The sequence below is a fragment of the Leptolyngbya sp. AN02str genome (assembly GCF_050565595.1).
Taxonomy (GTDB): domain Bacteria; phylum Cyanobacteriota; class Cyanobacteriia; order Elainellales; family Elainellaceae; genus Kaiparowitsia.
Genome location: NZ_JBNXVR010000050.1, coordinates 1 through 46,810 on the forward strand (window position 1 = coordinate 1; position 46,810 = coordinate 46,810).

Annotated in this window: 43 protein-coding genes and 1 riboswitch; of the genes, 32 read left to right on the forward strand and 11 right to left on the reverse strand. The window is 47.4% G+C overall.

Features of this window, described 5'->3' with window-relative positions; genetic code table 11:
• Positions 1–110: 110 nt before the first annotated feature.
• The 5 genes from ACQ4M4_RS25075 to ACQ4M4_RS25095 all read right to left on the reverse strand — a co-directional run bounded on the left by ACQ4M4_RS25075 (position 111) and on the right by ACQ4M4_RS25095 (position 6,101).
• Positions 111–713, reverse strand: a complete 603-nt coding sequence (locus ACQ4M4_RS25075; protein ID WP_430687215.1) for a M23 family metallopeptidase — start codon at positions 711–713, stop codon at positions 111–113.
• 159 nt (positions 714–872) lie between these two features.
• Complete coding sequence (locus ACQ4M4_RS25080) at positions 873–1,511, reverse strand: cation diffusion facilitator family transporter (protein ID WP_430687216.1); 639 nt, start codon at positions 1,509–1,511, stop codon at positions 873–875.
• 29 nt (positions 1,512–1,540) lie between these two features.
• On the reverse strand, positions 1,541–2,599 hold the full coding sequence (locus ACQ4M4_RS25085) for a tetratricopeptide repeat protein (RefSeq protein ID WP_430687217.1): 1,059 nt from the start codon (positions 2,597–2,599) through the stop codon (positions 1,541–1,543).
• Between the two features lie 79 nt (positions 2,600–2,678).
• Positions 2,679–3,647: a vitamin K epoxide reductase family protein gene (locus ACQ4M4_RS25090; protein ID WP_430687218.1), complete on the reverse strand. Its 969-nt coding sequence runs from the start codon at positions 3,645–3,647 to the stop codon at positions 2,679–2,681.
• 69 nt (positions 3,648–3,716) lie between these two features.
• Positions 3,717–6,101 carry a heavy metal translocating P-type ATPase gene (locus ACQ4M4_RS25095; RefSeq protein WP_430687219.1) on the reverse strand — a complete coding sequence of 795 codons (2,385 nt, stop codon included), beginning with the start codon at positions 6,099–6,101 and terminating at the stop codon, positions 3,717–3,719.
• 143 nt (positions 6,102–6,244) lie between these two features.
• Between ACQ4M4_RS25095 and ACQ4M4_RS25100 the strand changes: the two genes are divergently transcribed.
• Both ACQ4M4_RS25100 and ACQ4M4_RS25105 read left to right on the forward strand, forming a co-directional pair.
• Entirely contained in the window at positions 6,245–6,646 is a 402-nt protein-coding gene (locus ACQ4M4_RS25100; protein ID WP_430687220.1) for an ArsR/SmtB family transcription factor, read from the forward strand.
• Between the two features lie 94 nt (positions 6,647–6,740).
• The gene (locus ACQ4M4_RS25105) at positions 6,741–7,472 is read left to right on the forward strand and encodes a ZIP family metal transporter (RefSeq protein WP_430687221.1); all 732 of its coding nucleotides are present in this window, start codon (positions 6,741–6,743) and stop codon (positions 7,470–7,472) included.
• A 434-nt stretch (positions 7,473–7,906) separates the two neighbouring features.
• Here the strand turns inward: ACQ4M4_RS25105 and ACQ4M4_RS25110 are convergent, their stop codons facing one another.
• From ACQ4M4_RS25110 to ACQ4M4_RS25120, 3 genes are all read right to left on the reverse strand, one after another.
• A complete protein-coding gene (locus ACQ4M4_RS25110) occupies positions 7,907–8,548 on the reverse strand; it encodes a hypothetical protein (RefSeq protein ID WP_430687222.1) in 642 nt (213 codons plus the stop codon).
• A 207-nt stretch (positions 8,549–8,755) separates the two neighbouring features.
• Positions 8,756–9,886: a hypothetical protein gene (locus ACQ4M4_RS25115; protein ID WP_430687223.1), complete on the reverse strand. Its 1,131-nt coding sequence runs from the start codon at positions 9,884–9,886 to the stop codon at positions 8,756–8,758.
• A 37-nt stretch (positions 9,887–9,923) separates the two neighbouring features.
• The gene (locus ACQ4M4_RS25120) at positions 9,924–10,112 is read right to left on the reverse strand and encodes a CbtB domain-containing protein (protein WP_316437200.1); all 189 of its coding nucleotides are present in this window, start codon (positions 10,110–10,112) and stop codon (positions 9,924–9,926) included.
• Positions 10,113–10,135: 23 nt separating this feature from the next.
• A riboswitch (cobalamin riboswitch) is annotated at positions 10,136–10,278 on the reverse strand.
• A 110-nt stretch (positions 10,279–10,388) separates the two neighbouring features.
• Here ACQ4M4_RS25120 and ACQ4M4_RS25125 point away from each other — a divergent pair.
• The 22 genes from ACQ4M4_RS25125 (at position 10,389) to ACQ4M4_RS25230 (ending at position 34,542) form a co-directional block, all read left to right on the forward strand.
• Positions 10,389–10,712 (forward strand): YnfA family protein, encoded by a 324-nt coding sequence (locus ACQ4M4_RS25125; protein ID WP_430687224.1) that lies wholly within the window; start codon positions 10,389–10,391, stop codon positions 10,710–10,712.
• Positions 10,713–10,834: 122 nt separating this feature from the next.
• Complete coding sequence (locus ACQ4M4_RS25130; RefSeq protein WP_430687225.1) at positions 10,835–11,923, forward strand: multicopper oxidase domain-containing protein; 1,089 nt, start codon at positions 10,835–10,837, stop codon at positions 11,921–11,923.
• Positions 11,920–13,074, forward strand: a complete 1,155-nt coding sequence (locus tag ACQ4M4_RS25135; RefSeq protein WP_430687226.1) for a ZIP family metal transporter — start codon at positions 11,920–11,922, stop codon at positions 13,072–13,074. Before ACQ4M4_RS25130 ends, ACQ4M4_RS25135 begins: the two co-directional genes overlap by 4 nt.
• A gap of 7 nt (positions 13,075–13,081) precedes the next feature.
• Positions 13,082–13,507, forward strand: a complete 426-nt coding sequence (locus ACQ4M4_RS25140) for a ubiquinol-cytochrome c reductase iron-sulfur subunit (protein WP_430687227.1) — start codon at positions 13,082–13,084, stop codon at positions 13,505–13,507.
• Between the two features lie 182 nt (positions 13,508–13,689).
• Positions 13,690–14,361, forward strand: coding sequence for a tetratricopeptide repeat protein (locus ACQ4M4_RS25145; protein WP_316437195.1), 672 nt, complete (start codon positions 13,690–13,692; stop codon positions 14,359–14,361).
• A 273-nt stretch (positions 14,362–14,634) separates the two neighbouring features.
• Positions 14,635–16,584, forward strand: coding sequence for a hypothetical protein (locus ACQ4M4_RS25150; RefSeq protein ID WP_430687228.1), 1,950 nt, complete (start codon positions 14,635–14,637; stop codon positions 16,582–16,584).
• 34 nt (positions 16,585–16,618) lie between these two features.
• A complete protein-coding gene (locus ACQ4M4_RS25155; protein ID WP_430687229.1) occupies positions 16,619–17,254 on the forward strand; it encodes a hypothetical protein in 636 nt (211 codons plus the stop codon).
• 25 nt (positions 17,255–17,279) lie between these two features.
• A complete protein-coding gene (locus ACQ4M4_RS25160) occupies positions 17,280–20,525 on the forward strand; it encodes a hypothetical protein (protein ID WP_430687230.1) in 3,246 nt (1,081 codons plus the stop codon).
• A 13-nt stretch (positions 20,526–20,538) separates the two neighbouring features.
• The gene (locus ACQ4M4_RS25165; RefSeq protein WP_430687231.1) at positions 20,539–21,354 is read left to right on the forward strand and encodes a hypothetical protein; all 816 of its coding nucleotides are present in this window, start codon (positions 20,539–20,541) and stop codon (positions 21,352–21,354) included.
• 55 nt (positions 21,355–21,409) lie between these two features.
• On the forward strand, positions 21,410–22,528 hold the full coding sequence (locus ACQ4M4_RS25170) for a hypothetical protein (protein WP_316437190.1): 1,119 nt from the start codon (positions 21,410–21,412) through the stop codon (positions 22,526–22,528).
• 2 nt (positions 22,529–22,530) lie between these two features.
• Positions 22,531–23,256, forward strand: coding sequence for a hypothetical protein (locus ACQ4M4_RS25175; RefSeq protein ID WP_316437189.1), 726 nt, complete (start codon positions 22,531–22,533; stop codon positions 23,254–23,256).
• 16 nt (positions 23,257–23,272) lie between these two features.
• A complete protein-coding gene (locus ACQ4M4_RS25180) occupies positions 23,273–24,949 on the forward strand; it encodes a TrbI/VirB10 family protein (protein WP_316437188.1) in 1,677 nt (558 codons plus the stop codon).
• Positions 24,946–25,683 (forward strand): hypothetical protein, encoded by a 738-nt coding sequence (locus ACQ4M4_RS25185; protein ID WP_430687232.1) that lies wholly within the window; start codon positions 24,946–24,948, stop codon positions 25,681–25,683. The genes ACQ4M4_RS25180 and ACQ4M4_RS25185 overlap by 4 nt, the downstream gene beginning before the upstream one ends.
• A gap of 187 nt (positions 25,684–25,870) precedes the next feature.
• Complete coding sequence (gene acpS / locus ACQ4M4_RS25190; protein ID WP_430687233.1) at positions 25,871–26,269, forward strand: holo-ACP synthase; 399 nt, start codon at positions 25,871–25,873, stop codon at positions 26,267–26,269.
• Between the two features lie 129 nt (positions 26,270–26,398).
• Positions 26,399–26,686, forward strand: coding sequence for a hypothetical protein (locus tag ACQ4M4_RS25195; protein ID WP_430687234.1), 288 nt, complete (start codon positions 26,399–26,401; stop codon positions 26,684–26,686).
• Positions 26,683–27,030 carry a helix-turn-helix domain-containing protein gene (locus tag ACQ4M4_RS25200; protein ID WP_430687235.1) on the forward strand — a complete coding sequence of 116 codons (348 nt, stop codon included), beginning with the start codon at positions 26,683–26,685 and terminating at the stop codon, positions 27,028–27,030. The genes ACQ4M4_RS25195 and ACQ4M4_RS25200 overlap by 4 nt, the downstream gene beginning before the upstream one ends.
• Before the next feature lie 2 nt (positions 27,031–27,032).
• Complete coding sequence (locus ACQ4M4_RS25205; protein ID WP_430687236.1) at positions 27,033–27,899, forward strand: ImmA/IrrE family metallo-endopeptidase; 867 nt, start codon at positions 27,033–27,035, stop codon at positions 27,897–27,899.
• Positions 27,889–28,722, forward strand: a complete 834-nt coding sequence (locus tag ACQ4M4_RS25210) for a hypothetical protein (RefSeq protein WP_430687237.1) — start codon at positions 27,889–27,891, stop codon at positions 28,720–28,722. The genes ACQ4M4_RS25205 and ACQ4M4_RS25210 overlap by 11 nt, the downstream gene beginning before the upstream one ends.
• 3 nt (positions 28,723–28,725) lie before the next feature.
• Positions 28,726–30,510: a nucleotide kinase domain-containing protein gene (locus ACQ4M4_RS25215; protein WP_430687238.1), complete on the forward strand. Its 1,785-nt coding sequence runs from the start codon at positions 28,726–28,728 to the stop codon at positions 30,508–30,510.
• 3 nt (positions 30,511–30,513) lie between these two features.
• Positions 30,514–31,470 carry a nucleoside triphosphate pyrophosphohydrolase family protein gene (locus ACQ4M4_RS25220; protein ID WP_430687239.1) on the forward strand — a complete coding sequence of 319 codons (957 nt, stop codon included), beginning with the start codon at positions 30,514–30,516 and terminating at the stop codon, positions 31,468–31,470.
• Between the two features lie 43 nt (positions 31,471–31,513).
• Complete coding sequence (locus tag ACQ4M4_RS25225) at positions 31,514–32,335, forward strand: PD-(D/E)XK nuclease family protein (RefSeq protein ID WP_430687240.1); 822 nt, start codon at positions 31,514–31,516, stop codon at positions 32,333–32,335.
• Positions 32,332–34,542, forward strand: a complete 2,211-nt coding sequence (locus ACQ4M4_RS25230; RefSeq protein ID WP_430687241.1) for a Piwi domain-containing protein — start codon at positions 32,332–32,334, stop codon at positions 34,540–34,542. Before ACQ4M4_RS25225 ends, ACQ4M4_RS25230 begins: the two co-directional genes overlap by 4 nt.
• 39 nt (positions 34,543–34,581) lie before the next feature.
• Here ACQ4M4_RS25230 and ACQ4M4_RS25235 read toward each other — a convergent pair whose 3' ends face one another.
• The 3 genes from ACQ4M4_RS25235 to ACQ4M4_RS25245 are packed head-to-tail and all read right to left on the reverse strand — an operon-like array spanning position 34,582 to position 36,589.
• Complete coding sequence (locus ACQ4M4_RS25235) at positions 34,582–35,268, reverse strand: hypothetical protein (RefSeq protein ID WP_430687242.1); 687 nt, start codon at positions 35,266–35,268, stop codon at positions 34,582–34,584.
• Complete coding sequence (locus ACQ4M4_RS25240) at positions 35,268–35,810, reverse strand: hypothetical protein (protein WP_430687243.1); 543 nt, start codon at positions 35,808–35,810, stop codon at positions 35,268–35,270. Before ACQ4M4_RS25240 ends, ACQ4M4_RS25235 begins: the two co-directional genes overlap by 1 nt.
• Positions 35,810–36,589, reverse strand: a complete 780-nt coding sequence (locus ACQ4M4_RS25245; RefSeq protein ID WP_430687244.1) for a DUF4058 family protein — start codon at positions 36,587–36,589, stop codon at positions 35,810–35,812. Before ACQ4M4_RS25245 ends, ACQ4M4_RS25240 begins: the two co-directional genes overlap by 1 nt.
• A gap of 153 nt (positions 36,590–36,742) precedes the next feature.
• Between ACQ4M4_RS25245 and ACQ4M4_RS25250 the strand changes: the two genes are divergently transcribed.
• The 8 genes from ACQ4M4_RS25250 (at position 36,743) to ACQ4M4_RS25285 (ending at position 46,457) form a co-directional block, all read left to right on the forward strand.
• On the forward strand, positions 36,743–37,852 hold the full coding sequence (locus ACQ4M4_RS25250; RefSeq protein ID WP_430687245.1) for a tyrosine-type recombinase/integrase: 1,110 nt from the start codon (positions 36,743–36,745) through the stop codon (positions 37,850–37,852).
• A 279-nt stretch (positions 37,853–38,131) separates the two neighbouring features.
• Positions 38,132–38,962, forward strand: a complete 831-nt coding sequence (locus tag ACQ4M4_RS25255; protein ID WP_430687246.1) for a ParA family protein — start codon at positions 38,132–38,134, stop codon at positions 38,960–38,962.
• Complete coding sequence (locus ACQ4M4_RS25260; RefSeq protein WP_430687247.1) at positions 38,959–39,915, forward strand: ParB/RepB/Spo0J family partition protein; 957 nt, start codon at positions 38,959–38,961, stop codon at positions 39,913–39,915. The genes ACQ4M4_RS25255 and ACQ4M4_RS25260 overlap by 4 nt, the downstream gene beginning before the upstream one ends.
• Before the next feature lie 169 nt (positions 39,916–40,084).
• Positions 40,085–40,504, forward strand: coding sequence for a hypothetical protein (locus ACQ4M4_RS25265; protein ID WP_430687248.1), 420 nt, complete (start codon positions 40,085–40,087; stop codon positions 40,502–40,504).
• Between the two features lie 438 nt (positions 40,505–40,942).
• On the forward strand, positions 40,943–43,927 hold the full coding sequence (locus ACQ4M4_RS25270; RefSeq protein ID WP_430687249.1) for a Tn3 family transposase: 2,985 nt from the start codon (positions 40,943–40,945) through the stop codon (positions 43,925–43,927).
• A 69-nt stretch (positions 43,928–43,996) separates the two neighbouring features.
• Complete coding sequence (locus ACQ4M4_RS25275) at positions 43,997–45,706, forward strand: HsdM family class I SAM-dependent methyltransferase (RefSeq protein WP_430687250.1); 1,710 nt, start codon at positions 43,997–43,999, stop codon at positions 45,704–45,706.
• A gap of 97 nt (positions 45,707–45,803) precedes the next feature.
• Positions 45,804–46,037, forward strand: a complete 234-nt coding sequence (locus ACQ4M4_RS25280) for a hypothetical protein (RefSeq protein ID WP_430687251.1) — start codon at positions 45,804–45,806, stop codon at positions 46,035–46,037.
• Between the two features lie 21 nt (positions 46,038–46,058).
• Entirely contained in the window at positions 46,059–46,457 is a 399-nt protein-coding gene (locus ACQ4M4_RS25285) for a type II toxin-antitoxin system VapC family toxin (protein WP_430687252.1), read from the forward strand.
• Positions 46,458–46,810 lie beyond the last annotated feature (353 nt).

A 46,810-nucleotide genomic window follows, 5' to 3' on the forward strand; every position in this document is an offset into this window, starting at 1 on the left:
ACATCGGCAAGCTCGTGCAAGGTTTTTGAGAGGTTTTACACTTTTTCTTTGCACTTTAGCAGACTTGATCTCGCTTGAAAACTAGGCACTGTAAACCTTTGCTGCTTTTTTCAGCAAACCCTAAGTATCCAATACAAATGGGGTCCTGTTGTGCGTCCTGTCATGCCAACCCGTCCAATACGAAACCCTGCTGGGATTAGTTGACCTTGCTGGAGCTGAATGCTTCCCTCTGGATCAATAAGAAATGGTTGCCCTTCAATGACTTCAACATATCCGCTCATATGACAATATTTGTGTGTCCACTCTCCAGATTGAATGACGGCTGATGTTCCACAGTTAGTATTGTCAGATACTTCAATTACCTGTCCACTCCACCAATTGCGAACGTAGCTTCCTTCTGGAGCAGCCATATCTAGCCCATAATGAAATTCGCTTTCTGTAGAACCATCTGGTGAACTTCGGATTCCAAAAGGAGATGTGTATGCTTGAAAGTTCTCCAATGGAAAGGAAGCATTTTGCCAAATATCATCTGGGTCAGATTGTTGAGTTAAAAAATACTTTTGTGAGTGAGGGATCTGGCGTTGTGATGAAGGGCTTGTTTGTTGGGTTGAGGAGACGTTCTTCGATAAAGCTTCTAGATCAACTTTATTGAGAGAGCTATCAACGATTCCCACTTCTGCTACTACAGGTTTGAGGGGAGTTTTGAAACTCATAAGACTCAGAAGCACAAACAATATGAACCCGATTATGAAACACAAATAGCGTATTCGTAAGATTCGCCAAGCTTGATGATTGCACCGAAAGATAATTTTCATCCCTTAGACTCGACATTGCTTCACAAACGAGCTACTTTGATAGCTTCTAGATTAGTATCAACTCAACTTAGTTCTGAGAGTTTTAATACTGCCTTGCAGCAGAAGTAAAGCATTCGCAAGGATTAGTAAGACAACAAGTATACTGGCAATCGCGTCAGCCCAGAACCAATTCAACAAGAGAACTGATAAAGATGCAAATAAAAGGCTAATAGAGTTGGCTGCATCTGCGATCGCATGAAGAAATACACCCCGTATATTTAAGCTATGATGGCTCTCGTTATAAAGTAAAGCAGCATTGATTCCTTTCACCACAAATCCCAAGACTGCCATTATGAGTAAGGGTAGCCCTGTACTAACCTGTGGATTTTGAAACTGCTTAATCGCTTCCCAGCTAATGAACACAGCGATTCCCAGCAGAAGTAAACTGTTGATCAACGCCGACCAAGCTTCTAAATGGCTTGGATTGGGGTCTACCGGATTGGATGAACGACGATTTAAAACAGCTACTACTAAAGCAACAGCAATTGCCAAGACATCAACCATCATATGTCCTGAAACGGCAAGTAAGGATAGGCTGTGAACCCAAAGTCCAACAATCAACTCTGCCAGGAAAAGTCCACTCCGCATTCCCAACACGATCCATAGGAGCTTGATGGGTTGTTCTTTTCTTTCACTTGAAAGTGTAGATGCGTACATGGCAGGGCAGGTGCTATTGGGGGTGGGTGTCAGCTATTTTCTTGCAGTTCACGTAACACGGCTTCAACGATCTGAACTTGTTCAGCATTGTTTTGCTGTTGATAAAGATTGAGGGCTTGTTCTAGAGCCTCAATTGCTTCTGGGATTCGCCCACGATCGCGCAGTGCAAGTCCTAAGTGATAGTAGGAGCTGGCATCTGTAGGAGCTAGTTCAATCACTTGTCGATGTTCAACAATCGCCATCAATGTGTCTTGCTGCTCCATGAGAATGTCGGCAATTGCTTTTCGAGCATCTACTAAGTCTGGTTGCAGAGCCACTGCTTCTCGATATGCTTGTAATGCTTCCTCCACATTGCCTTCAATTTGCAAGATTCTGCCAATCTGCACATGGATCATACCGCTCTCTTCTGGTTCCATGTGAGCCGCACGTTCAAAAGCTTCCAGGGCTTCCGGTGTACTTCCTTGATTAAGCCAAGCAATGCCTAAACTAAGCTGAATTGCTCCTTCCTGCGGGTCTAATTCTGCTGCTTTCTGGAGAACCTCGATCGCTTCTGCAAACCGTTCTTGTTGGATGAGCAGAATCCCAATAGATCGATAGGCGATCGCGTTGTTAGGTGCAATTGCAATTACTCGCTGAAATGCTGCCAATGCACCATTAGAATCTTGTTGACGCAGTAATACGACTCCTAACGCTAAGTGGGCATTGAGGTTATTGGCATCAAGTTCAGTCGTGCGACGATAAGCAGCAGCGGCTCCAGCATTGTCGCCCAAATTAGCCAAGTTATATGCCAATGCATGATGAAAGTTAGCGTTATTTGAATCTAGGGAAATTGCCCGTTGAAAAGCGGTTGCTGCTTCCTGGAAATTACTTTGCACCGCTTGCAGATAACCGATCGCGGAAAAGATTTGGGGGTTTTCCTGATCCAAGCTTGTAGCATGTTGATAACGTAATAGCGCTTCAGAGAAGTTGCCTTCATCAACAAGCTGGCGACCTTGATCAAATAAATTATTCAACTCACGGTTGGCTTCAGATTCACTTAGTGATTGTCCTGATGAATGCGCTTGAGCAACTTGTGGTGTAGTTACCATAATGCTGCCCAGGAGCAACAGTTCTGTTATTAATACCTGACGTTTGAATACAATCACTCCTCGCATCAGTAAACACTCCCTAATACTCTTCCGATACATTCTTGAAATTTTTCGATCCTTGATACCCAGATAATTGGGCTAATTCTTCAAGAGATTTCTCACCGCTGGGCAACTTCTGACCGTTAATTTCCCAGGTTGGATAGCCTTGAATCTGTTGTTGTTGGCATTCAGGCATTTGCCCTCGCCCATCCGGTGTAGAACATTCAACATAAGTGATGTATTGAACAGCTTCTTTGCCAAAGAGTTGCTTCTGTTCATGGCAGTGAGGGCACCAGAACGCACCATAGAATATGGCTCCAACTTGGGTTAAATGCTTTGCCAATGCAATTTCTGATTCACCAGAGGTTGTCGTAATTTCAAAACCACCAGGAGTTGGTTGTTCAGTTCCAGACTCGGTGAGTGTTGGGTTGTTGACATTCGCATAAACTCCTAAAGTACCAACCAAAACAATCACTGCAACCATGATTCCGCTAAAGGCAAGTTGTCCAATATCCTGCCACTCTCGCCCAATTAAAGACAGGATGAACAAGCTAGTAGAAAGGATTGCAGAGGCAACGCAGTACACACAAACTGCTTTAATTTCAAACGCCAGTAAATACATCAAGTAGAAACTAAAGACCATCATGGCGGTGCTGCCCAGAAACAGCAGCAGCCCTGTCCAGGTTTCTAAAGTGTCAGCAGCTTGCTTTGGTTTGGAGGAGTCAGCCAGTGAGGAAAGCTTTGAAGGTTTGAAAATCAGAGGAGCGATCGCAAAGACAACGATGCTAGCGTAGGCGAGGAATCCAAACAGTGCTAACGGTAAACCGAATACAGTTGCATAGGGGCTGGAAAGCACAATGTCACAGCCACTTGTTGGGCAAGCCGCTTCGTTACCAGCTAACTTGCTATAGGTCAGATAAGCAGTAACGACGGCTCCGATCGTGGCAAGCCCCGCCATGATGAGACGTGACCAGCGATGAATCCAGGGAGTAGGACGTTTGCGTGGCATAGTTTCGATTGAGATAAATAACTCTAGGATGAATATTGGTTGAAAACTTCGGTTGTTTTAGCGAGACTCTTACTTCAGTACTCGTGTTGCATTGAGAATTGCTAGTAGTGCCACACCGACATCTGCAAACACAGCTTCCCAAAGGGTTGCCACACCAAGCGTACCGAGGATAATGAATAGTCCCTTTACTGCCATCGCTAAGACAATATTTTGCACCACGATTTTGCGGGTTTTTCTGGCAACTTGAATGGCTTCCGCAACTTTAGAGGGTGCATCAGTCATAATCACGACATCAGCCGTTTCAATAGCAGCATCGGAACCCAACCCACCCATTGCCATTCCAATATCGGCTCTAGCAATAACCGGCGCATCATTGATGCCATCTCCCACAAACACAACCTTGCCTTTACCCGATCGCCTCAACAATTGCTCAATGGCATCGACTTTGTCTTCGGGTAGCAGTTCCGCTTTGTAGCCGTCTAAACCTAAACGACGAGCAACCCCTTGCGCCACGACTTCGTTATCGCCGGTTAGCATCACTGTTTGCTCAACGCCGACCTGTTTTAGATCTCGAATCGCCTGAGCGGCATCTTCTTTAACTTCATCAGCAATTAGAATGTAACCTGCATAGCGTTGATCGACCGCCAAATGCACAACAGTTCCTTCTACATTACAAGTGTCGTGATCAATGTTTTCTCGATGCAGGAGGCGATCGTTTCCGGCAATGACCACTTGATTCTGCACGACTGCCCGAATGCCATGTCCCGCAATCTCTTCATAGTCAGTTACCTCTGCATCATTGATGGAGTGACCGTATGCTTCCCGAATCGACTGGGCAACAGGATGGCTGGAGTGAGATTCGGCTTTGGCTGCTAGGGTTAGCAATTCTGACTCTGAAAATCCATTTTTGGTGACGACCTGTGTGACTTTGAAAACACCTTGAGTTAACGTTCCAGTTTTATCAAAAACAACGGTTTTAACCTCAGTCAGGGCATCAAGAAACGTTGAGCCTTTGACGAGAATGCCTCGTTTAGCCGCCCCACCAACGCCACCAAAGTAACCCAGTGGAATGCTAATCACTAACCCACACGGGCAGGAAATCACTAGCAACACAAGAGCGCGATAAATCCATTCTTGGTGAGTGGCACCGGGAATTAGTAAGGGGGGAAGGAGTGCAACCAACAGGGATAGCACAACGACAATTGGCGTGTAGTAGCGGGCAAACCGGGTGATGAATTTTTCGGTCGCGGCTTTTTTACTGGTGGCATTTTCGACCAGATCGAGAATCTTGGCTATCGAAGATTCTCCAAATAGCTTGGTGACTCGAAGGGTTAGTACCCCTGTCTGGTTGATCATGCCTGCTAAAACGGTTTCCCCAACCTTAACCGTGCGTGGAACAGATTCCCCTGTCAATGCCGAGGTATCCACTTGAGAATTTCCCTCTAACACTTCACCATCGAGCGGAATTTTTTCTCCTGGCTTGACGAGAATGAGGTCTCCAACTTGAACCGCTTCGGGTGAAACAGCCTTAACTGAACCGTTTACTTTGAGATTGGCAGTATCCGGACGCACTTCCAGCAATGCCTTGATGGAGCGGCGCGATCGCCCCACAGAATACTCCTGAAAAAGTTCTCCGACCCGATAGAACAGCATGACAGCGACGGCTTCAGGAAGTTGGTGAATGGCGATCGCCCCCACTGTTGCAATGGTCATCAAAAAATTTTCGTCTAGCCATTGCCCTCTGAGAATGTTGCGCCCCGCCGCTTTCAGCACCGTCCAGCCGCTGAGTAAGTAGGCAGGGATAAAGACAGCATATTCGCCTACACTGTACGGCGTGTTATGCAGAGGTTCCTCAAAAATTATTCCTCCTGCTAAAAGAGCGACAACCAAAAGCACCGGAGCGATTTCTCTTTTAAGATTAAATTCACCAGAGCTATGCGTATGTCCGTGATCAGGGTCCTGATCGGGATCAGAGCCGTGCAATTCTGTAGGTTGCTTTGGCGTAGGCGTGATGACGGTGTAACCTAGAGCCGTGATGTGCTCCTGAAGGGTTCTTTCATTGACCTGCTGAGGATCGTAGTCAACTCGTACCTTACCCGTACTAAAGTTGACAGTTGCTTCTGTAACCCCAGCTAATTTTTCCAGAGATGTCGAAATTTTATCGACGCAGGAAGGACAATCCATACCGCCGACCATGATATCCATTGTTTGCTTTGATGCGGGTTGTTCAATGGCTGCGGTATATCCCAAACTCACGACTCGGTTTTTGATGTCTGCTTCTGTGATCTGTTGTGGGTTGTAGGAGATGGTCAGACGCTCTGTTACAGCACTGACCGACACCTCAGCCACACCTGCTAAGCGTTCCAAAGCTGTTTCAATTTTCGCCGCGCAGCTTGCACAGTCCATGCCACTGATCTGCATTTGCTGAGTTTTGAGCGATGGCGTTTGAGTCATATGGATTGCCAAAAACTGGAATGTTTTCCAAATTGTAGATCAATTTCAACAAATATATGAAAGATTATTCAGATATAGAATGATTCTCAGTTTCACCTTTATAATGAGGTTGAAGGTGATCCTGTTCATAGAAGGTCTATTGAATGACTCAACCCATTCAAGCCGCAGAATTTACTTCGGATCTTGGGTCTGCGCCACAGTGCGAACAGCATTGCCCGATCCATCTTGACCAGATCCGGCAGTTGCAGCCAGAAATGCTGCCTTTGGAGCGGGCACAGCAAATGGCAGAGTTTTTTGGCACCTTAGCCGATCCCACCCGATTGCGCTTACTCTCGGTTCTGGCAACGCAGGAGCTATGCGTGTGTGACTTAGCCACCGCGCTAAAAATGAGTGAATCTGCGGTGTCTCATCAGCTTCGCGTTCTGCGATCGCAGCGTCTTGTGAAATATCGAAAAGAAGGACGCAATGTTCATTACAGCCTTGCCGATAGCCATGTGATCAATCTATATCGAGAGGTGGCAGAGCATCTTGATGAAATGGATTAACGAAAATATGATTTTTCTGCCTGAGGGAGCTTGTTCGATGTTGCTGACCTCTCTAGGCTTGGGCTAATTCTTCGATGGCGAGGCACAGCAGGATATGAATGAGTTCTTAACCGTGCTGGCATTTGCGGCATTACCTGCGCTGGGCAATTTTGCGGGTGGGATACTTGCAGAATTTATCACTGCATCCGATCGTGCCCTCAGCTTGGCACTTCATGCTGCCACAGGAGTTGTAATTGCCGTCATCTCTCTGGAGCTGATTTCACAGTCCCTCCAGGTGGATGCACCGTTAATGACCGTCTTTTCATTTGTGGCAGGTGGGCTTTTCTTTGTTGCAATTGATCAAGTCACACAACTGGTTAAAACTCGGTTTGGCAGTGGTGATGTTAATGTTGGACCCTGGATGATTTTTTTAGGGGTGACGATCGACCTGTTTACCGATGGGGTGATGATTGGAACAGGTTCAACGATCGCCACTGAGTTAGGATTACTGCTTGCGTTAGGTCAGATTCCAGCGGATGTACCAGAAGGATTAGCTACCATTGTTGCCTTTAAGCGACAGGGCGTTCCCCGTCGTAAAAGGTTTCAGATTGCGGCGGCTTTTGTGATTCCTATTTTTGTAGGAGCAACGATCGGCTACTGGTGGATGCGCGGACAATCTGAGCTAGTCAAGATGGCGTTGTTGACCTTCACGGCTGGAATTCTCACGACCCTGGTTGTGGAGGAAATTATCCCAGAAGCCCATCAAGACGGTGAAGCCCGGTTTGCAACGCTGCTCTTTTTAGGTGGTTTTGCGCTGTTTGGGCTGTTGTCAGCGTTTCTAGGGTAACTTAGCCTTTGCCGTTAGATAACATTAAGAACCCAAAGGAACATAACACCCAAGTAGACCAAAAGAATACTATCGAAAGCAAAAACTTGCCATCGCTTAAATCCATGTTCTCGAGAACCCCAGTGGAGTAAGGCTGCATAGATAGCAGGCACCAGTGCAACAAATGCCAGGTTGACCGAAAATAGCTGTACATCTTGAATAGGTAAGGTCGCCAGTGCCAGGGAAAAAATGCAACGGTTAGTGAAACATCGCAGAGAAGGGCGTAATGTTTATTACAGTCTGGCTGATCAGTATATTATCAGCCTTTACCAAGAAGTCTCTGAGCCTTTACCAAGAAGTCTCTGAGCATTTGAAAGAGGTGAAGGATTAATCGCAAACAGAGCTGATTGCATTGGCAAATTTTGACTGCCGCAACAATTCTCAGACTCAGGCATTTAACGCTTTGTAGCTCTCCGCTGACGTAGAGCAATACTGACTGCGCCAATTATTAGAGCAATCGCTCCCAGCCCAATCAGTCCTTTTCCTAATGCATCATTTGGGATTACAGATGTTGTATCTCCTGAGGAATCAGATGTCGGACTGTGAACTTGAGGAGTTGTCTGGGATTGAGGAGTGGGTGTGGTAGTTGCGGGTGATTTGCCTGTGGCAACGGTGACGGTGTAAGTTAACTCAAATGGTTGAAAACTTGCACCTGCTCTGGGTCTACCTGTCAGCTTAAGTTGATATTGCCCTATTTGTGGAAATATAACTTCTGCTCCGGGAATTCCTTGATAATTATCAGCTGCGATCGCTTGTAGTGGGGGTTCCAATATCGGTGCTGCATTCGTTGTGTTTCCCTCATAGACGGTTAGCTGACAATCACACTGTTCCAAAGGAACAATCGCACCACCTTGTTGTGTTAGAGCAACCCACACTTGAGCGGGTTCTCCTGCTTTGGGGCTATGATTAGGCTCTATATGCCAAGTTCCAGCAACGTTGCCCGAAACCTCAGTTTTATGAGCATTGGCAGGCAAGACTAGGAGAAAGATGGTGAGGAAGAAAGCGATTGCACTACTGGCATTATGTTGGCGATGCATAAAACCGCTCCAATCTAAGCAATGACTAGAACCAGGCGGACGTTATGTTCGTTGGATTGGGGACAGAGCCATAAGGCTTCCAGAAACCGTTTCATAGGCTGACTCAGCAATGACCAAAACCATTGCTTACGAATAAAGAGTATCAGTAGAGCAATGGTTCTTAGATTAACTGGGTTGTTAGACGGCTTAACTTTAAGCGTAGGCAGTTTAACGACCAAACAGGACAACTGGACGAGAAGACTGTCGATGTAACCAAACGCCAGCTAACAAACTTAGAACAAAAATTCCTGTGTAGTAACTGAGCGAGATAAACCGAATATAGAGAGGAGGTGCAATTCCTTCGACTTCTACTTCGTGGCTCACCCGTAATGTCAAACTATTAGGAGGTGCAATTTCTGCCACAACTTGATGAGGTGCGCCATCGAAAAATTGCTCCTTCCAAGTTAAGTTACCCTGGTTGTTTGTTCTGCCGTAATAGGCAAACATCTGTTTATTATCCTCAAGCGCAATTGCTTCCACATTGACAATAATGTCTGCTTCGGGATTGCCAGTTTTCGCATTGACAACTTGAATGGTTTGGCTTGCAAGCTGTCCGACTATTGCCTGCTGATCGCCCGACAAACGAATCTCAAAATCTTCTGATTTCTGTACAGGTGAAGCTGTTACAGATTGCATTTCCCCATGACTATGAGCAGATGCAAGTTCCGCATTAATATTGACAAATAAAAGAACCGCGATCGCAACAACTGTAGCAGCACTCAGCAGTAGTCGTATGGGTTGAGGCGCAACCTCACCGTCTTGAACTGTTTGATCACCTCCAATTACCCAGCCGCTAGCGACTCCAGCGATCATTAGAATGCCAATCAAAATGGCAGCATTTCTATACTTCGTAGTCTTTTCAGGCACCGAAAGCTGCAACGATTGCTCGAATGGCTCAAATGCACCCGCGACAAGAGGTTCTACTTGAGCCTTGAGAGTGTAGTTTCCCCGAATTGGCATCACTTGTTCAAACTCTAGTTTCCCGCTAGGAGCTTTTGCACTGAGTTCGAGCAATTGAGTTCCTTCCACAACTGGGAAGTCAGAGGTGAACCAAGGGGTTTTGACAGGGGTTGAAAGTTGTAGTTGAAACTGCACATTTGATAAGGGCTGCCCCGTTGCATCAACTGCTTGCAACGCAACCCGAACGGGCGCTTCGTCAGGAACCACTTGGCTCAAAAACGGTTCAGTCTGCAACAGCACACTAGGCTGAGACGCACGGGAAGGAAGAGGATTAAACCAGAGGAATACACAAATAAGGCTGGCTGCTAAAGCCACGCCAACATACTTCAAATTTTTCATGACAAATTCTCTAAGTCTGGATCACACTGTAATGACTTTAATGACAGGCAACTGCCGCCGTACCATGTCGTGTCGTGTGCAAAGCATCATGTACAGGCGGATAGGTACTGAAATACAGCGTCCAGAGAATAAGCGCACATAAACTAGTCAGCAAAGCCACCTGAATCGGAACTGAAAGCGTAACTTGTTTGGTGCGTCTCCAAAGAGAAGTAGAACTAACCATCATCTGTACCTCGCAGATTAATTGACTTATGGGACTAAGTATCGGCGGGCATCCTGGCTTAGAGTGTTGATTCTCCTCACAGTTGCGGGACAGCGGTAGATTTGCACTACTCTTTCCCCCTCGCGTCTGGCGGCTGCTCCCCGTCAGAACCGATTGCTTCAGGACTATACAACAGTTTTATGATCTTGATGAGAAAAATTTAGAATTCTTCAGTACTGATGCGATCGCTGTTTGGATTTACGCTGGGGCTAACCCTTCGGCAGTGAGGACTTGAAGACTATGCTCCGCTCCCTTTTCTATTTTGTGTTATCTGGTTTATGCGAAATTGGTGGCGGATACCTTTTCTGGCAATGGATACGCGAAGGAAGGAGCGTCTGGCTTGCATTAAGTGGAATCGTTTTACTCACAGCTTATGGCTTTGCTGCAACCCTTCAACCTGCAAACTTTGGTCGAGCCTATGCTGCCTATGGTGGAATTTTCATTATCCTTTCCATCATGTGGGGCTGGCAGGTAGACAGAATTGTGCCTGATCGCCTGGATTGGGTCGGAGCCGCCATTGTCTTAGTGGGTGTTCTGGTGATGATGTATGCACCCAGAGCTTAATAGTTTCTCTCTACTAAAAGTATGAGTACTTGCTAGCCCACCTCACTTACAAACTTTAAAGGCTAAAGCCGATCAAAGTGCGCTAATTTGTGAAATTATGAAAGAAATATGAAAAGAAAATCATGGCTTTGAGCTTCAAGCGGCGATCGCTCATTGGCGGTGGTGTATTGGGTGTTGGGACATTGCTGGGTAAGCTTCTGCCTGGTAGTGTCTTTGCCCAAACTCCTACGTCTGCGGACACTAGTACACCTTCAGGTCGTTCTGTGCCAGTGCATGGAGGCAGTATGACGATGGGAGATGTAGACAATTTCCGCAATGGGTTTGATCCACAGGCGATCTTGACGGATTGGGAGGTAGGAAACGTCTCGCAATTGCCTGATGGCAAGACTTTACGAGAGTTTGAGGTATCAATTGCAGAACAGGAAGTTGAAATTGCCCCTGGAGTCGTTTATCCTGCCTGGACATATAATGGGCGGGTTCCGGGTCCCACGCTGCGCGTGACAGAAGGCGATCGCATCCGGATTCGCTTCAAAAATCCAGGTGTTCATCCCCACACGCTTCATTTTCACGGTATTCACTCAGCGCGGCAGGACGGGGTTCCGGGTACGCTCGAAGCATTTCCCGAACAGGAAGTAGTGTATGAGTTTGATGCCAAACCCTTTGGCTGTCACCTATATCACTGTCACTCTGCGCCATTTAAACGACACCTGCACAAGGGACTCTACGGCGCGTTTATTATCGATCCTGACCCTCAACGACATCCTGACCAAGCAGAAAAAGCTCAGTCTCGGTTACTCGGCACTCCGCAAAATGCCAGGTGGCAAGAGTTTCTGATGGTGATGAATGCGTTTGACACTAATTTTGATGACGAAAACGAATTCTACGCTGTCAATACGATTCCGCATGAATTTATGAAACGCCCGATTCGGATCGAGCGCGATCGTCCAGTGAGAGTGTATTTAATTAATGTCACTGAGTTTGACCCGATCAACTCTTTCCATCTCCACGGCAACTTTTTTGATTACTACGACCACGGCACTACATTAATACCAACCCTACAAACGGTTGATACGGTCATGCAATGTCAAGCCCAGCGAGGCATTTTGGAATTTACATTCCAGGAGCATGAACCAGGCATTTATATGTTTCATGCTCACCAGTCAGAATTTTTGGAACTGGGTTGGATGAGCGCATTTGAGGTGGTGGCATGAGAAAGACGTGGCTCTGGATTATCTTGCCGCTCGTTGCACTGGCGATCGCAATTGGAGTGTTTCTCTCTAGCAATCCACTTGAACCCTTGGGAGTTTCAGCCCCTCCGATTGAGAAGTTAACCGTAGAGCGAACGCTGCTCGACGATCAAGGCATCTCTTTATTTGTGAGAGCCAGTGGTTCAGAACCGATGCAAATTGCCCAGGTTCAGGTTGACGGAGCCTACTGGAACTTTACCCAAACGCCACCGGGAGAATTACCCCGATTGCAAACAGCTTGGATTAAATTGCCTTACCCCTGGGTACGTGATGAAACGCATCACATCCGGTTCATCACTAATACGGGAATCGGGTTTGACCATGAGATTGCTGTTGCGGTACCCACACCCCAAATTTCGTTGAGTCGCATTTTGGCGTATGCGCTGCTGGGGCTATATATAGGAGTCATGCCTGTCGCGCTGGGAATGTTGTTCTACCCAGCCCTCAAGCAGTTGGGCGGGCAGGGAATGAAGTTCATTCTGGCACTAACTGTTGGCATGTTGGCATTTCTACTTGTAGACACGCTGGAAGAAGGATTAGAACTGGCAACTCAGTCGGCAAGTGCCTTTTCTGCCAGTGCGCTGGTTTGGCTTGTTGCTATCACCTCGTTTCTGGCGATTTTGGCGATTGGTAGACGAGATGGCAAGTCTCCAGAAGGGAAGGCGCTTGCAAGTTATCTAGCCTTAGGAATTGGCTGGCATAATTTGGGAGAAGGCTTGGCAGTCGGCACTGCCTTTGCAGCTGGAGAAGCGGCGCTGGGTTCGCTTTTAGTCGTCGGGTTCACCCTGCATAACATCACAGAGGGAATCGGAATTGCTGCACCTCTGGTTGATGCCCGCCCTAAATTTAGGACATTCCTTGGTTTAGTTGCCCTAGCAGGACTGCCCGCCGTAATTGGCACTTGGATTGGAGCCTTTACCTTTTCGCCTCACTGGGCAGCCGTTTTCTTAGGAATTGGGGTTGGAGCAATCTTGCAAGTAATGGTGGAGGTTGGAGCCTATCTGATCCGAACGGCTCATCGATCAGGTAGCAATTGGCTTTCTATGGTCAGTCTGATTGGATTTAGTTTAGGTCTAATCGTCATGTATGGAACTGCGCTTCTCGTTAATTTCTAAAAACTTCATGGATCGCCGAACTTTCTTTAGATGGATAGGACTGGGATGGCTAACCAGCACATTGCTGCCGATTCTGGTAGCCTGCGACTTCAGACGCATTGCTGCCAAGCCACGTTCAGACGGCTTTGTGGCAGTTGGCAACATGTCTGAGTTGGATCAATCCGCAGGCAAACTGCAAGTTCAAGTCAGTGATACTCAACTCATCGTGGTGGGTAATGCTTCTCAGTCCCAAAAAATTGGGGCGTTCAATCCTACCTGTCCCCATGCTGGGTGTAGTGTGAAGTGGGAAACTTCCCAGAGCCAGTTTGTTTGCCCCTGTCACGGATCTGAGTTTGACTCGCGTGGACGGGTTACTCAAGGTCCAGCCGCGAAAGAGCTAGCGGGTTACCCCGTTAAAGTTGAGGGTCAATCAATTCTTGTCAAGCTGAATTAGAATCGGTGAGTTTTACCGTCATTAAGTACATCGTCTCTTAGATAATATTTTTTCAACCTGTGAGAGTTGGTCGCTGCTATGGTGGAACTGAATGGTCAGCGACTGTTGTAACCTTGGCTGGAGACAGAGCCATGCAAGATTGAAACAGAGCTAGCTTAAAATCTCCGTGTGGTAGAGGCGAAATGATTTACAGAGTCAAGCAATTTAGCATAGTCCTGATCACCCTGATATCGATCGCTGGGGTTGCTCTCAGTACTCAGAAGACGCAGGCTGCTGAATCAACACAGGCTGAAGATTCGTTCAGACAAGCTTCAACACGTTTGCAGCAAGGAAACTTTCAAGGAGCGATTCAGGCTTTTGACCAGGTCATAGAACTTAATCCTGATTATATGGAAGCCTACTGTGAGCGTGGTCTTGCCTATGCGCTTTTGGGAGACTACCAGGAAGCGATTGAGGGATTTCGTCGAGCTATTGAAATCGATCCAAATCATGTCGATGCTTACGCTCGCTGGGGAACTGCGCTTGCGAGTGTTGGAGATCTACAAGGGGCAATTGAGAAATTTGATGAAGCCTTACAGCTCGACTCTAATTTTGTCGATGCCTACTATAACCGGGGTTTGGCTTACTATAGTCTCAACAACTTCGAGCGCGCGGTTGAGGATTTTACACAGGTTATCCAACGTGATTCAACATTAGCTCAAGCGTATGGTCGCCGAGGTTTGGCTTACAATGCTTTGAACAATCGTTCCGCAGCCATTTCAGATTTACAACAAGCGGCTACTCTCTTTCAGCAACAAGGTGATCAGGTTGGCTATCAACAAACACTTAGTTTAATTCAGATTATTCAACGATAGCTAGAAAAATTAACTGACTAAGCAGCTAAACCAGTCAATACTGAACTGGTAAGTTTATTGTGACCTTGTAGAGTCCTTACAAGCTTTGGGGTTGTACTCCCGTGGCGATAGACCTCAATCATTTACTCTTGCTCCAATTTAGTATTCAAGAATCCTTTGCTAATCGTAGCCAACTGGATACTCAACAAATCGCCATTCGGTTTAGGAAGCCTGAGCGATCGCCTTGTTAGGGTGGCAACTACAGCAACCTTAACTTGTGTTCCAGGGCTGCCTATGGCTACCAAAACACCTACCCGACCCAAGCAGCGGCAGAGTACCCAGAAGCGATCCTGGCAAAACCTGACCGATCGCCGCAAACTCCGCCATCTTGAAAACACCCTGGATAAAGCGATCACCAACGCCCTCCAAGAGGGAGGCATTGAGTCTCATGAGGACTTCAAGGCTTATGTGGAATCATTCAGTGAGCGATCGGGCAAGGCTCCCATCACGGTTGAGCTTTGTGAGGGTGGTGGCAATGATGATGAAATTCGAGGCTACCGCTTCTATCTCACCAGTGACCCCAGCCAAAGAACCAGCGGCAAGTATTTGATCAAAAACTTGGAAGGCGTTACAGACAAGGATGAAAACTACTTTACGCCCTCCAACATTGCTGAAATGCTTGGGTTTGAAGAGGCAGAATTTGATGATCTGGATGCCGACTTGGACGATGCTCTTGATCTCGATGATGACTTTGATGAAGAGCCAGATGAGGATTTAGACACGCTACTAGATGCCGATTTAGATGATGAGTTAGATGAGTTAGGGGATGAGGAGCTTGCTTTGCCTACGACAGCTAAACATCAAGCTAAAACGTCACCGAAAGCTCAGAGTAGAACTCAATCCAAGACGCAGGTTCAAGGCAAAGCTGGTAAATCCAATCATCGAGACTTCCGCTACCGCGACCCAATGGAGGAAGCGTCGCGGCTCAGTGCTTCGGCTGCGGTAAATGGACGCGAAACCAATGGAGTGAATGTGGCAGGGCTGGCAGGACAACTGGCAACTCTGGGCATTGTGGTTGGGCAGGGAGTGTTAGAAAACCTGGCAGATCAGGATGACGAGGAACGGATTGAACGAATCGTCCGAGAACTTCAGCGGCAGAATGAGCAGGTTGATCATCTAACCAGCCGTTTCCAAGAGGCAACAACCGGGCGCTCAACGGTAGTACCATCGGTGGAAACAGAACCAGATGCGGGTGAAAATCCTCTAGCAGATGCGGCTGCAACAGTGGGGAGTAAGGTAGACACCCTAGGTGTAAAGCTAGACCCCACTTACAAAGCGCAACCCCTGGAGATCGATCGAGAAGCCAGCATTAGCGAACAGCTTGACCAGATTGAGGCATATCTGAAAGGGCTATCCAAACGGCTTGACCGTTTAGAAGTGGTGGTGAGTCGTTTGGAGAAGCAAATTGCAGAACAAACCAATTCTTCAATGGTTGAGCCGGAGGTGGATACAGAAGAAAGTCGGGCTGCGGTACCTGCACAAGCGATCGCAGAGTCCAAAGTGCTGGAACAACTTATGGCGCGACGAGCTGATCCTCAACAAGTTTCTTGTGCAGAATCTTTGGTGGGCTTTGCCAGAGTTACTAAGGAACTTTCGGATGATGCTGATCAAGAAGGAATTGCGATTTCCAGTAACAAAACTCTGCGGATGGATGAGCAAGGGAATCAGGTAGCGATTGCCCTTAACAACAACCAGGGCAATACCCTTTTTGCAGGCAGCCGCACCGATGGGCAGTGGGCGATCGCGGAAGATCACCTCAGTTCTGATGAGAAAGCTACTATTGCCAAACTTCCTCAGTCCAAGCAGGAATACGCCACCAAAGCCAGCGCCCAAGCATTGATTGCCACCTTCCAGGAACGCTTATCAGAGCGATTCAATGGGGAGGCTGAACCTATATTCACCTGGACAGAGCAGGGCAAAGCCAAGTATGAGTTTGAGGTTGTGACGTTACCGAATGGGACTCAGTTGCTACAGGGGTTTGACCCGAACCACAAGGATGAACAGGTCTTGGATGCCATGTTGGTGCCTGGTCAATCACCAGACATCCTGCATTGCAGTATTCCAATACGAGAGATGGAGTCAGCCATCAATGAGCAGATACCTGAACAAACGGATGAAAAGCATCTGAATCGCCGTTCTGGTAAAGCGTCTACCAAACAGAACCGCGAAGAATTACAAGTTTAATTAACAGGCTGGATCAGCATTGATGAAGGAACCGATGATGCAAACCATTAAAACTCCCATTGCTAAGTTTCACTCAACTCAATTACGTCGTCGCTCGACTCAACAATTGGGGCATTTCAACCTTACTAAATCTGATTTATTGTTCATTGGACTTTGTGTGGTTGTTGTTATCTATTTGTTGATTAAAGAGCCGTTGCTCATAACGATTCTGGGTTGTGCCAGTGTGGTATTCCTCAGTCTCTGGCATTTGATTAAGGCAGTACCCATTCTAGAAAAATACCTGGGTGCCAAAATTCGTTTCTGGCATATTGCCTCACTCATTATTGCGATTACGGCACTGCTCAATACCTTTGCTGCACCTGCCCAGGCTATTTTTCTCAGTGGACTAGAACAGTTTTTTGTCACCTTAGCTCAGCAAAGTTCACAGGCAGGTGGAGGCACTGCCACGCTGGATGCCAATGTGATTGGGCTAATTTTCAACTTGATTCGGGGAGTGTTTTTGTTGCTGGTTGCGGCTGCGTCACTTTTTGCTTACAACCAGGCGCAGCAAGGAAATGACTGGCGACCGATCGTAACCCAGGTAGGACTGGCATTTGCGATCGTCATTGCGATTGATGTGGTCACGTTTATCTTCGTAGGAAATGGCACAGGAACTACTGCTGGTGGTTGATTTGGCAAAGTGAATTGGAATAGCTATGGAACGGGATTTCAATCGAGAATTCATTAAAGTCAATCGAATCTTAGGTAAGCAGGCGAGTATTGGTCCAATTCCGGCAGATCAATTGGGTCCCTGGGTTGCCATTATTGTTCTTTGCTATGTCATCACCAATGGATTCCTTAGTTTGGGTCTGGGTTGGTTCTTTGGAGCATCATTCTGGTTGATTGCGAGCTGGTGGATTCTGACGGGAAACCAACCCCATCAATTTCTCGATCGCTGGCGTAATCCGCCGGGAACCGAGTGGTGTAACGGCAACAATATCTATGTTTCGCCTATTCCAGACCATAGACCAACCTGGATTCGCAAACGTTATGGTGATGCACGGGTCAACATTCGGCTGAAACCAGTGCAAGTGCCCAATCAGTATGGAGGCAAAAGTACGTTTATGCCATTCCAGAATGAAGTCAATATCTGCTGTATTGCAGAAATCAAAAAAGATGATCGTGAAGTGACTGCACTGTTGCTAGAGAAAGGTAAATCTCAGTATCAGCTTGTGTTTGGATTTCGTATTGCTGGACTGCACGATGTGCTGTACGACAGTGAGGTGAATGCGTTTGCTCATGCGATTGAAGAAGGGATGAAAGAGTTACCGATCGGGGAACGGATTACCTTCTGCACAGGTTGTTCAAGTGATGATGCAGCGCGACAAGAAGAACTGTCTACCCTGGCAGAAGAATGCCAATTAAAACCTGTTTCTGTGCTGACTCGCAATGAGCAATTACGAGTGCAGCAACTTGCTCAGGGAGGGACGCGGCAGACCTGGAATCAACTTGCTTTTTGTACCTGGACGAGTGATGACGAAGCAGGTACGCAACACAAAGATTTGGTTGGCGGACTGATCGAGCGGTTAAGAAAAACGGGTTCCTGGGTAGTCGAGCAGATTACAGGAAATAAGCGGGTTTATCAAGAAGCATTTTTCAAAAAGCTTTTACTACAGGGGTTTCAACAGGGGTTTATTCAATGGGAAGTCTTGCTCAATACTAAAGTGGGACTGGAGGTAACGCCCTGTAGCACAGCAGATCTGTGGCAGTGGCTCTGGAGCCGATTTAATCAAGGCGTTGCGCCTCCCATTCCGCAGGTCATTACTTTAAAGGAGACAGAAACCGGACTGGAACTGACCGAAACTGTGACGACGGACAAGCACCTGTGTACATTGCTTGTTGAAGGAACCCAAGGGCGTGCTGCTTGCCCAGAGCATCGCGGTGATCATGATCGGATTTACCTGACGGGAAGGGGTAAGGTCTGCGGTGTGATGACGATGACCGATCCGCCGATGGGCTGGACGAGTACCAGAGAACATTTGAAATGGGTCTGGAAAATTCTCTCTTCGAGCTATGTGCATGATACTGAAGCCTGGATTGAGATTAGCCGTGGCAACGACTTTTTTATTCAGGACAACCTGGCACGGCAGGCAAAGCAGTCCAAGGCAGCTCGCACTATTGCGGTTACGAAGGGGCAGGGGCGAGATGTCGGAGCTGAAATGAAGCAGGAAGAGTCCTTTGAGGCACAGCGCCGTCTCTATGAGGGTACGAAAGCGCTACACTGTGCGCCAGTCTTTTTGGTCTATCGCAACAGTGCTGAGGAGCTAACCCATGCCTGCAATTTGCTGGCGAACAGTTTTGAAACGGCGAAGGTGATCCGGGAGCGTCATATTGCCTGGGAAATCTGGCTCCAGGCATTACCGATTACTTGTAAGCGTCTGCTGCATGGCAACAACCTGAATGAGCGCCGATTGACCCTCGATACGCATACAGTGGCAGGAATTATACCCCTGACGATGCCGAAGGATATCGATCAATGCGGTGTAGAGTTTTTGACCGGACGCGGCGGCAAGCCGATCTACATTGACTTGTTTCATCATCAGATTGGACGGGCGCTGATTACCGGAACATCAGGTTCAGGAAAGAGTGTATTGGGCTGGCGATTTGCTATGGAAGCTCTAGCAAATAACATTCCAGTGGTCGGGATGGATATTTCTTCCAGTGGTAATAGCACATTCAAAACAGCGATCGAACTCTTAGGCGATCAAGGAGCGTATTACGACATTTCCAGTGGTAGCAGCAACCTGTTGGAACCTCCTGATCTACGCCGCTTTGATAAGTTGGAGCGCGATCGCCGCATGGAGTCCTGGAAGGACTTTATTCGCCGTGCATTGAGTGCGATCTCAATGGGAAAGATCCATAATCCTCATTTGGCACAACGGGTAGATGCGTTGCTGATCAGAGCGTTGGAGGTCTTTCTGCGTGACCCAGAAATCATTACTCGCTACAATCGGGCATTTGAAATGGGTTGGCGATCGCCCGAATGGCAACAGATTCCAACCTTGCCAGACTTTATCAAATTCTGTACCCGTGAGCGGTTAAATCTCCGCTCGTTTGAGGATCTGGATCGACACTCACTCAATCAAATTCAGAGCCAGGTGAGTGCGTTGCTGGCTTCACGATTGGGCAAGGCGATCGCCCGTCCCAGTACTTTCTCACCTGAACCTGCGATCAAATTCTTCGCCCTCAGTGGTTTGACCAATGAACAGGATGCTTATCTGATGGCAATCAATGCTCATGCTGCCTGTATCCGCAATGCACTTTCCCATCCCCGCAGCTTGTTTATTGGGGATGAGCTATCGGTGTTGCTTCGCAGAGATGGATTTGCTCAGATTGTCGGAGAAACCTGCGCAACAGGACGTAAAGACGGTATTGCCGTGCTGCTGCTCTCTCAAGATCCAGACACCATTTGCGAGTGTTCAGCCGGTTCGCAAATCATGCAGAACATTAATTACCGAATTACTGGACGCATTACCAGCAGCGGTATCAACTCTTTTCAACGGTATCTTGGCTACCCCCCTAACATCATCAGTCAGAATGCCACAGAAGCTTTTTTGCCGCGTAGCAGTGATCTCTACTCTTGCTGGTTGTTGGAACTGGGTGGTCGCTTCTGGAGGACTCGTTTCTACCCCGGTGAATTAATGCTTGCCAGTGTTGCTAACAATCAGGATGAACGCGAGGCGCGCGATCGGGTCATGGCGAGCTATCCTCCCACTTCCAAAGGCAGGCTACTAGGGTTAAAAGCCTTTGCGGATGAATACATTCCGGCTTTGCGGGAAGGTAAAGGGTTTAGTCATATCGGGCAGGGTTTATCTGTAGAGAAATCGGAGCGATCGCCTCACCAGAAGGATTATCCCAGTGACCCTGCTGAACATGATCAACGCTCACTTATTGCACGTTAAGGAGGTATAAACTATGCGACTCAAGTGGATGACAATTCGACTCATGATGCTGTTTCTAGTCGTAGATGCTGGATCTGTGAATAGTCCGGCATTTGCACGCACTCAAGATACGGGCAAAGACCCGGTTGAGGCAGCAATTCGGGATCAGGTCAATGGCAGCACTGTCTACGTATCAAATACAGACAATCAAATTAATGATTTCTTGGGAGATGTGCAAAACTTTGTGCAAAATGATTTACTGAGTCCGGTTAACAATTTAATTCAATCGACTCTGGGTGCGTTTCAGGTTCCAGATCTATCTCAGATCTGGAGTCAAATTATGGGTGGTTCAGCCAGCCGCGATCCGGGTGCAGTTCTGTCTGAGACTTTAGAGAATAAGACGAATGGGCGCAGTTCCTATGGCATTCGTGAGGATCTGAGAAAATATGCTGCTAGAGCCACGGCTACAGGAGTAGCGGATCAGTCCACCTTGAGTCAGGCAGCACAAACCCAGATGGCTCAAGTACGGCAAGCAACGCAGCAGAACACGCAGGAAAGTGTGCGTTTGGGTGAAGAATCCCAGGGTTTGGACGTGACTCAACGGATTATGCAAAACCTCTCTCAACAGACTGCCCTTAATAGCCAAGTCAATGAGCGGGTGTTGCAGGAGGCGCAACAAGCGCGGGTTGATCGAGCGATCGGCAATACATTATCAGCTCAAACGGCAAGTGAACTTTCTGCTATTACCACTGCCGATCGCCGCAAAAATATTTCCGCAGGCAATGCAGCCAGTCAGCAAGGTGGTTTGTTGATGATGCCGGGTGGAGTGACGCTGGGTTCTGATCAATAGCCCACCTCGAAACAATCGTGATGTCTTTAATGGTTTGATTTGACGGCTAATGCTCATGATGCCTCTGATTGCTCAATCCTTTCCAACTACAGGCGGAGAATCCGATGCCCTGGACATTATCACCAGTTCGCTGGAATTGTCCCGTGCCACGGTAGAGTCCTGGAATACGGTCTGGCTAGTAACGCTAGACCCGCTTGCATCTGGACTCTGGATTGGGCTGATTCAATTGGGCATTACGCTGGGAGCTGCCAGCATTCTGTTTATTGCGATGACTACAGGTAAAGACATTATCGATAAGCAGTCCTGGTCAGAGCTAGCCTCAATCTTCGTCTGGCCGTTGGTAATTATGATTTTCCTGGGTGCGAATGGCAATGTTCTGGCAGGCACGATCAAGTTTATCCGGGGCTTTTCCTATACGCAGGTGCAGAATGTATTGCAACTTCAGGTGGGTGAACTGACTTTTCGAGATGCGATTTCCAATGTGACGATCACTGGAATTGCCAAACAACAGCTTGAAAGTCTTTACAGCGAATGTCAGGGCAAAGTTGGTACTGAACTGGTGGAGTGCTGGAACTCAAAACAAGAGCAGGCACAAGCGATCGTGGCTGAAGCAGAGCGACAGGCGCGATCGCCCCTGGAGCCGTTACGTGCGTTTGGTCAGGCGTTATGGAATGCGTCATTGCCTGGTCAAATCAGCACAGCCGTGCGATTAACAACTGACCCTGGTAGCGTATTCCGAGATACTGCAATTCCCATCATCCGGTTTATTCTCTACGCTTTGCAATGGGGATTCGTCAATATTCTGGAAGCGGCACTGTTGCTAACGGCGCTGTTTGCACCAATCGCGATCGGACTCTCACTCTTACCACTCCAAGGTCGTCCGATCTGGGCATGGCTAACTGGATTCATTACTCTGTTCGGGATTCAACTGGGTTACAACATTGTGGTCGGCTTAACCGCCGTTGTGCTGGTTAAGTCTGGAGCAGAGTTGGTGTCGGATGTGGCATTTCTCTTTTTCCTCAGCATCTTTGCACCGGGACTGGCGGTTTTGGTCGCGGGTGGTGGTGGCTTTGCACTCTACAACGGCATTTCATCCAATGTGAAAAGTTTGATCGACATTTTCAGTAATGCGATCGGTACAGTCACCAGCATTGCGCTGATACGACGGGGGTAGCTATGCAGATTAAACGACTTCAAGCTCCACTTCTACCTGAGGCAAAAAACCTGCTGGCAGTGTGCTTCATCTGCTTGACTGCCTTTAACAGCTTGATTTTTGTTTTGACCTTATTCACTGCTTTTCGAGTGAACCGCATCGCCGAACGGAAGACAACCTTTGCTCAGTTGGTGAATGGTGAAACGATTTATGTTTCGGAGCAAGAGCGGAACTGGCGCTATCCATCGGTGATCCAGAAAGTCGTCAGTGATTGGACGACCCTAACCTTCAACTGGGATGAAAAGATTCCTGGCACGAATGAACCCGATCAGGGGATTCGAGTTGGTAGTAACAAACGGATTCCGACCAATGCCTGGTTTGCTTCTCTGCTGCTGGAATCAGAGTTTGCTAAAGCGTCTCTGCCCAAGGTTGCGGAACTGGTTCCTCCGGCGCTTTTTTCGGGGCAGATCCGTAGCACAACGATTATTTCCTACCTGTCAGAACCGCGAGAAATTCGACCTGGCGAATGGGAAGTGGATCTGGTGGCGACGCGGGTGCTGATCGATCGAACGACGGGTAAGGATGAGCGAATTCCTTTCAATCGCACGTTTACGTTGCAGGCGGTTGAAGTGCCGCGATCGCCCCTCGGAGCCGATGCGCCTTTGGTAGAACGCAAAATCTACGAAATGCGTGCTGCGGGATTGCAAATCACCCGAATTGTCGAGTTTAACCCCCAGCAACAGCGGTAGTGCAGCGAGGATGATTATGACGAATGCGAATCGGCAGTTTGAATCCCATGAGTTTGATGAAGTGTCTCAGACACTTTCAAATGCTACTCAGCACCCAAATGGGAATGGTAAAACATCTACAGCTCCTATCCTTACTGAGTTGCAGGATGATGACCTGACCCCAGAAGAGGAACAGCAACTAGCGGGTTTTAATCCCGCAACTCCGCAGTTAATTTCAGAAGAATATCGACTGAAGCAAGACCAGGAAGGTGCAGTAGAGCGTCCACTGGCGGAACGTGCCAGCATTCGATTGGGTTCCGTCGTGGCAGTGGTTGGAACAGTGATGGGAGCCGGAGCCGTCTTGTGGTTTGGCTTTCTTCAACCCCGCCCACCAGCCCGACCAGTTACTCAGTCGCCAAACCCAACCCCGACAACACCTCCAACGTTTGATGAGACGGCTGAACTAAAAAGTCGTCTAGCGTTCCAGGATCAACAGCAACAACTCCAGCCTGAATCTACTGCTAGACCTCAATCTCCAGTCCCATCCAGACCTGTGGCTTCGAGATCAACGGCTCCAGCGCCGACTCCGGCTGCGGTGTCTCCTCCTATCACAGCCTCTCGACCAGACCCAGTGATTGTAAGGTCACCTGTTACTCCACCAGAGAGGATTCAACCCGTCGAGAGAGTTGATCCGTTTCAGCGTTGGGCACAACTGGCAAATGTTGGGCAATTGCGAGTGAGTTCCGGTGCTATGGAGCCTTCGAGAACAGCTTCCAATGATCGACCTGGTGCTCAGTCTAATCCATCTCCATCAGCGACTCAGCAAAACCCGGTTATTCCCGTAGTCTCTATTGGTAGGACAGAAACAGAATCATCAAGCCTGACAACTAGTTCTGATATGGTTCCTAACCCCTTTGGGGTGGCTTCGTCTACAGAGTTGCGTTCCACGTTTAGTGCTGACATGACTCCTGGCATGATTGGCATTCTGAACCGTACTCCAGCAAGCCAACTTGATCAGCGCACCGGCAGCTTAAGCGAAGTCGCACTCGGAACATCCACCAGGGCTAAGGTTATTCTGCCAATGGTTTGGGATGAAGGCGGCAGTAATTCAACGGGTGGTACAGCGTCTGCCCAAGAAAATCGCTTTGCCGTAGAGTTGGTTGAAGATATGAAAGCCACCAATGGCACAGTGGCACTCCCTGCTGGTACGGTTTTGGTGATTCGTACCAGCGCTGTAGGGCGAGGTAATAATTTAGTATCGGCAAGTGCGATCGCCATTGTGTATCGCGATCGCCTTGGTCAAATTCGTCAGCAAACCTTACCTCCCGATAGCCTTCAGATTCGGGGGCAAGACAATCGACCATTAATAGCCCAAAAGCTCAATGATGTGGGACCTGATATCGCTCGCCAAGACCTGTTGACAGGGTTACTCAGCAGCTTGGGTCGGGTGGGAACCATTATCAATCAACCTCGCACCCAGTCCAGCACCACCACATCGGGAGGTAACTTTAATCAGAGCGTGATCACTTCGAGTGCTGAACCTCAGATTTGGGCGGCTGCATTGGAAGGTTTCTTTAATCCCATTGCTGAACGGCTATCTCGCCGCTCTGACCAAACGATGCAAGAACTCTTGCAACGACCCAATGTGCAGTTTGTTCCTGAAGGAACCGAAGTTTCTGTGGTAGTCAATAGTTTTTTGAGGGTAGACCGATGAGACGATTGCCTGCTTCGACCTTAGTCAGCACAGCATTATTGATTGGTTTGGTATCTCCTGGGCTGCCAGTTCAGGCACAAACGTCAGCCTATCAGGTCGTCGATCGCACCAGAGCGACCACCAGTGCGGTTCAAGTTCAAGTTGCTCCTGGACGGGCAACTTCGATTAGTTTTAGCCAGACCGATGAAACGATCTCCTATATTCTGTTGGCAGATGCCTCACGAGTAGTCTACAGCACTGATGCTGAGTTAGAGACTGGGCGGGCAAAGACTATTTTCCTGAGAGTGATTCAACCGCTTCGCTTTCCGGGAGCTACCACTGCGCCTGTAACCAACCTGATGGTACAAACGGTAGATGCTAGGAGGCAGAATCGGCTCTACACGTTTGATATTGTTCATAGCAGCAGTCCACGTTATGTCGGTGTTCAGATTTTGCCTGCGATCGCCCGTTCACAAGCTTCTCCCGCTGTTGGCAACCTTAACTTGACCCCTGACAGAATTCAAACCGGGTTAAGCATTGCCATTATGCGAGGCTACACGTCGATTGATGATCCCGTTGTTGCCAAAGTTCGACAACTTCTAGAACTGATGCGAACTGAAAATATGACAGCCTCAGAGGCAGCTCACTCAGTTGGGATTTCGTTGGAGGTACTTGCAGAGCTGGGACAGCTTGCCCAAGAAGGTCAACCTTCTTTGCCCATTCGGGAAACTTCAACATTAAGAACTGTGTTTTAGGCAAGCTTTCGATAATCGCTTCCACAAAGACTTGCTGAAGGTATTCGTGAATCAACTTCCACGATGATTTTATTCTATCTAAAGTTTTAAGAGCTATCAGAAGTAAAAATAGGTACCCGTCATCTGAGAATTTGTTTAGAGTGATAGGCGACATGCAATTTAGCGTCACTCAGAGGAAGGTTCTCAGGTGAGTATTGTTGGTCATGGAATCGATATCGTTGAGATTGCTAGATTCAAAGCAACTTTGAATAGGAAGCAGAGCCAGTTTGAGTCTCAATGCTTCACAGCCTTGGAATGTCAAATTGCAGATGATGCAGGTGTGAATCGCGTTGCCTGTCTTGCAGGTCGGTTTGCTGCTAAGGAAGCAGTGCTTAAAGCAATGGGGACTGGATGGAGCCAAGGTATAGCTTGGACAGATGTGGAAATTCAGAGATTGGAGACCGGCTGCCCAAGCGTAGTCTTATACGCGAAAGCTAAGGAAATAGCTGACCAGCTTGGCATTGCTACATGGCTTATAAGCATCAGCCATGAGGAGTCATATGCAGTGGCAAGCGCGATCGCACTCAGATCAGACGCAACCCGTTAAGCTGAGTACTAATACTTAGAGCTTATTGCGGTTAACGGTTTCAGTAGAGGCTTGACATTTCATCGACCAGTTGAGTAAGATAATCTTACCGAAAAGCGTAAGATTATGGTACTATATGGAAGTTGAGCGATGAATCCAGCAACAGTAAGGTCTGCACTCGTGGAGGTGGTTAGAGATATTCAGACAAGCAGTGGTTATGACGGTTCTGTCGTCTCAGGAGGTGCTTGTCCACTCAAGGATTTGCAAGGTTTTGACAGCATGATTTGCGCTGAGGCAATGAGCATGCTCTCTAGTGCATTAAATGTAGAAATTGCAGACGACATGAATATTTTTGTTGCGGAGGATGGCAAGACACTTCTCACTATCGATCAAGCAGCAGATGTCGTCTATGAAAGATTAAACAAAGGAGGAACATGATGTCCGATACAGCAGATATCAGGGCAATAATTGCATTACGAATTCGCAAAGCTCGTGAAATGTCGGGACTCTCTCAGGGGCAAGCCGCTAAGATGCTTGGACTTCATCGCCCATCAGTTACGGAAGCTGAAGCCGGTAAAAGGAAGGTTTCTGCCGAGGAGATTGCCAAGTTTGCGGACCTATATAAGGTAGATGCATCCTGGTTGCTAGGCGAAGGTGAGGATCAGATAGATCCTCAAGACAGTAAGCTCCAACTCGCCGCAAGGGAAATGAAAAAGCTGAAGCCAGAGGATCTAGATACTGTTTTAGCCGTGATTGCCTCTATTCGGGGTGGGAGAAAGTAAGCATGGGAGACGCACAGAAAGATCTGGCTAAACAGGCGTTATCTAAAGCATTAGAAGTCCGGCGAAAATTAAATCTCGATTTGAAGTCACCAGTCTGCATTTACGATGTTTGCAAAGAGTTGGGCTTGACAGTTCAATTTGTTCCTTTATTCGGTATCGAAGGTATGTATTTGAACGAAGACAGAGGGAAAAGAATCCTTGTGTCTTCTCTACGTCCTCTCCCGCGAAAAAACTATACCTGTGGGCATGAGTTAGGGCATGACCTTTTTGGGCATGGATCTAAAGTTGATGAGCTAGAAGAAGCAACGAGGAGAAATCAACGTGATCCTCAAGAGTTTTTAGTTGATTGCTTTGCTGGCTTTCTATTAATGCCTAAGATTGCTGTTCTTAACGCATTTACCTTGCGAGGTTGGATGCCTGCAACAACTACACCACAGCAAGTTTTTACTGTCGCCTGTAGCTTTGGCGTTGGATACAACACTCTAATTGAGCACATGACTTACACTCTACAACTAATCACCGAGGCGAAAGCCAAGGAGTTGAAAAAATCAAATCCTAAAACTGTGCGTCAAGAGCTACTTGGGGAATCATCCAACCCTCTAATGATTGCAGATGAGCAGTGGTTGCTTAAAACGATAGATGTTGAAGTGGGGTATCAACTGCTGTTACCCAAAACAGTGCAGATAGAAAGCAATATTATTAGTTTTCAAGGAAATATTCAGCAGAATTGCCTTTTCCGGGCTGATTGTCAAGGAGTTGTGCGTGCCTACTGCCCCGACTCAGATTGGGCAGCTTTTATTAGAGTATCTCGGTTTGAATATGCAGGTTTCAGTGAGTTTCGGCATACCGAGGAGAGCGATGATGAGTAGCAATTCACCTTTGATCGTTGAACCAACTAATCTTTCCTATGCTTGGTCACAATTGTTTTTGCGTGTTATTGGTAGCGGAAGTACAAAGGCTTCGACTGTATTGCTCAGTCTGAGAGACTTTAGAGACGGGGAAGCTATCGAAGACTTGACAATTCGAGAAGCATTAGATGATTGTTTATTAGCGCTTAGTAGACCATCAGTTCATACGGTAGCCAATACTATTTTTCCTATCAATCTTTGGAAACGAGTTGGCTGCGATCGACATGAACTCTATGAGAAATATCTTGGCAATTTTTCTAGGATAAAATCTTTGGGTTGTCATAAAAATGACCGAGGAACCTATTTTCAAAGGCTCATAGCTTTTGGTGGTGATATACGAAAGGGTAAACGTCTTGATCAATGTAACGGAAATCAGCTTGAACACGTTATATCCGGATATCTTCATTCAAAGATGAGATATACAATGCTTCAAGCATCAATTTTTGATCCTCATAGAGATCATACAATAGCTCCTCGGCTTGGTTTTCCCTGCCTTCAACATCTTCAATTTGTGCCTGATAAACAAGAGAAGACTTTAACTGTAAACGCTTATTATGCGACTCAGCAGATTCTGGAGAAAGCTTACGGAAACTACTTAGGAATATGCAGACTGAGTAGTTTTATGGCTCATGAGATGAAGCTTTCTCTAAATCAAGTGAATTTCTTTGTTGGAATTGCCAAGTTTGATACAGTTCCAAAACAATCGAAGGAAATCATTACTTTAAAGGAAACAATCCAGCAAGTATTAAGCTCATCAAATCCTACAGAAATTGGTGAGGAATAAAAGATGAACAAAAACAAATCTATGTGGGGTAAACTCTTTATTTTTGAGGGTCCTGATGGAGTAGGAAAGACGACCATTTCCCAAAAAATTGCAGAGTATCTCAGTGCTAATGGTGAGGCTTGTAAACTAATGACTTTTCCTGGAAGGGAGGATGGAACACTAGGGAAGTTAATTTATGAATTTCATCATGAGCCTTCAAAATATGGAGTTAAATCAGTTACTCCTACGAGCCAACAAATTCTTCACATTGCTGCTCACTTAGACGCGATCGAGCGCCAAGTTCTACCGTTATTGGCAAAAGGTCATCATGTTGTGCTTGATCGATTTTGGTGGTCTACCTGGGTTTATGGACTGACTTCTAGCGTCAATCGCCAAGTTCTCGAAAAGATGATTGATCTTGAGAAATCATACTGGGGAGATGTTAAACCAGCAGTTGCTATTCTGCTGCGTAGAGATACTCCAATTAATCGTGAAGTATCTCTTCAAGACTGGAGAAAGTTAAGCTACGAATATGATGCATTAGCGGCTAAAGAAAAGGACTCCTATTCTGTGTCTATTTTAAGGAATGATACAGACCTGGAAATAACTCTTCAGAAAGTTAGAGAAGTTATTAATTATGCATTGATCCCTCCTGAGCCTTTGAACGATCAACACGATCAGCAAGATTCTTTTGAACAAGAGCAACTAGGACTGGATCTCGGTCAAGAGAAAAAAACTAGCTTTTCTAGTCCGATTGTTATTTCGCATATTTTACCTGCAAAACCGACCCTTGTATTTGACACTTATTGGCGCTTTGCTGTTGAGAGACAAAATATTTTTTTCCGTAAACTCCGGGGACAGCCTCAGCCCTGGACCGATGATCCTATCCTTGCCACCTTTAAATTTACTAATGCCTACAGAGCCTCTGATCGAGTAAGCCAATATCTAATTCGCCATGTAATTTATCGAGAGGATCTTCCTTCATCACTTGAGGAAGTCTTTTTCCGAATTATTCTGTTTAAACTTTTCAACAAAATAGAGACATGGCAGCTTTTAGAAAAGAATATTGGAGAAATTATTTATGGTGAGTACTCTTTTGATCAATATGACCAAGTGCTTACTCAAGCAAGGCAGGCAGGTCAATCAGTTTATTCGGCTGCTTACATTATGCCTTCAGGAGGGAAATCCTTTGGTTACGCTGTAAAACATCGCAACCATTTAAAACTGATTGAGCAGATGATTGCTGACGAATTACCAAAAAAGTTAGCGGATGCTCCTAGCATGCATCAAGCGTTTCAGCTAATACGGGCTTATCCAACGATCGGTGATTTTCTGGCATACCAGTTTGTGACTGATGTCAACTATAGCGAGATCACCGACTTTAGCGAAATGGATTTTGTAGTTCCGGGACCTGGCGCACTAGATGGAATTCGTAAATGCTTTGCTGACCGAGGAGGACTCAATGAGCCAGAAATCATCAAGTTTATGACCGAACGACAGGAAGTAGAGTTTGAACGGTTAGATCTAGAGTTTCAATCTCTTTGGGGGCGACCGTTACAGCTGATTGATTGCCAGAATCTGTTTTGCGAAGTTGATAAGTATTCGCGGGTTCATCACCCAACAGTTATTGGCATTTCAGGCCGAACCCGAATTAAACAGAAATACACAGCAGTTTCCCAGCCGATCGACTACTGGTATCCACCTAAATGGAATATCAATCAATTTATCAACATGAGTGGTGCTGGGTTGAAGACAGAAACAGTTGTACAGAAGCGCATATACAAATCTAAAAAGTCAAAACAGGAGTGAAAGATGGATTTTTGCGAGTATCAGGAGCAAGCTATCCAGACAGGGCAGGCTCTTCAAAATGCTGACGGCATGGATATTGCAATTCTTGGGGTAGTTGGCGAAATTGGTTCTCTATCAAGTGAGTACAAAAAACTCTTGCGAGATGGTGAATCTCACCGATTGTTTCCAGAGCGCATTGCAGAGGAACTTGGCGATATTCTCTGGTATCTTGCCGCCTTTGCCAACAAGTTTGGATTGGATCTAAATACGATCGCTGAGCAGAATCTTGAGAAATGCCGCGATCGCTGGGGTTGGCGCAATGCTCAAAGCAGAGAATGTGTTGCTTTTGCGTTTGACAATGGTTCACCAGAACAGGAACGTCTTCCGAGAAAATTTGAGGTAGAAATTACCGAGCTTGATCAGAATGGTTCAACTAAAATGCAAGCCTTTGTCAATGGGAAGCAGATGGGCAATGATCTGACTGACAACTCTTATGTCAGCGATGGCTATCGCTTTCACGACGTTTTTCACTTGTCCTATGCCGCTATTCTTGGGTGGTCTCCTGTTGTTCGCCAAATGCTAGGATGCAAGCGCAAAAGCCATCCCAAAATCGACGAGGTAGAAGATGGAGGTCGAGCAAAAGCTATTGAAGAAGGAATTTCGGCGCTTGTTTTTCGTTACGCTCAAGATCACGAGTTCCTTGAAGGGTTAACAGAACTGGATTACGAGTTGCTGAAAACAGTCAGAAATTTGACCTCCGGTTTAGAAGTATCTCAACGATCACTTAACGATTGGGAAAAAGCAATTTTGGCTGGGTATGAAGTATGGCGGCAGGTGAATCAAAACGGGGGTGGAATAGTCTCGGTCGATCTGAATGCCTGTTCTATTACCTATTTTCCGAGTGGAGTAAAACCAAAATCCAAGACAGCGAAGGCTATAAGTCATCCTACAGTTTTTTATTCTAATCAGAAGTGTGGATGAAATAGAGTTTTAACTCGTTAAGAATTTTTTCGGGTGTGATGAGATGAAAAAGCCTTGGCTACCTTTTTCTAGCTATAACTTGTGGTCTTTATTTGCAGCACCTATTGGACAAGAACAGTGGCACTGTGACATGAAGCGCGGTTTTGCAAAAGTCCGCAAAAAGCAACCAGAGGTTACAGCAATCCTCGCGGAAGACACAGCGCCTCAAAGAGTTGGTCTGCTGGCACAAAGAGGAGTTTATGAGTTTCATCAAAATACTCATCTTCTAAAGAGCTTGGATGGAGTTACAAAAGTAGCGGATATTTTGCAATTAGATAAAGAGAATTCTGATGTTCAGGCTCGGATGCTCGATATTTTAACCAGCTATCATGAGAACCCCATTCTGTTACAACGAAGAATTTTCAGCTTAAGTCGTGGTGATGAAGGGTTCCCAGAGCCAATCAAGCTTTACTACGGAAACACAGCATTTAACTTGTTCGCTGCGATCGACTGCATTCTAATCGAACCTGATGGAACGTTACACATCCTAGATTTCAAGACAGGCAAATCCGATTTTGATGAACGACAAGCGTTTGTTTACCTGCTGGCTGCTAGCTATCTGTTTTCCCGCCAACGTGCGATCGCCTCATTCTATAACCTTGAACTCTGCAAGTGGTCAGAACCAATCACGGCAACCACGAGCCAACTGAATGCCGTTCGGATAGAGCTAGCGCGCTTGGCTCAACGGCATGAGGCGGAGAAGAAACAGTACCGCAAGAACCCTGCGGAGTTCGATCGCATCTTCCCACCTAACCCTGGTTTTCGATGTCAACACTGTCAATTCAACTCAGTTTGTAAATTTGCTGTTCAGGAGATCTCTGCATGACTGCTGTTACTGCTGCGCCCACACAGGAATTTGTTTTTCTCAGTGAAGTGTTTCCATTGTCGATCGTCCAATCTAACCTTGGCTGTTACGAGGTGATGCCTGAGATCGATCAAGAAACTGGTAATCGCTTGAGCTTTCATCTCTCGCGGAAATTAGAAGATGCTACGGTGGTCTGGCATGAGCGACAATTGTGGGTACTCACTCCAAACCAGCGACCTCAACCGGCTCTATCGCGGTGTCAGGCGGTGCTCTCAGCCACGCAGCAAAATATTCCTGATTTGTGTGATCAACCTCTCCAGCTTCAGGGTGATGATGCTAGAAATGCAACACCAACCGTTTTGTCCAAGCTTGCGTTTCAGATTTTGAGAATTAAGCAGCCCTTCAAACCTATCTTGATTACGTCAATTGCAGGATTAGCCGTGAATCGCAAAGTTAAATTCTGGGCAGAAACGATCGAGTTTCAAGCAGAAATTCGTCCAGCAGTGACGATAGCCATTCACACTGAAATCGCGTTTTCAGGAAGTTTAGCAGACTTCTACGCCAGCAATGTAACACAGGGAAACCCAGAGGATGTTTTGATCGGCTTACCCGTTCAGGACTTTGATATGGGTAGCAGCGGCAGCATTGTCCGGTTGATTGGCACCATGCAGGAGCATCGAGATCGCCTTCTGAAACTGGCTGCGGGCGGAATTACACGCCATGCGATTCAAACTGCGCCAGATGATCAGATTGTGGTGGCAATTCAATTTGGCAAGGGAAAAAAGTTGTTTCACTATCCACTCTCTGCCCTCCGCCCCTCGATCACGACTGAAACGGCTGGTCAGTTTGGATTCGACTATGGACAGTTTTTGCGACTCACAAAAATCCCTCACGCAGAGCGACAGCGGTTGCTGACAACCTTTAAGGCGCAAGCACTGGAGGTGTTGCTTAAATACGGCTTTGAAATTGGACGAAGCCTGAACAGTTTGGAGCATCCTGATCTCTTTTGGCAACCAAACACTCCTCTGGATCAAACTCCACTGCTATTCGGTCAAGGAGTAACGGGTGTTCGAGGACGCATTCTGCACGGGCTGTCAACGGGTGGTGTCTACAATCGTCATCCAAATTTTCATCCTGGCATTATTCGGATTGCTGCTCTTAAGCTCTGTGACGGTAGCGTTAATGCTTTCCTAGAAGCGGTTCAGCAACGGTTAAGGCGCTATGGGTTTGAGAGCGAAATTATTGATCGTAAACCGTTATCCATTGTTAATCTAAGTGCTGCTGAAGCAAGAGCTGCATTGGAAAAGTCAGTCAATAAGCTGATCACCGTTCCAGTCGATATTGTGTTGACCTTTTTGCCACAGAGTGATCGCGAAGCTGATGACGATGATGGCGGTAGTCTTTATCATCTTGTTTACTCACTGCTCTTGCGTCGCAACATTGCTAGTCAAGTCATTTATGATGACACGCTAACCCAGGTTGAGCATGGGCAGATTCTCAACCAAGTAGTTCCAGGGGTGTTGGCAAAATTAGGGAATTTGCCTTTCATCCTGGCGGAACCCTTGGAAATTGCGGATTATTTTATTGGATTAGATATCTCGCGATCGCCAAAAGTTAGGCTTGCTGGAACCTTGAATGCCTGTGCCAGTGTTCGACTCTATGGTAAGCAAGGAGAGTTTATTCGCTACGTCTTGGAAGATGCCCTGCTGGAAGGTGAAGAAATTCCTCAGCGGCTGCTAGAACGATTGCTACCAGCCACTCTGGAAGACAAAACAGTTCTAATTTATCGCGATGGACGATTCTGCGGTCAGGAAGTACCCCACTTGTTGGAGCGGGCACGAGCGATTCGAGCAAGATTTATCTTGGTAGAGTGCCGAAAATCTGGCATCCCGAGGCTCTATAACTTAAGCCAGAAAACTTTGGTTGCGCCTTTGCAGGGTTTAGCCTTGCGACTATCTTCTCGTGAAGCTGTACTCGTGACAACTCAAGTCTCTGAGCGAGTGGGATTAGCACGCCCCCTGCGTTTGACCGTCCATGAAGCTGGAGAACCCGCACCTATTGAGCAAGTGGTAGAAACTACACTGAAACTCACGTTGTTGCATCATGGGGCACTAAAAGCACCGCGTTTACCCCTGCCAATTTATGGCGCAGATCGAGTGGCTGGCTTGCGGCTACAGGGCATTTACCCCAGCAGTTTGCTTGAGGGCGATCGTCAGTTCTGGTTGTAAATGTCCTCAAATCCTCTTGTCGAAATGAGAATGTATTTTCTAAGACTCCGTAATCCAAAGAGTTTGACTATCGTAAAATTCGCCTTGTTGGCTTAGCGCATATCCTCCCATCAATAAACCAAGCCACAACTCCACTATCGGCATCTCCAATGCTTGCTGCAAATCAGGTAGAAGAATTCTTGAGCCGAAACGCTGAAGATATTGGGCGATCGCCCTCGACCACTCTTCAACATTCTCCCCATGCGCCAGATCCCGAATTTGCTCCGCCACCTGAGCTTCATTGAGTGCTTGATCCGCTGCCACCTGATCGACCCAATTCAATAACGTATTCTTATCGACTTCCCCGACGACTGAACCCTCTTCCTGAGATGACTTCTGCTTGCGGTTGGCAGGGTACTGAATTGGCTCTGGTTCTTCAAACAGATCCGATACATCCAGCGTTAAAGATTGGACGAACAGATCGACACAGTTCTCTAGATTTACCACCGGCTCAGCCGGGTTATGCCGACGCTCCCACCCGGAAATTAAGAGATTTGCCCGCGCAGCATGAACCTCTGAGAGTTGTACCAACACATCTCCTACGACGGTCAACTGTTCTGCCAGAGACTGGTCAGATAGGGTTTGCTCTAGCGCGTCACAGAGCGATCGCAGATCCGCCGTCTCTGGAAACCGAGAGGCTTTCTCCAGGGACTGCCAGAGGTCAAGCTCTAACTGCTGCACTTCCATTACAGGCTGACCTCTGGATAGAGGGGACAGGGGCGAATCGGGCAATTCTGGGGATGCAGTTCAACTGAGGAACGGAAGCGCTCTACCTTGATTCCACTATGCTGCGAAAACACATCTAGAATCCGAACCAGCAGTGTTTTGACCTGCAATTCGGTCAGTCCTAGGCAGTGAACGGGTTCAACTTTGACAACCCGATCATTCCCCATCCAGAGTTCTGCACCCAAGGCATGAAGCGGTGAGTCTTTTGTAACCCGATACCAGTGAACGACCGCAGCGGGAACAGCAGGAGCGAACACCTCCAGGGTCGCCACCCGTGCAGATGAGGAAGTTCCAGAGTCTGATAACCTAGATTCGGCTGGCTGTTCCCGTCGTCGCTGCTTGCGGATATGGTTCCGGACTCCCCGATGTCGATAGTAGGAACGGCGGTTATGGCAAACCTTCGGGTTCCAGCAGCCGTCGCCAGCTGGTCCATGACGCTGTTGGGCTTCCTGGGAATCGAGCTTCGAGCAAAGCCGACATTTTTCCTGGTCGGGACGCGCCATCACGCACCTCGAATCGGAGCCAATAACTCATCCACCCACCGCTGGTCTGCTTCCGATAGTTTGGGTGGAGGGACGAGCTGATGATAATCAATGCGGAATTGGTAACTGCCGCGATCGTAAACACCTAACAGAATCGCTTGTAAATCGACAGTTAATTCTGGATCGTCGGGTTTAAGGGGCAATGAAAAGCTAGGGATTGGCTCTCTCACCTCGAATTCATACAGATCTGCCATTGGACGGCTACTGGCTCGACTCACTACGATGCGATAGTCGCTCGTATCCTCTGCCCCAATCATCGGCATGGGTGGATTTTCTCGAAGTAGGTCGATTTCAACTAGGTGGGAGGAACTGCCCAACACGCGCTGCCGTTTCTTCTCATAGGCGGTTCGTCCCTCTCCTTTGCGCTTGTTCTTAGGCGATAGCACTTCAATCACCGTAACTACCTGATGAGTCCCTACCTCCCGAACTTCTAAATAGCGCTCGTTGACCTCAACGGGCATGGGAAGTCGAACTTGTTTCGGACGAGTTTGTGTGACGGTCGTCGCAGCTTGTGCTACAGAATTTTTTGAGGCAGTCAGCACGATCGCATCAGGAATCCCTACTAACAATTCAGGATTGTCGTCATCCAGATAGGTGCGAGTTTCGACCGCAACATAATACTTGGGTTGCAGATAGGGGGTAAGCGCATCCGAAAGCGCCACAATCAAGCGGTTGTGAAACTCGTGCCAGAGAGCAGGCAATTCTAGATAGGGGTTCATGCCGGGGAAAGGGGACAGCATCCATGAAACTCCCACAGCGCCAGGATTTTTATTCAGTATACCCTAACCCATGTGAATCTAGTCGTAGCTTAGTCGTATAACAGATATTGTTGAGATATTTTACATAGAATAGGTTAAACTCAGAGCTATTAACTGAATTTGTGGTCATTTCCTATGTTTTCTGGGTCAGAAGGACTGCCTCCGATTCGATTGATTTCTACTACTAACCCTCTAATTTCGCCGCGTTCCACTGAACCCACTGATCTGCGCTGGCTCCGGGTGGAGGAATATTTTCAGGCGCGATCGCTAGCTGACAACACGCAAAAAGCCTACCGACGAGAACTAAAACGGTTTTTAGCTTGGACCGATCGAACTTGGTCAGATCTCACCCCTCGCCAGATTGCTCAATTTAAAGCGTATTTGCAGGGACAAAACCTGTCTGCCAACTCGGTAAATCGGGCATTGACCGCTCTGATGAGTTTTTTTGAGTGGTTTCGAGCGGCTTACCCAGAGCAAATTACCCATGATCCCACTACGGCGGTAGAAATGGAGCGAGTTCCCTTGCCTCCTGCCAAAGATCTATCAGAAATTGAAGTCGCGGCTCTGTATCTGGCATTGGAGGAACGTGGAGAGACAGAAGTGCGCGATCGGGCTTTATTCGCAGTTCTTAGTCATGGCTTGCGGGCGGAAGAGGTCGTGAATTTGAATGTGGAAGACTACGATGGTGCACGGCTGACGATTCGAGAAGCCAAGGATGACAGTACGGGCACTGTGCCGTTGAGCCGCCAAGCGCGAGAACAGGTGAATACCTATCTAGTTCAGCGTCGTTCTGCTGAAGGGGATCTGCTACCGAATGCTCCCTTGTTTCTGTCATGTGGGCGGAATCGGAGCGGCAATCGATTGGGGTATCAAGGTCTCTACTATGTCGTTAAGTCTTTAGGTAAAATTGCCGCAGAGCAGGCTCAATTGGCATTAGAGCGGCGGCAAAGAATTGAGCAAGGAGAGCTAGAACCCGATCCGCAGAATAGATGGGGACAGTTCAATGAGGCAGAACTCAAACAAATCCTGACTTTGGTGAATGTGCATCCTCACCAGCTACGTCATACATTTGCGACTGGCTTGCTCTTACGAGGGGTTGAAAGTCTTCATGCTCGGACACTGACCCGTCATAAATCAGAAGCAAGTTTTAAGCGGTATGCAAAACGAGCGCTCAGTGCAGCGGCTGAACGGGCATTTTATCAATCTATTGGGGAAGAGCCTCCCCAAAACAGTGAGTTGAAATGAGACGAATTTCAAAGATGGATGCTCAATTAAGCTGGTCTTGATACATACTATTTATCAGATATATTTGGTCTGATTGATACCGAAGAGGTTTTTTGGACACTGTTCTCAGTCCTGCGTGCAGGTTCGTAGTGAATCTAGTTTCGCTCAAAGTTTTGTTGCTATTTTTGATGATCCCCATGCTAAAGGGGCGTTTCAGAATTGTTCAAAAGTGTGTTTTGCAGTTGAACCACAACGTTGTGGTTCAACAAATGACGTACTCTAATACTTGGAAAAACTTGAATGAGCCGGATTATTGCTTTGTTTAATCAGGCTGGTGGGGTTGGCAAGACCTCTCTTGTCAATCAACTTGGCTACATGATTGCTTGTTGTAAGCGGTTGGATGTGAAGACGAAGAAACGGAGTAAGAAGAAAGGAGATTACTATCAAGTTCTTGTGGTGGATATGGACCCACAGGCTTCTCTCACAATATTTATGGGTCTTGATCCCTATGAATTGGACAAAACGATTTATCACGCTATTTTGCAGGATGAGCCATTGCCCGTTCATAAGGGGATTTATGCTCAGACGCAACCAGAAGATGGCACACCTGGGGTTGATTTAGTTCCTGCTAACTTGGGACTTGCTTTAGCAGAGCGTGAATTAATGTCAGCCGTGATGAGTGACTTTCGTTTGAGGGAGGCACTCCTGCCCGTTCAAGAGCAGTATGATTTCATTTTGATCGACTGTCCTCCAAGTTTGGGTAATTTGGCTTATATTTCACTGGTTGCGGCAACTCATGTTTTGGTACCAATTCAATCTCAGTACAAGGCATTTAATGGAGTGCAGCAGCTATTTGACACAATTAAACTGGTGCGGGCACGTCCAAACCGAGACCTTGCGATCGCCGGATTTGTACCAACCATGTACGATCAGCGAAATTCTCATGATGAGCGGACATTGGCAGCGATCCAAGAACAGCTTTCAGCAGTGGCGACAGTTTATCCCCCGATCGCACGATCTACAATCTTTGCAGATGCATCAGAAGAACATCTGCCTCTAGCCCTGTATGACAAAAAGCATCCCGCGCTTAAAGCGATGAATCAGATTATTCATGGACTTGAACTTCTATGACACATTCCAAAGCTTCTAAAAAAGATAAACCCTATGGGGGAAGCATTGATTTAACTAGGCTATTCGGTTCCAATACTGAAGAATTGGCTCCGACTGAGCCTAATGAACCCAAGAATCTTTTGCCGATCGCTCAGATCCACCGCAAACCTGAGCAGGTTAGACGTTACTTTGATCCTCAGAAGATGGAGCAGCTTACTGCTTCTGTACGGGAGTATGGCATCTTAGAGAATCTGTTGGTTCGTTCGATGCCAGGGAAACCTGGGGAATACGAATTAGTTGCGGGAGAGCGACGTTATAGAGCGGCCCAGGGAGCAGGTTTAACAGAGGTTCCTGCCACTATTCTTGAGCTAAGTGACCAGCAAGCACTTCAAATCACGCTGGTTGAAAATCTACAACGGGAGGATTTAAACCCGGTTGAGGAGACGGAAGGGATTTTACAGCTACTAGCGATTCGATTGGAGTTGTCTGTTCAGGAAGTAGTGTCTCTCCTATATCGAATGCAGAATGAGTCAACCCGAAATTTGAACCACAACGTTGTGGTTCAGGAAGAAGAGGTTGTCGAAGAGGTATTTAATGCCCTTGGAAGAATGAGTTGGCAGTCGTTTGTGAAGCATCGCTTGCCTTTACGTAACCTGCCTGAAGAAGTGCTTGAGGCGCTTCAGCAAGGCAAAATTGAGTATACGAAGGCGCAAACCATAGGACGGGTTAAGGATGAAGGGCAGCGTCAAGACCTGCTTCAAGCTGCGATCGCCCAAGACCTTTCGATTAGGGATATTCGTGACCGTATTAAACAGCTTTCGCAATCACAAAACGCTACTGCTCAGCCTCCCGACTACCTAAAGCGCTTCAATGCTGTAAGCCGTCAGCTCAAAAAGACATCTGCATGGGAGGATCAGGAGAAACGCGATCGCCTAGAAGCGTTATTGAAAGAGATAGAAGCATTGGTTCAGTAACCGTTCGGGATGTTTCTAGGCTCCGGAAGCTTAACGAATCATATGTCTAAGCCGAAACAAAAGCTTTTGATTCTGGGAAAAGGCACTAACCTGGGGTATGCTTTCTTGTTGGGCTTTCCAGCTTTTTTCAAAGTTGGATTTGGCGAATGATGGTTAAGGTGGAAGGAGTATGGCGCGTCGAAAGAAAAGTACGGCACCTCAAGAGGCTGCTGAGGAGACAAATGAGCCGAATGAGGATTTGATACTTGACGAGGAGGAATCGATTGAGGAGCCGGTTCCTGAAGATGAGATTATCTGTAAGTTAACTCAGGAGCGCCGCAAGGTTACTCCCGAAGAAACGATTATTCAAGATTTAATTGACCAGCTTCACCGAGAGTACCGGGTGGACTTGGCAAACATGGCGCGGGATCTATCGTTTCGCATTAGCGACTACGATGAGACCGCTGGAAAGAAAAAGAGCCTGACTCGTCGGGCAGCGCTGATTGTATATAAGACCGGAACTTCTGGGGAGACGCGAACGGATGAGGACATCATTCGGGTCGTCATGGTTGCCAAGAAAGGAACGCAGCCAGAGAAGGCCAATGTATAGAATCGGAGAAATTTTGGTCGCTAAGGCTGAAACATGAATCCTCAAAGGATTACAACGGTCTATTTTGATGAACACGACTTCTGCATCTGTTAGCGATTGAATAGCAGTTCATCATTTTCTATCCAGTTTCTCAATCTCATGTTAAGTCTCACAACTAGTTGACTCAATGGACTAAAGCTGGCCTAAATCAGGATTTTAGAAGTGTGCTCAAACGTCGAAAAACCGTGAGACTCATTAGTCCAGTACCTCATTGCTGCTTACAGCCTCTAACCTCTATATGAAGAGCATTTCAGCGCGTCTGCTGGCGTTGATTAGTTGCGGTGCCGAGCAGCTAATCTAGATATCGATAAGCGAAGCATAGCCGTCTTTTTCGGCTTTGTACTAGACACGGATTCCCGCTCATTTGAACAATAGTGAGGCTCTTTTCGTGCCTTCATCATGCCTGTTCAGTTCCTATCCGCCGCAGATCACGCCCGTTTCAATCGCTTTCCCAGTGATATCACTCCCGACGATTTAGATCGCTTCTTTTGGTTATCGGATGATGAGCATAAAGCCATTGGGCGGATCCGACGCCCTCACAATCAACTTGGGTTTGGATTGCAAATCGGATGTCTACGATACTTGGGCTTTTTCCCAGAGAATCTCCATCATGTTCCTCAAGCGGTTGTTGACTACCTGGCTCAGCAACTGGAGATCGCACCGGATGTACTGATGCGGTATGGCAAACGGGAAAGTACCCAACGTCAGCATCAACGCCAAATTCAACAGATGTTAGGCTATCGCCGTGCTTTACCGATTGATCTGCTGGCTCTGGAGCAATGGCTGCTAGAGCGCGCTTTAGAACATGATAAGCCCCTCTTTCTCTTTCAGATCACTTGCGATTGGCTCAAGCAAAATCAAATTCTGCGTCTCGGAACGACCCGCTTGGAGAAGTTGGTCGCTACCATCCGTCATCAAGCTCAAGAAACCACTTATCAACGGCTTCAACCACTACTGACGGATGAATTCCGTCGCTTTCTTGATGGATTACTCCAGGTTGACCCACAGCTCAAGAAGACCCGTTTATCTTGGTTACAGCGAACGCCAACGGATAATAATCCCAAACAAATTCTAGAAACACTAGACAAGATTATCTTTCTGCAACAGCATGGCGCAGAAGACTGGGATCTGAGCCAGCTCAATCCCAATCAAATCAATTATTTAGCCAAGGTGGGAGCTAGAGCAACCAATCAATCCCTTCAGCGTAGCCACGACATGAGACGCTATCCGTTGCTTCTCGCCTTTCTCAAACAGTCCCTCTACAACTTCACCGATGACCTGATTGAGATGGTCAATCAACGGCTGTGGGATCTATACAATGAGGCCAAACGCAACTTTGAACTGGATCGGCTCAAAGCCACCCGCACCATTAGTAAGCAGCTGAAAACATTACAGAATCTTGGTTCTATCTTGCTTGATGAACAGATAGAAGACGAGACGGTGCGAGCGACGGCCTTTGCCTATATCAGTCCGGAACAGCTACAACAGTCCCTGGCCGCTGCCGAAGCACTGATTCGCCCCGAAGATGATGCGTATGTGGATTACTTTTGCCAGTTCTACAATCGAGTGCGGCGCTTTTCAACGAAAGTGCTGGCCACTTTGCAGTTTCAAGCTCGAGGTGATGACCAAGGCTTGATAGATGCGCTTCAACTGATACACGAGATTCACCAAGGCCAGCGTCGTAAGCTACCGGAGGATGCACCGACTAGATTTATTCCAAAGAATTGGCGGGCGTATGTACTCGAAGAAGCTCGAGTCAACAATTGGCGAGGCTATGAACTGGCTGCGCTATGGGTACTCCGGCAACAGCTGCGTTCTGGTGATGTCTATCTCTTGCATAGTCGTCGATTCAGTGAGTTAGCCGCCTACTTTATTCCAGCAGCAGAGTGGCTTCATAAACGAGCTGAATTTGTGGGGTTAACCGAGACGCCCATCATGGCGACCGTACGGATTCAGGAACGAGAACAGGAACTGATGCAGCTCATGGCACAGGTAGAGACCCTCTTGAATGCAGACGATGGTGATTTGCGCGAAGAACAAGATCGTCTGGTTTTGAGTCCGCTCGTTGCGGAGGCCCAAACGCTCGAACTCCATCAGCTCAGGCAAACCATTGGTGAACGATTGCCGCGTTTGGACATTACGGATCTACTGGTGGAAGTCGATAATTGGACTCAGTTTTCAGCCGCTCTAGAGCATCTGCATGCGCCCAGTCCCCGAGATGCATCTGCGTTGCAGCATTTATACACTTGTCTATTAGCTCAGGCTTGCAATCTGGATGTCCGGCAGATGGCGACCTCCACTGGGTTAACCTATCGGCGGTTGAATTGGTACAACACTTGGTATATCCGAGATGAAACGGTGCAGGCGGCTAACCAAACGTTGATCAATTATCACTATCACCTACCGCTCAGTCAGGTGTGGGGCGGTGGGATGCTGTCCTCGTCTGATGGCCAACGGTTTCCAGCCAAAGGCTCGCTGCGTCAAGCCCGAGCTATTCCTCGTTACTTTGGGTATGGCAAAGGCGTTACGTTCTATAGTTGGACGAGTGATCAATTCTCTCAGTATGGGTCCAAGCCCATCCCGGCAACGGTGCGAGATGCCACGTATGTGCTCGATGAGATTCTCAACAATGAAACGGAACTGCCAATCGTAGAGCATACGACCGATACGGCAGGGTATACCGAGCTCATCTTTGCCTTGTTTGACCTGCTCGGTTTGCGCTTCTCACCTCGAATTCGAGATTTGGCAGATCAACGGCTCTATCGCACCCATTCCATCAACCTGGAGGCTTACCCAAAGCTGAAGGCTCATGTTCAAGACGTCATCCAGACGGCGCGGATTGAGGAAGATTGGGATGAGATGCTGCGGTTAGCTGGATCAATGAAGATGGGATGGGTGACGGCTTCGCTCATCGTCCAAAAGCTACAAGCGTTTCCACGTAAACATCCTTTGATGCGGTCTCTTCAGGAATACGGGAAGCTGATTAAGACCATTCACATTTTGCGCTGGTATGCCGATGAGGGGAATCGACGCCGACTTAATCGGCAGTTGAATAAGGGAGAAGCGTTACATAGTCTACGCTCGCATTTGTTCTTTGCTAATCAAGGTGAGTTGCGCACTCAGAGTGATGAGCAGTTACGCAATCAGGTGGGCTGCTTAAATTTAGTCACCAACGCCATCATTGTTTGGAATACGGTCTATATCGAACAGGTTCTCAGCCAACTCAGACACGAGGGATATCCAATAAGTGATGAGCAGCTCAAAGCAATCTGGCCGACTCGTCATTTGCATCTCAATGTTTATGGCAAGTATCTGTTTGAGTTAACACGGATTGGGCAAAAACAGGATCTCAGACCGCTTCGCTCACCTGCATTTCAGCCTTAGCGACCAAAATTTCTCCGATTCTATACATAGGCCGAGAATAAAAATCAGGGCGTTGAGGGACTCAAGAACTTGCTGTCTTACTTAGCACAGCAGCAATCCGGTTCAGTTATTAATCTCTATGGTGCCTGGACGAATGGTGACCGTCTTGCCTTCTTTCGTGCGTTCAGAAATCCACGAAACCAATTTATTGAAACTGAAGAACTTACAGATTTTCCGGCACCCGATGAGTCTTTAGAAGAATTAGAAGATGCCAACCGCCGCCCACTGCGAATTGCGACAAAGGAATCTTTACTCCGGGCGTTTAAGAGTGCCCATGACTATTTATATGGCAACCAGAGTATGCGAGGCGATCGCGCCTTCTGGCAACTGCTGAATCTGATCTTTTGCAAGATTCTGGATGAGCAGCAGAGCTTGCGGTTGTTTTTTGTGGGAGCGACAGAGGCGAATACTGAAGAAGGGCGTAAACGCGTAGTAGAGCGAATTAACCGCCTATTTGAGCGAGTTAAAAATGAAGAGTACAAAGATGTCTTTGATGGCAGTGAGCGGATTGAACTCAACGACCGGGCACTGGTTTTTGTCGCCACTGAGATTTCTCGTTATTCTCTGCTGGGGACAGATACCGATGCTAAAGGACTTGCCTATGAAGCCATTACCTCCAATACGCTGAAGCGGGAACGAGGACAGTTCTTCACGCCTCGGAATATGATTCGTATGATGGTGGAGATGATCGATCCTGGTCCGAACGATTTGATCCTGGACCCGGCATGTGGCAGTGGTGGATTTCTTGTCATTGTGTTGAACCATGTTCGCCGGAAATTATTGGCTGAAGCCGGTGGAGATCCCGATTTGCCAGTGCCCAGCGAGCGAAAGCGGATTGAGCTGAAATTAAAGGAATATGCCCGTAACAAGATCTGGGGGATTGATGTTGATCCAGACTTACGGAAAGCTGCCCGGATGAACATGGTGATGAACGAAGATGGGCACGGTAACATCTTCTGCTTCAACAGTTTGGAGTTTGGGGTGCCGGAGCGGGAAGTGCCGGAAATGGAGCAGTTTGCGACTGGGGTGCCTGGGCTGGCAGAACTTTGGAACCGGCGCAACACTAGCAGCCGTGAATTTGGGGTGTTTGATTTTATTTTCACGAATCCACCCTTCGGCTCCAAAATTCCCATTACCGACCAAGCGGTTCTCCAGACTTTAGATCTGGGGTATCGGGCAAATGAGTCAGGGTTGCGGAGTTCTCCGCACAAAAAGGTGCCACCGGAGATCCTTTTTATTGAGTTGTGCTGCAAATTTCTGAAGCCAGGAACCGGAAAAATGGCGATCGTTCTTCCTGATGGAATTTTGGGGAATCCGGGGAAGGATATGGAAGCGGTTCGGGTTTGGATGCTGCGAGAGATGGAGCTACTTGCCAGTATTGATTTACCTGCCGAAGCTTTTCTGCCCCAGGTATCGGTGCAAGCAAGTTGTGTGTTCTTACGTCGCCGTCACCCCGATGAATTTATGGGGACGGGTCCAGCGGGTTTAACCCAACAGCCTGTGTTTATGGCGATCGCCGAAAAAGTAGGACATGGGCGACGGGGAGAGCCTGTGCTAGTTCGAGGGGAAGATGGTCGAGAGATTATTTTTGATGATGAAGACCGGGTGCGTTGGGAGGATGAGAATGGCATTCATGAAGATCGGCAACGTCGAAAAGTGACCCAGATTGCAGACGATTTGCCCTGGATTGCAGCGCAATATCGCAAACACATCCAGGGGTTGCCATTTGAGGAGGAATAAAGTGAGGCTATAACTGTGAGGAAGGGGGATGAAATATTGGAGCAGTCAGCAGTATGGTAGGGCAATTTGACGGGCAAAGATTAGAGCGGTGATAAATATGCTGCAAGCGATCGAAGGGATCTATAAAAACGGTGCGATTGAGTTAGCAGAAGTTCCCCAAGGGATTTCTGAGAGCCGGGTAATTGTCACGTTTCTTTCGGGGCAACCAACGCCTCCAGCCAGAGCATTAATGCACTTTGGCATGTTCCCTGGAGCAAATCAATCGAGCGAGGAGGATTTTCAAGTGGCAGAGTTCCGAGGAGATGCAGAAGATGGGCTGGATTGGACATAGCTGGATTGAACATAGGTAGTTATGAGATTTGTCGTCGATACTCACGCTCTCATCTGGTTTCTGGAAGGAAATTCTCGGTTGGGTGCTAAAGCCAAAGCAGTTCTTGAAGATGCGGGTAGTCCATTGGTGCTGCCTGCAATTGCCTTGGCGGAAGCAGTCTGGATTGTAGAGCGTGGTAAAACTTCAATTCCTTCAGTCACCGCGTTAATGAATGCGATCAGTGCTGACCCGCGTGTCACGATCGCCCCCCTGGATCAGGCGGTGATCCAGGAAACCATTGGTCTATCCGCGATCCATGAAATGCACGATCGCCAAATTGTTGCTACTGCACTCTTGTTGCAAAACCAGGGTGAAACAGTGAGCCTGTTGACGTGTGATCAAAACATCACAGCATCAGGATTGGTTTCTGTCCTTTGGTGAGCAAAAGATTATGAGGGTGGTGACATGAGATCAGCTTATTTAGCTAAACGGGTTACATCTGTAGCTATCAGAGCTTTGAACTATGCTCCTGAAGCTGAAGCAGTGAAGGATAAGGCGGACTTTAAACGTGCTGTGTGTTTTGGAGACGTTCTTCGCCTCACAGGTAGTTCTTATGGGAAAGTGTTTATTCGATATGACTGTAAACCGTCTGTTGGCGCAGAGTTAGTTAGGGCGTGCTGAAAAAGTATTTCACGAGTTTTAAGAAGACAGACGGTTAAATCTTGGGATTCGCTAGAACTTAAGCAGCAGCCAGGGCGCATTGAGGATCGCGCCACTGCCGCTGCCATCGGTTG

Excerpts from the sequence above, each read along its gene's own strand:
- ACQ4M4_RS25075 (WP_430687215.1), bottom strand. The coding sequence starts at position 713 with ATGAGTTTCAAAACTCCCCTCAAACCTGTAGTAGCAGAAGTGGGAATC.
- ACQ4M4_RS25080 (WP_430687216.1), bottom strand. The coding sequence starts at position 1,511 with ATGTACGCATCTACACTTTCAAGTGAAAGAAAAGAACAACCCATCAAG.
- ACQ4M4_RS25085 (WP_430687217.1), bottom strand. The coding sequence starts at position 2,599 with ATGGTAACTACACCACAAGTTGCTCAAGCGCATTCATCAGGACAATCA.
- ACQ4M4_RS25090 (WP_430687218.1), bottom strand. The coding sequence starts at position 3,647 with ATGCCACGCAAACGTCCTACTCCCTGGATTCATCGCTGGTCACGTCTC.
- ACQ4M4_RS25095 (WP_430687219.1), bottom strand. The coding sequence starts at position 6,101 with ATGACTCAAACGCCATCGCTCAAAACTCAGCAAATGCAGATCAGTGGC.
- ACQ4M4_RS25100 (WP_430687220.1), top strand. The coding sequence starts at position 6,245 with ATGACTCAACCCATTCAAGCCGCAGAATTTACTTCGGATCTTGGGTCT.
- ACQ4M4_RS25105 (WP_430687221.1), top strand. The coding sequence starts at position 6,741 with ATGAATGAGTTCTTAACCGTGCTGGCATTTGCGGCATTACCTGCGCTG.
- ACQ4M4_RS25110 (WP_430687222.1), bottom strand. The coding sequence starts at position 8,548 with ATGCATCGCCAACATAATGCCAGTAGTGCAATCGCTTTCTTCCTCACC.
- ACQ4M4_RS25115 (WP_430687223.1), bottom strand. The coding sequence starts at position 9,886 with ATGAAAAATTTGAAGTATGTTGGCGTGGCTTTAGCAGCCAGCCTTATT.
- ACQ4M4_RS25120 (WP_316437200.1), bottom strand. The coding sequence starts at position 10,112 with ATGATGGTTAGTTCTACTTCTCTTTGGAGACGCACCAAACAAGTTACG.
- ACQ4M4_RS25125 (WP_430687224.1), top strand. The coding sequence starts at position 10,389 with ATGCTCCGCTCCCTTTTCTATTTTGTGTTATCTGGTTTATGCGAAATT.
- ACQ4M4_RS25130 (WP_430687225.1), top strand. The coding sequence starts at position 10,835 with ATGGCTTTGAGCTTCAAGCGGCGATCGCTCATTGGCGGTGGTGTATTG.
- ACQ4M4_RS25135 (WP_430687226.1), top strand. The coding sequence starts at position 11,920 with ATGAGAAAGACGTGGCTCTGGATTATCTTGCCGCTCGTTGCACTGGCG.
- ACQ4M4_RS25140 (WP_430687227.1), top strand. The coding sequence starts at position 13,082 with ATGGATCGCCGAACTTTCTTTAGATGGATAGGACTGGGATGGCTAACC.
- ACQ4M4_RS25145 (WP_316437195.1), top strand. The coding sequence starts at position 13,690 with ATGATTTACAGAGTCAAGCAATTTAGCATAGTCCTGATCACCCTGATA.
- ACQ4M4_RS25150 (WP_430687228.1), top strand. The coding sequence starts at position 14,635 with ATGGCTACCAAAACACCTACCCGACCCAAGCAGCGGCAGAGTACCCAG.
- ACQ4M4_RS25155 (WP_430687229.1), top strand. The coding sequence starts at position 16,619 with ATGATGCAAACCATTAAAACTCCCATTGCTAAGTTTCACTCAACTCAA.
- ACQ4M4_RS25160 (WP_430687230.1), top strand. The coding sequence starts at position 17,280 with ATGGAACGGGATTTCAATCGAGAATTCATTAAAGTCAATCGAATCTTA.
- ACQ4M4_RS25165 (WP_430687231.1), top strand. The coding sequence starts at position 20,539 with ATGCGACTCAAGTGGATGACAATTCGACTCATGATGCTGTTTCTAGTC.
- ACQ4M4_RS25170 (WP_316437190.1), top strand. The coding sequence starts at position 21,410 with ATGATGCCTCTGATTGCTCAATCCTTTCCAACTACAGGCGGAGAATCC.
- ACQ4M4_RS25175 (WP_316437189.1), top strand. The coding sequence starts at position 22,531 with ATGCAGATTAAACGACTTCAAGCTCCACTTCTACCTGAGGCAAAAAAC.
- ACQ4M4_RS25180 (WP_316437188.1), top strand. The coding sequence starts at position 23,273 with ATGACGAATGCGAATCGGCAGTTTGAATCCCATGAGTTTGATGAAGTG.
- ACQ4M4_RS25185 (WP_430687232.1), top strand. The coding sequence starts at position 24,946 with ATGAGACGATTGCCTGCTTCGACCTTAGTCAGCACAGCATTATTGATT.
- ACQ4M4_RS25195 (WP_430687234.1), top strand. The coding sequence starts at position 26,399 with ATGAATCCAGCAACAGTAAGGTCTGCACTCGTGGAGGTGGTTAGAGAT.
- ACQ4M4_RS25200 (WP_430687235.1), top strand. The coding sequence starts at position 26,683 with ATGATGTCCGATACAGCAGATATCAGGGCAATAATTGCATTACGAATT.
- ACQ4M4_RS25205 (WP_430687236.1), top strand. The coding sequence starts at position 27,033 with ATGGGAGACGCACAGAAAGATCTGGCTAAACAGGCGTTATCTAAAGCA.
- ACQ4M4_RS25210 (WP_430687237.1), top strand. The coding sequence starts at position 27,889 with ATGATGAGTAGCAATTCACCTTTGATCGTTGAACCAACTAATCTTTCC.
- ACQ4M4_RS25215 (WP_430687238.1), top strand. The coding sequence starts at position 28,726 with ATGAACAAAAACAAATCTATGTGGGGTAAACTCTTTATTTTTGAGGGT.
- ACQ4M4_RS25220 (WP_430687239.1), top strand. The coding sequence starts at position 30,514 with ATGGATTTTTGCGAGTATCAGGAGCAAGCTATCCAGACAGGGCAGGCT.
- ACQ4M4_RS25225 (WP_430687240.1), top strand. The coding sequence starts at position 31,514 with ATGAAAAAGCCTTGGCTACCTTTTTCTAGCTATAACTTGTGGTCTTTA.
- ACQ4M4_RS25230 (WP_430687241.1), top strand. The coding sequence starts at position 32,332 with ATGACTGCTGTTACTGCTGCGCCCACACAGGAATTTGTTTTTCTCAGT.
- ACQ4M4_RS25235 (WP_430687242.1), bottom strand. The coding sequence starts at position 35,268 with ATGGAAGTGCAGCAGTTAGAGCTTGACCTCTGGCAGTCCCTGGAGAAA.
- ACQ4M4_RS25240 (WP_430687243.1), bottom strand. The coding sequence starts at position 35,810 with ATGGCGCGTCCCGACCAGGAAAAATGTCGGCTTTGCTCGAAGCTCGAT.
- ACQ4M4_RS25245 (WP_430687244.1), bottom strand. The coding sequence starts at position 36,589 with ATGCTGTCCCCTTTCCCCGGCATGAACCCCTATCTAGAATTGCCTGCT.
- ACQ4M4_RS25250 (WP_430687245.1), top strand. The coding sequence starts at position 36,743 with ATGTTTTCTGGGTCAGAAGGACTGCCTCCGATTCGATTGATTTCTACT.
- ACQ4M4_RS25255 (WP_430687246.1), top strand. The coding sequence starts at position 38,132 with ATGAGCCGGATTATTGCTTTGTTTAATCAGGCTGGTGGGGTTGGCAAG.
- ACQ4M4_RS25260 (WP_430687247.1), top strand. The coding sequence starts at position 38,959 with ATGACACATTCCAAAGCTTCTAAAAAAGATAAACCCTATGGGGGAAGC.
- ACQ4M4_RS25265 (WP_430687248.1), top strand. The coding sequence starts at position 40,085 with ATGGCGCGTCGAAAGAAAAGTACGGCACCTCAAGAGGCTGCTGAGGAG.
- ACQ4M4_RS25270 (WP_430687249.1), top strand. The coding sequence starts at position 40,943 with ATGCCTGTTCAGTTCCTATCCGCCGCAGATCACGCCCGTTTCAATCGC.
- ACQ4M4_RS25280 (WP_430687251.1), top strand. The coding sequence starts at position 45,804 with ATGCTGCAAGCGATCGAAGGGATCTATAAAAACGGTGCGATTGAGTTA.
- ACQ4M4_RS25285 (WP_430687252.1), top strand. The coding sequence starts at position 46,059 with ATGAGATTTGTCGTCGATACTCACGCTCTCATCTGGTTTCTGGAAGGA.